A 54,922-nucleotide genomic window follows, 5' to 3' on the forward strand; every position below is an offset into this window, starting at 1 on the left:
TTCGTCGCCGCGGCCGGTCGCGTCGCCGACCACAAGACGCTGCGCCCGTGGCGCATCATCGAGATCCGCGGCAGCGACCGCGATCTGCTCGCGCGTGCGCTGAACAAGGCCGACGGCAAGAAGGGGTATTCCTCGAAGCCTCGTCGCGCGCCGCTCATCATCGCCCTCGTGGCCGACGTCTCGTCGAAGAAGATCCCCGCCTGGGAGCAGGAGGCCACGGCATCCGGTGTCGCCCACATGCTGAGCCTGGTGCTCGACGAGGCGGGCTTCGGCGTCTTCTGGCGCACCGACGACAACACCCGCAGCAAGGCGCTTGCCAAGGCCCACGGCCTGAGGAAGGGCGAGGTGCTGCTCGGCTGGCTGTACGTCGGCGGCAAGCCGCCGCGCACGCGTCCGGTCCGCCGTAAGACGGTGGATGCCGCGAAGCACATCTCGCGCCTGCCCGGGGGCAAGAAGCGACGGAAGGTCGACGACGCGCGCTCCTGATCACGCGCGCTGCGACGCCGCCCGGGGACGTCTCCGGGCGGCGTCGTCATCTGTGGCGGTGACGCCCCGGGTATCGCGGCGGCGTCCGACGCGCGCGTGGCACGGCGTCGGTGCGCGACTCGCCGCGGGCCGAAGTCAGCCGAGCCTGCGCCGCCGCCACGGCACCGCGGCCACGACGACGCCGGCGATGGCGACCGTGGCCGCCAGGACGGCCACCGGGGTGGAGGGAGCCGCCGGCGCGGGCCAGAACGCGTCGAGCACGACGGAGGTGCACAGCAGGCCCACCACCGACCCCAATCCCAGCAGCAGTACTCCCGTGCGGCGCACCACCACCGACGACAAGAAGATGTAGATCACGCCGACCGCGCCGCCGGCGTAGAGCCACGGCTCGCTCGGCACCACGCGCGGCGCTCCGACGGCGGCCACGTGCACGGTGGCGGCGATGAGGAGCACGATCGTGCCGCCGATGAAGTTGACCAGGGTCGCGGTGAGCGGGCTCTCCACGCGCACGCGCAGACGCCCGTTTGTCCCCTGCTGCCACGCGACTCCGGCCCCCGCGACGGCGGGGACGACGAGCATCCACGGGGGCACGCCGCCGAGGGCGTCACCCGAGAGGCACACCACCACTCCGGCGATGGCCAGCGCCGCACCGACCAGTCGGCGCACCGTGACGGGGACGACGCCGGCCGGCCCGTAGCCGACCCGGTCGAGCACGAGCCCGCCGGAGGTCTGTCCGGCGACGAAACCGACCGTGAACAGCGCGACGCCGATCGTGGCGACCGTCAGCCCCTGACTCGCCACGGTGAACGCGCCCACGAGACCGCCCAGCAGCATCCACGGGGGGACGGTTCGCGACCGGATGCCGTCGACGAGACGCCCGAACCCGCGCCGCCCCTCCGGGAGCAGCAGCGACAGCACGATGAGGATGACGAGCCCCGAGCCGAACGAGACCGCGGCGGCCACGAAGCCGTCGCCGAGTTCGGCCCCGAGCGAGCCGTTGATCCGCGCCTGCAGCGCGGTGAGGGCACCGATGAGCACCGCTCCGCCGACGGCCACGCCGATCGCACCGCGCTCCGACACCGCACTCCCCTCGCGCCCGGCGATCGGGCCACCGTCGATCGTACGACGCGACCGCGGCGCGCCGTGTCCGGACGATCCCCGTCAGACGGCGACGACAGGCGCCCTCTTCGCGCGCCGACCGCGGATCACCCCGCCCACGAAGATGGCGAGGAGTCCGAGCATTGCGAGCAGGCTGACCACGCCCAGAGCGGCGCCGCCGTAGGCGTGATCGCCGCCGCTGATGCCGTACGTGTCGGCGAGGCCCATGCCCGGGCCGAAGGACGCGACGAAGTACCCCGCGATCCCGAGGAGAAGCAGAGCGAGATAGGCGGAGACCACGGACCACACGTCGGTGTCCGTCAGGGAGAACATCAGCAGGAAGACGAGGCCGAGGGTGGGGCCGGCGGCGATCACGGCGACGACGAAGCCGTTCGGCGGGCCCTGGTCCGCGACGCCCACCTCGCGCCACACCTCGGCCGCGGTCAGGCCGGGCACCGCGGCTTCCGGGTTCCAGACGAGGATCTGCACGAGCGCGATGATCGCGTACACCGTCACGACCGTCAGCCCTGCTGCGGCGACGAGCACACGGGAGCGGCGAGGAGCGAAGGCGGGCTGCATGGCCCCATCATCGCCCACCCGAGGTCATCAACCCCGTCTCCGGGCACGTCGATGTCGCCGTCACCGGCCCGGATGCGTCAGGCTGTCACCCGTGACCCAGCTCAACCCCGGCCCCCACGATGTCTCGCGCATCCTCGGTGATCTGAACAGCGCCGGCGCCGACCGCGAGTTCATCGCGCACGCCGAACTGCACCTCCCCCGCCTGCACGAGCTGTTCGTGCGCCTCTACGGCGAGCGCGCCGACGGCCTGGAGCGCCTGGCATCCGTCGTCGACCTCGCCCGCCGTTCGTGGACCGAGCGTCCGCGCGCGCTGAAGGCCCTCGATCGCGAGCGCGACAGCTCACCCGACTGGTTCGAGAGCGAGCGGATGCTCGGGGGCGTCTGCTACGTCGACCGGTATGCGGGCGGGCTCAGCGGCATCCGGGATCAGATCCCGTACTTCCGCGAGCTGGGCCTGACGTATCTGCATCTCATGCCCCTGTTCGAGAGCCCCGAGGGCAACAGCGACGGTGGTTATGCGGTGTCGAGCTACCGGAGGGTGAACCCCGCGCTCGGCACGATGGAGGAGCTCGCCGCCCTCGCCGCCGACCTCCGTCGCGCGGGGATCTCGCTCGTGGTCGACTTCATCTTCAACCACACCAGCAACGAGCACGAGTGGGCGCAGAAGGCCGTGGCCGGCGAGCCCGGGTACGAGGACTTCTATCTCATCTACCCCGACCGCGAGATGCCCGACGCCTTCGAGCGCACGACGCGGGAGATCTTCCCCGACGACCACGCGGGCTCGTTCGTGCAGCTCGACGACGGCCGGTGGATCTGGGCGACCTTCTATCACTTCCAGTGGGACCTCAATTACGCCAACCCCGCGGTCTTCGAGGCGATGGCCGGCGAGATGCTGTTCCTGGCGAACCAGGGCGTCGAAATACTCCGTATGGATGCCGTCGCGTTCATCTGGAAGCGGCTCGGCACCACGTGCGAGTCGCTGCCCGAGGCGCACCTGCTGCTGCAGGCCTTCAACGCCGTACTGCGCATGGCCGCTCCGGGCCTGCTGTTCAAGTCGGAGGCCATCGTGCACCCCGACGAGGTGGTCTCGTACATCTCGCCCGACGAGTGCCAGATCTCCTACAACCCGCTCCAGATGGCCCTGACGTGGGAGGCGCTCGCCACGCGCGACGGCCGCCTGCTGCAGCAGGCGCTCGAGCGTCGGCACGCCCTTCCCGAGGGCACCGCCTGGGTCAACTACGTGCGCAGTCACGATGACATCGGCTGGACGTTCGCCGACGAGGATGCCGCCGAGCTCGGCATCGAGGGGTACCCGCACCGGCGCTTCCTCAACGACTTCTACGTCGGACGGGCCGAGGGGACCTTCGCGCGCGGCGTGCCCTTCCAGGAGAACCCGCGCACGGGCGATGCCCGCGTCACCGGCACCACGGCATCCCTCGCGGGAATCGAGGCGGGCGACGCCGGCGGCGAGGACCGCGTCATCCTCGCGCACGCGCTGGCGCTGTCGACCGGCGGCATCCCGCTGCTGTATCTCGGCGACGAGGTCGCCCAGCTCAACGACTACTCCTATGGCGAGCGTCCCGAAGAGGCCGGCGACAGCCGCTGGGTGCACCGACCGTTCCGCCCGGAACAGAGGTACGCGCAGCGGACGGATGCCGACACCCCGGCCGGTCGGGTCTTCTCACGTCTGACGCGCCTGCTCGAGGTGCGCCGCGCGACGCCCGAGCTCGGCGGCAACGAGCTCGTCGCGTTCGACGCCCGGGTGCGGCCGGTGGTGGCGTTCCTGCGCCCCGGCGAGAGCGGATTCGCGGTGCTCGTCGCGGCGAACGTCGCCGACTCGGCGGTGGAGATCGACGCCCTGACCCTGTCGGGCCTCGCACCGGAGGCCCTCGACCTGATCACCGGCGCACCCGTGTGGCTCGGCGCGGGCATCACGCTCGCCGCCCACGGCGTGCGGTGGCTCCGCGTGCGCACACGCTGACCGATCGCTCTCGGCGCGGGGGCACCGCGCCGAGAACGGTGTCAGTGCAATTCGGGTGCCGGCAGACCATCGGTGCTCACGATGCGACGCGACGCCGCCTCGAGCAGCACCTCGCGCGTCAGCTCGCCGGTCTCGACGGCGGTGCCGATGCGGGTCTCGTTCATGAGTCCCGCGATCTGCGCCTGGTGGTCGTCGACGTGCTCGTTGCGGCTGCTGCGGCGCACCACCGCGACCGGGTAGACACCGGCCTCCAGCAGTCCGAGGATCGTGCCGACACCGGCGTGCGTGACCACCACGTCGGCGTCGTGGATGGCCTGGTCGAACGACGCGGCATCCATGTCCTGCACAACTCGGCCGGGGAGGTCGTCGCGCGTGGTGAAGCCGAGCTGCCACGTGGTGTCATCGCCCATGAGCCCGGTCGCCAGCAGCGCGTCGACGAGGCCGTCGAAGCGGTAGCCCTGGATCGTGCCGAGCGTCACGAAGATCTTCAGCGGCCGCCCCTCGGGTGCCGTGCGTTCCGCGATCGAGAACGTCTCCAGCACGCTGGAGTGCAGCCCCCACCGCCCGCGGGCCCACGAACGGTGCTGCGTGCGCATCTCGGCGAGGCGGCTGTGGTAGAGCATCCGACCCGTCAGCGAGGGACCGAGCACGCGCGACACGCTCTCGATGTACAGCGCCGGGATGCCGTGGCGGCGGGCCGTCGGCAGGGCCGCGGTCGCGAGGGCGGCGCCGGTGCTGACGGCGGCGTCGAAGTGCTCCGCGGAAAGCGCCTGGTGGATCTCCCCCACCGCGGTGAGCGTGCCGCGCCAGTCCCGCGGCTTGATGTACGGCACGAGGAGCGTGCGCTTGTCGCGCAGCAGCGATCGGGTCTGCGGCGAGTCGAAGCTGACCCACAGCGAGTCGTCGGTCGCGCCCAGGCCCGGGGCGAGACGCACGAGCTGGGCGATGTGCCCGCCCGTCGATGCCGCGAGCAGGAGCTTGCGCGGCCTGTCGGGCGCGAGGTCGAGGCGCGAGGGAACAGCGATCATCGGTCGCCTGCCCTTCCCGACGCACCGGCCGAGGTGATGATCCCCGTCGCCATGACGGCCCGGGATCGGCCGGAATCGGCATTGTCGGACGCGCGGAAATGAATCACAGATCTCCCCCAGATCATGCGCCGAGCCCGACATTCTCCGAGGTCGGCGTCAAAACGAAGTGTACGGCACGCGCATTTCGGAGCCGTAACGTGCACACGCGGCGCTATGCTCCGCGCGACACGGGTCCCGCGCCTTCGCGGGCATCGCCGGCGGCGAAGGAAGCCGCCCGCGAACTATCCGCGTACGCGTCGCAGAATGCTGCGATAAGCATTCATGGTCTGCGTGGCGATGACGTCCCAATCCAACGCACGCAGATCGGCGCGCTCCGGTCGACCCGATGCGACGGACCATTCCAGGGCGTGCGTCAGATAGGCCGAGGTCAGATCCCCGTCGTACAGGCGCACCCAGTGGTCGCCGAGTTGCTCCTGCAGTTCCCGCATGGCGCCCAGCTGCGGGACGAGTACCGGACGATCCGCGGAGACGGCGAGGATCGCCGACCCGGAATTCTGGATGCGCGCATACGGGAGGATCACCAGGTCGGCGGCGGCGAGCGCCGCCGCGATGTCGTCGTCGGGGAGGAATCGCGCGTCGATCACGATCCGGTCGTCGCCGCGGGCGGCGTCTCTGATCTCCGTCTCGAGCTCGGGCGGGGAGATCTTTCCGGCGATGAGCAGCGTGGCATCCACCCCGCTCTCGCGGAAGACGCGGATCAGGTGCGGAACGTTCTTGTAGCGGCGGATCTGCCCGACGCTGGCGATCACGGGACGATCGACGTCGAGCCCGAGCCGTCGTCGCGCCTCGACCCGGTCCACACCGAAGTCGTACGAGTCGCGGTAGTGGCCGTGCGGGATGACAGCCGCCGGGACCTCGGCGAGCGCAGGATAGGCAGCCCGGGCGCTGACGACGCCCTGCTCGGTCAGCGAGATGATGCCGTCGACGTTCTTCAGCAGCAGCCTGTCGGCCAGGGCGCGCAACCGGGCCGTCGAGCGCTCCTCGTGGGCCGCCACGTTGTGCACCGTCCACACGAGCGCGGTTCCCCGGCGGCGCGTGAGCGCGAGGCTGCCGTAGAACAGCGCCAGCCGGCAGACGTGGCGGTAGAGCCGCGGCCCCGACAGGAACGACAGGTCCGGCCAGTGCAGGTGGATGACGTCGGTGCGCTCGAGCAGGAGCCGCCCGTAGTGCAGGTCGCGCACGACGGCGCCCTGACGCCGGAGTGCGCGGTACAGGTCGGCGGTGTAGGGATTCGCCTTCTCGGTGCGGAAGGCGGGCTCCGCCTGCACGACCAGCGGATGCCGCGCCGTCGTCGACGGCTCGCGGCCGAACAGCGTGCGCTCGGCCGCGGGGAACCCCCGCCGCCACGACCGGCGGTGCGCCCACGCCTGGCGGTACGCGTCACGCGAGCTGCGACGCAGCGCCTCCAGGACGGCGCGCAACGCCACGCCCGCCTGCAGCAGCAGGGTGGCGACGAGCGCCACCGGAGCCGACCAGACCGTCGTGAAGTACGTGACCTTGCCCGCGAGCACCATCGCGAGGCGGCGACCGCTCGAGCTGCTCGAACCGCCCACGTCGTGTCGGATGACGGCATCCGGGACGATGACCGGCCGGAAACCGCGACGCCACGCGCGCGTGGAGAACTCGGCATCCTCGCCGTAGAGGAAGAAGCGCTCGTCCATCCCGCCGATGCGGTGCCACACGTCGCGGCGCGACAGCAGGAGGCACCCCGTGACGATCGGCACCTCGCGAACGGAATCGCGCTTCCACCGCCCCAGGGATTCCGGATCGAACACCGCGGACTTCTTCGCCACGGCCGACGCCCCGGTGGCGTAGCACAGTAGCGACCACAGGCTCGGGGCGCCCCAGCACGACGACGGATCGAGCGCGCCGTTCTCATCGACCGTGCGGCCGCCGTAGACGCCATGCTCGGGATGCGCCTCGGCGAAGGCCACCAGCGCCTCGAGCGACCCCGGGAACGCCGAGGCGTCGGGGTTGAACAGCATCACGTAGTCGGCGGTCGACGCGTCGACGCCCCGGTTGACCGCCCGGGCGAAACCGAGGTTCTCCCCCGCGTCGATGAGCGTCACTCCGGGGTGCGCCGACCGGATCGCCTCGAGCGAGCCGTCGGTCGACCCGTTGTCGATGAGAACGACCCCGAGCCACTCCAGGCCGAGGCCGACGAGGGAGTCGATGGCTTCGAGCGTGCGCTCGCGGGTGTTGTAGTTGACGATGATCGCGTCGACGGTGGGCGCGCTCACGCGCCGACCTGCGCGGCCGCGGGGGAATCGACGTCCTGGCGGTACGCGATGACCTTGGCGGGGATGCCGCCGGCGATCGCGTTCTCGGGGATGTCCTTCGTCACGACGGCTCCGGCGGCGATGATGGCACCGTCACCGATGGTCACCCCGGCGAGGACGACGACGTCGGCCCCGAGCCAGGTACCCGACCCGATGACGATGTCGTCCTCGGCCTTGGGCTGATCCATCGGCGGGATGCCCTTCGCGATGCCGTAGTTCGACGCGGTCACCGTGACCCGGGGGGCGAGCAGCGCCTTCTCCCCGAAGGTGATCCGCCCCGTGGAGTTGCCCGCCCAGATCGTGGAGTACTCGCCGATGCGCGTGCCCGCGCCGATCGTGATGCGCTCGCCGTTGCGGAACGAGACATTGGGCGCGAAGCTCACGTCCTTGCCCCGGGTGAGCTTGCGCACCTGCGACACGTGGGCGTACCCGTAGAAGTGCAGCACACGCAGACCGTGGATGTACACCCGGGGGTCGAGCACCGACGCGCCCGCCACCAGCACCTTGCGGATCCGGCTCATTCGTCCACCCCTTCGAGCATCGAGCGCAGCCGGCGGGCCACGCCTTCGGTGTCCAGCTCCGCGCGGGTCGTGACCGTCACGGTGATCGTGTCGCCGTAGACCGCGGCGAAGACGGCGAGCTCGTCGCGGCGGTCCGACGCCGGCAGCACGATGAAGCGCTCGACGACGTCGCCGGAGAAGTACCGCGGCTCGCGCGACCATGGGACGAGGGTCACGTAGCCGATCGAACGCCCCCGCGGCTGGTCGTCCTCGGAGAGGCCCCGCGCGAAGGACGCGACCTGCGCGCGCACGGATGCCACCACCTCGGGCAGCCCCGACGACGGCGTTCCGTGGGCACGGAGCATCTCGACGTGATTGCGGATCGCGCGTTCGCCCTTCCGGCGCCGCGACACGGGGACCATCACGTCGATGCCGTCGAGGTCGTCGTCGACCGCGCACATCGCGGCCGCGACGATGAAGTCGTTGAGCGATCCGCGCAGCTTCGCAGCGCGACGGGTGGTCGCCGAGGCGTCGACCTCGAAGAACGTGTCGGTGAACGGCGGGATGAACTGCGCGCGCAGGTCCTTCCGCGTCGCGTAGACCTCCTTGAGCGGACGGATGTTGCGTCCCACCACGCGCTTCATCCGCTTGACGACGGGCTTGCGCCAGTACTCACGCCAGGCGGCCGGGGCGTCGGGCTGCGCGTCCCACCAGCTGCGCGCCGCGTACAGCGGCACGAGCAGGCGCGATGCGGGAGGCCGGGAAGGGCTCGGAGCGATCGTCTCCTCGACCTCGGCGCTCGCCTCGGTCAGCTCGGTGAGGCGTTCCATCGCCCACTTCGCGTCGCCGTTGGCGTGATGCATGCGCGCTCCGAAGGCCACCTGGCCGGTGTCGAGCGACGTGAAGGTGAAGTCCCACAGCGGACGGTCCCGCGGCAGCAGACCGCGGTCGCCGTCGATGAACCAGCGAAGCGGCGTCGAGCGCAGACCGTGCGTCCCCTCCGGGAAGTGCACGTGCGCGCGCAGGTCGAAGTCGTCGGCGGGCACCCAGGCGGGTGCCGTCATCCCGAGCGGGGAGTCCACGACACGCAACCGGAACTCCGGAACCCGCCGCACGAGACGTTCGACGCCCGCCAGGATCTTCTCGCGATCGAGCGATCCGTCATCCAGGCGCAGGTTGCGACCGTGCAGCACCAGGATGCAGCCGGTGTGCATCGTCTCGTACTTGATATCGGACGCCAGGTGCGTCTCGTCGAGGATGCGCAGCAGCTCGACCGAGACCGGGGTCGTCGAGGGGTCCGGCGTGGGGGGCGAGCCGTCACCCGTGGCCGCGGGCGCGGCCGACGACACGAACCGCTCCCCGATGACGGGTGAGCGCCACGCCTGACGTGCACCGGTGACGATGCCGCTGAACATGGCGTGCTCGTGGGCACCCGGCTTGTTGCGCGCGAACGCACGGACGATGCGCACCACCGACCGGCCTCCCAGCCGCCAGGCGAGACGCGCGCCGAGCACCGGATCGATGCGCACCCACTTCGCGATCATCGCGCCCAGCCCGAGACCGTAGCCGCGGTGGAGGTTGACGTAGTCCTGGCCCTCGCGGGTGTTGTTGTGCCAGACGATGCAGGTCTCGTCGTGCACGATGGTCGACCCGCCCCGGGCGATGCGCACGAAGATGTCGAGATCCTCGGCACCGGCCCAGGGCTTCCCCGCGCCGAGCTGGTCGTCGAAGCCGCCCATCCGCAGCAGCATCTCCCGCCGGAACGCCATGACCGCGCCATGGCCGGCATCCAGACCCTCGACGGGGGTGCGGTACAGACGCTCGCGGCGGTACGGGGCCTTGGCCGCGGACTCGGAGCGGTGCAGCATGCGCCCCGTGACGGCGCCGACCGTGGGGTCGTCGAAGTGCGGGAGCACGACGTCGATCCACCCCTCCTCGGGAAGGCAGTCGTCGTCGGTGAAGATGACGAACGGCCGCCCGGAGGCATGGATGCCGGCATTGCGCGCCACCGAGAGTCCGGCGCCAGCGCGCACGTAGACGACGCCGGCCTCCTCGGCGATCAGCCGGGTCTCGTCGGTGTCGGAGGCGCTGTCGACGACGACGACCTCGGTCTCGCGGGGCGTGGTCTTGCGGATCGCAGCGAGGGCTTCGCGCAGGAAGGCCGGCCGGTTGCGGGTGCAGACGATGACGGAGATGTCAGACGGCGTGAGCATGCGCACCCTTCGTCGTCGCGAGGTCGCGGGCGGCTTCGTAGCAGCCGACCAGCGTCTCGGCCGCGGCGTCCCAGGTCAGTGCGGGGACGTGGTCGATCGCGGCGGCGCTCATGCGCGCGAGCGTGGAGCGGTCGCGCGCGAGCAGGTCGAGGTGGGCGAGGAGCGCGTCGACGTCGCGGGGTTCGTGGAACAGGCCCTGCACGCCGTCGTCCATCAGAGCGCCGGAGGCGGTCGAGACCAGGGGCACGCACCCCATGGCCTGCGCCTCATAGGTCACCAGCGCCGATCCCTCTTCGATGGTGGGCAGGAGCAGGACATCGGATGCCGCGAGCGCCGCCTCCACCTGATGCGAGAAGCCGATGACCTTGACGCTCGGGTGGGCGAGCCTGTCGGCGAGCAGCGCTTCGTAGGCCGGCAGCATCCGCCCGATCACCGTGAACGTGCCCTCGCGACTCGCGTCCGACCGCAGCCATGCGTCGAGGGCGTAGTGCAGGCCCTTCCGCGGTTCTCCGAGCCCGACGTAGACGGCTCGCAGCGCCGCCGCCGCCTCCGACCGCGGCCTCGCCCGGCGCGATCCCGGCCGGAAGCCGTACTGGTGGCGCAGGACGCGGTCATCGTCGAACCCGGCGTCACGGAACGACCGGGCGACGAACTCCGACGGGGCGAGGATGGCGGTCGCGCGCGACCAATCGGCGCGCTCCATCTCGAGGCGACGGGCGTTGGCGGTGTGCGCGGTGTCCACCGTGCCCTGCAGGCCCAGGGCGGCGACCTCGTCGGCCACCACCTTCCACGCGTACTCGGTGTGGGTGTTCGGCGCTTCGCGGACCACGGCGATCCCCCGCTCCCGCGCCGCCTGGGCGGTGCGGCCGGGTCCGGTGGGCCAGAGATGCACGACGTCGAACCCGCCACGTGCGGCGATCTGCGCCGCGCGGTGGTCGTGCCACGCGAAGGCGCGGTCGCGTCCGATCAGGCGGTGGGGAATCCTCCGGCCTCGCACCGTGAGGGTCTGCGTCACCCGCACACCGGCCGGCAGCGGCCGCGCGATGCTCGCCGCGACCACGTGCACGTCATGGCCCAGCCGCGCCAGTCCGTCGACCTGGTTCCACGCCGTCCAGCCGATCCCCGGCGCTCCGAGTGCATGAGGAAACGAAAAAAGCACCCGCATCGAACATTGCCCCCGTTTCGGGCGGGCATCGAATTGAAAACGTCAATGCTCGCCGGTCTCCTACTGTGGACACGGGGAGTCGGCATTGCAAGTCGAGCACTTGTTGTACACCGGACTGACGCGACGTTGTAACACGTGCGAATCGCTAATACCAGACGTTGCCCGCATACTGTCAAGGTGAGGTCGATCGGTTCTGCCGGTCATGGGGTGTCTTCGGGGATCCTCTCATTCGCCATAGGTGGCTCAAGTTACATCGTCGCCCGGGGGGGCGACTGGAGGGGAAACAATGGAAATTCCGAAGTATCTGCTTGTCCTGTGGAAGAGCAAGTGGCTCCTCGTCGTCGGCGCTCTCGTCGCCGCGGTCGCCGCATTCTTCGCCGGTTTCACGATCGTCAACGGTCAGGTCGAGCCGCGTGCTGAGCAGTCCTACCGCGCCGGCACGACCCTGCTGCTGAACGGCCCCGACCAGCCGCTCTACCAGGCCGTCATCCCGGGGCAGGAGCTCCAGGAGGGCCAGACCCAGCCGCAGAACGTCGATCTGACCTCGCGCGCCATCCTGTACGCCTACCTCATCAGCGGCCGTGACATGCGCGCGACCGTCGAGTCGCAGATCGGCGCCTTCTCCGAGGAGGAGACGCTCACCGCTCTGCGCCGCACCACCCAGCCCGCCGGCGACGAGTCTTTCGCCGGTCGCTACGTGCTGCCCATCCTCGAGGTCGTCGGCACCGCCACGTCGCCCGAGCGCGCCGAGCAGATCTCGCGTGTCGCCGCGCAGACGTTCGAGGCACAGGTCGTCACCGACCAGAACGCCGCCGAGATCCCCGAAGACAACCGCGTCGTGATCACGACCATCGACGAGAAGGCCGCAGCGGCCGTCGAAGGCTCCAACCCGGCGATCCCGGTCGTGGTGACCTTCCTCGGCGTCTTCCTGCTGTTCGTCGCCGCGGCGTACATCATCGCCGGCTCGAAGGCCTCCCGTGAGCGCAAGCGCGCCATCAAGGCCGGTCGCACCCGGGGCGGATCGACCACGGCGCAGCCCGCCGAGGACGACGCCGAGTTCTCGTTCGACGACCTCCTGCCGGGACAGGACCCGGACTCCGCGACGGGCGCGAACCCGTCGCGCGTGCGCAGTCGGTCCTCCCGCGTCGAGTCGGCACCGCTTCGCAGCGACGCCTGAGCTGACCAGGCTCCTCCCGTGTCGCTGAACACATCGCCGACGCGGGGGCCGCTCGATGCTGCCCCCGCGTCGCCTCCCGCCGCACCGGCGGTGACCGACGACGAGGTGACCCTGCCCGCCGGCCGGATGATCCTCGCCGCCGTGATCCTCATCGCCGTGGCCGCCGTCTCGGTCATCTTCCTGCCCCCGATCGCGGCCGGCGGCGTGATGATCGCCGTCGCCCTCGCCGTGCTCGCGCGGCGGATCCTGACCTCCTGGGTCGGGTGGCTCGGCATCCTCGTCGCCGTGGTGATGTTCATCCCCATCCGGCGCTATGCCCTTCCCATCCCGCTCCCCTTCCAGCTCGAGGCCTACCGTCTCGTGCTCGTCGTCATGTTCGCCGGGATGATCGCCGCGCTGCTGCTCGACCGCGACCGCACGTGGAAGCCGGTCGGCTTCGGCTGGCCGATCGGGCTCTTCTTCATCAGCCTGCTCGTGTCGATCCCCATGAACGGCACCCAGCTCGTCGAGGAGAACCTCGGCTCCAGCGCCGTCGGAACGCTCGTCAACTGGGTCGTCCTGCTGTCGGTGTTCTACATCGTCCGGCAGATCATCGACACCGAGACCATCGCCATGGGCCTGGTCACCGCCCTCGTCTGGTGCGGCACGGTCGTGGCCGTCCTGTCCGTGTTCGAGCGCGTGACGCGTATCAACGTCTTCCACCGGCTCGAGTTCTTCCTGCCGCTGAACCTCATCGCGGCCGACGGCGAGTCCTTCCGCGCCGGCGGATACCGCTCCTTCGGATCGTCGCAGCATCCCATCGCCCTGTCGGTGATGTTCTGCATCCTCATCCCGCTCGCGATCTATCTCGCACGCTACGGCCGGTGGCCCAAGAACGAGTGGACGCGCCGTCTGGTGTACTCGATCGTCACCATCGTCCTGATGATGGGCGTGCTGGTCGCCGTGTCGCGCACCGCCGTCATCGTGCTCGGCATCATGTTCCTGCTGACGCTGCTGCTGCGTCCGTGGCTCGGCATCACCCTGTTCGCTCTGGGGATCCCCGCCCTGGCCATCGGCGCGGCCGCGGTGCCGAAAGTGTTCGGCACCCTGATCCTGTCGTTCCTCGACATCGACGGCCTGATCGCCTCGCAGCAGACCTCACCGGGGTTCCGCGGCGCCGGACGATTGGCCGATCTCGGCCCCTCGCTCATCCAGGCGTCCCAGTACCCGTTCTTCGGCACGGGCCTCGGCAGTCGCATCGTCGTCGGTGAGGAGCAGAACGCCTACATCCTCGACAACCAGGTGCTCGGCACCCTTCTCGAGGTCGGAGCCGTCGGCGTGCTCGGCCTGGCGATCTTCATCCTCGCGCCCCTGGTGATGCTGGGCGCGTGGGCCTTCACGACGGCGCGCGACGAACCGCGATGGGCGATGCTGGCATTCGCCCTGTTCCTCAGCGGCGCCGGATACGCCACGGCCCTGTTCTTCTACGACGCGTTCGGCTTCATGCAGACGTTCTTCGTCTATTCCATGTTGCTCGCCGTCGGCGCCTGGCTCCTCACGGCCAGCCCGCCCGCGGTGCGGGCGCGCGAAGCCGGTGAGGGGATGTTCGTCCGGTGGCCGCGCCCGCAGGCGGCGACCGGGGCCACCGCATGACGCCGCGGATGTCGATCGTCATCCCCGCCCACGACGAGGGGCCCCTGGTCCGGCAGAGCCTGGAGCGGATGCTCCGCGGTGCCGAGCCCGGGGAGTTCGAGGTGGTGGTCGTCGCGAACGGATGCTCCGACGACACCGCCGCACAGGCGGCGGCGGTACCCGGGGTCGAGGTCGTCGAGATCGCGCAGGGCTCGAAGATCGCGGCACTGAACGCCGGAGACGAGCGGGCCCGGGTCTTCCCGCGCGCCTACATCGACGCCGACGTCACGTTGACGGTGTCGGCACTGCGTGCCTTGGCCGAGGCGCTCTCGTCGACCGACTCCCCGCGCGCGGCAGCGCCCCGCCTGATCGTCGACCCGTCTCGCTCGAGCCTGCCCGTGCGCGCGCACAGCCGCATCTGGGCCACCTCGTCGTACCGGTCGCGCGGTCACGTCGGCTCCGGCGTGTATGCGGTGAACGCCGCGGGCCGGAAGCGGTGGGAGGCGTTCCCCGATGTGATCGCCGACGACCGGTTCGTGCAGCTGCGCTTCTCCCCGGAGGAGCGGATGACGCTCGCCGGCGAGACCTTCACGGTCCACGCCCCGCGCACCATGCGCGCGCTCGTGCGCCGCGGTGTGCGCATCGAGCTCGGCAATCGCCAACTGCCCGATGACAGCACGGAGCGCGACCGGGGCGGCCTGCTCGCCCGTGTTGCGCGCACCCCCCGCCTGTGGGCGTCTTTTCCCTTCTACCTCTGGGGGTACGTGATGCCCAAGGCCATCGCCCGGCGTCGTTCGGCCGGTCCCGTCGCGTGGGACCGCGACACTTCGCTGCGAGAGGCGGCACGCCGATGAGCAGCGACCTCAAGCACAAGGCGTCGCGCGGCGCCGCGGTCACCGCGGGCGGTCTGTGGATCAAGACAGCCCTGCAGCTCATCTCGACGATGCTGCTGGCGCGTCTTCTCGATCAGTCCGACTTCGGTCTGGTGGCGATGATCATGGCGATCGTCGGCGTCGCCGACCTCGTGCGGGACTTCGGAATGACCGGCGCCATCCTCCAGGCCAAGAAGCTCACCGAGGACCAGTGGCGTTCGCTGCTGTGGTTCTCGGCGATCCTGGGCACGGTCCTGATGATCGGCATCGCCGCCTGCGCCCCCCTCATCGCCCTGCTGTACGGTGAGCCCCGCCTCGTCGTGCTGACGCTGGCCATCGCGCCGACGCTCCTCATCAACGGCCTGTGCATGCCCCTTCAGGCGTCGGTCCAGCGTGACCTGCGTTTCGGCACCCTCGCTCTCATCGACATCATCGCCATGGCCGTCGGCGTCGCCCTGTCGGTGGTGGCGGCCCTCGTCGGCTTCGGCGTCTGGTCGCTGGTCGTCTTCGCCGGCGCCGGTCAGGTGTACCGCCTGATCGCCCTGTGGGTGGCGGCCAAGCCCCGCTGGGGGCGCCCGCGCGTCGGCCGCGACATCCGGCCACTGCTGTCGACCGGCGGCAGCCTCTTCGGGGTCCAGCTGCTCAACTACGCCTCGCGCAACCTCGACAACGTGGTGATCGGCCAGCAGATCGGTGCCGCCGCTCTCGGTCAGTACTCCCGCGCGTACGCGCTCTTCCTGCTGCCGCAGCAGCAGCTGACGGCTCCCCTCGGCCGGGTCGCGCTTCCCGTGCTCAGCCGTCTGCAGGACGACGGCGAGCGGTATCGCCGCTACATCAGCAACGCCATGGTCGTCATCGGCTACCTGGCGCTGCCCGTGTACGCCATCGCCGCGGCGGTCGCCCACCCGCTCATCCTGCTGCTGCTGGGGCCGGGGTGGGACACCGCGGCGGATGCCTTCGCGCTCCTCGCCCTGGCCGGTGTGGCGCAGGCCGTGGGCAACGTCAACGGCTGGATCTACATCACCCTCGGGCGCGCTCACCGTCAGCTGGTGTACTACGCCATCACCCGCCCGATCGTGATCGCCGCCTTCTTCGTCGGCGTGGCGTGGAACGGCGTGAACGGCCTGGCGCTGCTGTACGGCCTGGTGACGTTGACCCTGCTGATCCCCGGGTTCCTCGTCGCCACCCAGGGCACGTTCCTGCGCAGCGGCCGCGACATCGGCGTCCCGCTGATCCGTCCCGCGATCGCGGCCGGTCTGGCCTTCGCCGCATCGTGGGGCACCGCGCAGCTGCTCGTCGACGCGCTCGCGATCTTCCAGGTCGTGGCGGGCGGTCTCGCCGGCCTCGCCGTCCTCGGCATCCTGTATCTCGTTCCCGGATACCGCCGTGACTACCGCATGATGCTCGACTTCGTGAAGCAGGCCCGCAAGCCCGCGCCGCGAAAGGCCGCTGCGCCGACGACCGACGCCGCGGCCGACGCGGAGCCGACGGCCGCCGAGATCGGTGTCGAGGCCACGCCCGTCGACGTACCCGCCACCGTGCTGGGGGCCGACGAGCCCTCCGCCGGAGAACTCGAGGCCGCGCTCGAGGAGGAGAACTCCCGGCGCGCACGGAGGAAATCATGAGAACCCGTCCCCCCGCGATCCTGAGCGCCCTGGCTCTCGTCCTGGTGCTGGCCGGTTGCACCGCCCCGGAAGCCGCACCGCCCGCCCCGACCGAGACCTCGGCCGGCGAGCTGCGAACGGTCTCCTCGATCGCCGTCGTGGGCGACTCGATGTCGGTGGGCATGTCGGCCTGCGGCACGCGCGACGCGTGCCCCGCGGCCTCGTGGGCACTCGGCACCGACTCCGCCGTCTCCTCCATCCGCGAACGCCTCGTCAGCGCGGAAGGCGGCGCCGAGATCGAGCCGCTGTCGCTGGCACGTCCGGGGGCGGTCGTCGCCGACCGCGTCACCGCGGTCGAGAAGGCGAAGGGCAAGGCGGCCGACCTCGTGCTCGTCGCGGTCGGTACGAACAACGTGTGCACGAGCAGCATGGACAAGATCACGCCGGTCGACGAGTTCGGGCAGACCTACCGCGAACTGCTCGAGACGATCCGGGCCGGTGTCCCCGACGCACCGATCGTCGCCACCTCGCTTCCCGACATCCGCCAGCTCTGGGAGGCGGGACGCAGCGACTCCACCATCGTGCGGTTGTGGAACGAGAGCCCGTCCTGCCGGACGCTCCTCGGCGATGCCGACTCGGATGCCGCGGCCGACGAGGCTCGGCGCGACTCCGTCATGGAGACCTGGGCGGGCTACAACGCCGCCATCATCGAGGCGTGCGCCGGGGTGTCGGCCTGCACGACGGATGACGGAGCCATCAGTCGCATCTCGTTCTCGCTCGACGACATCTCGACGGCCGATCATTTCCACCCGTCGGCGTCCGGCCAGGCGAAGGTGGCCGAAGCCGCGTGGCCGGCGGTGCGGAAGGCCCTCGGCGGCTGAGTCGACACGGCGACACTCCCCCGTCGCCTCCCTCCCGGATGTCGGATGGACGCGACGGGGGCGTCAGACCGCGAACGTCTCCGCCGGGCGGTGACGGGCGGACGACCGCAGGATGAGATCGAGCACCGCACGGTGCCGCGAGCTCCAGCTGTTGCCGTCGACGAAGGTCTGGCGGTCGGCGTCGGACAGGGGTCCGCGCGTGAGTGCCTCGTCGATCTGCGGGCCCATGTCGGCCGTGCGGGCCGAGAACGTCACCCGGTCGTGGATGCCACGCACGGGCGGCAGATCGATGGACACCACCGGAAGACCGGCAGCCAGGTACTCATAGACCTTGAGAGGGCTCATCGCCTCGGTGAGCGCCGTGCGCCGGTGCGACAACAGCGACACGTCGCAGTTGCGCAGAGCCGCCACGAGCTCGCTGCGGCCGACGCCGGCGTGCTGGTGCACGTTCGGGACGTCGCGGAGAGGGCGCGTGTAGTCGGGGTCGGGCGTCGGGCCCAGCAGGATGACGTGCAGATCGGGGCGCTGCCGCGCCAGTGCCGCGATGCCCTCGACGTCGAGGCGGTTGTCGATCGTGCCGACGTAGATCGCACGCGGACCCGGGATCGCGCCCAGCCAGTCGGGGGCCGCGGGGCGAGGACCCGACCACTCGCCGGGATCGACGCCGTTCGGCACGACAGTCGCGGGTCCGCGGGGATCGATCCGGTCGATGATCTGCTGCGACACCGCGGCGACACCGACCTCGCTCTCGCTGATCTGGCGGTAGGCCGCCGCGTAGGCCGGCCAGTACGCCCGGCGGGCCTCCGAGCTGAGCCAGTCGTCGCGTCCGAAATAGGTGACGGTGTCGGCCCAGCTGAACGGGCAGAAGGCCGCGACCAGCGGATTGGTCGTCACGATCGCGGGGCGGGTCATGCCCGCCCGGACGGTCGCGGTGCGCAGTTGCACGTCGTACGAGCGGTAGGTGCGTACGATGGCCGACACCCCGGTGGGGTCACGACGCGCCAAGCGCGTCGGTGTGATCAGGCGTCGATCCTCACGAGCCGGGAAGGACTCGGCCGGCCGCAGCCCCCGCGCCACGATGCTCGCCAGCGACCGGAAGGGGTTCGCCACGAGCAGCCGACCCACCTCGTCGGACGACATGAGCGTCTGCAGAATGCGGTCGGGCGGGCGCATCATCCCGCGGGCGGCGGCGTCGGCGTACGTCTCGTACGAGAAGGTGAAGACGACGTCACGCGTCATGACACGATCTCCCGCAACACACGGGCCGGGGCGCCCACCGCGACGCACCGCGGCGGCAGGTCGGAGGTCACGACGGCATTGGCGCCCACCACGGTGCCGGCGCCGATCGTCACGCCCGGCATGACCACGACGTTCTGCCCGAGCCAGGCGCCACGACCGATGCGGACGGGAGCAACGCGAGCCAGCGGCTGATCACGGATGGGGATGTCGGGGTCGTCGAATCCGTGGGTGTGATCGGAGATGTACACGCCGCGGGCGAGCGCCACGGCATCCTCGATGATCACCTCTTCGACCGCGGTGATCGAGGTCTGGTTCATCCGGACGCGGTCCCCGATGTGGATGACGGGGCCGGCGGCGTCGAGCAGCGGCACCATGAACCATGACGACGGGCCGATGAGCACGTCGCGACCGACGACGACCTTCTGCGGGTTGCCCGCGCGGAAGGGGAGCATGATGCGCGAGCCCCGGCCGAAGTCGGCGAACCCGGTGGCCGCGATCTTCGTGTAGGCCGCATCGCGCGCGCGGGTCGCGTACTCCATCAACGTCATCGGGTTGATACCCCGGCCCGTCATGACAGACCCTCGACGTTGCGTCGGGCCGCGCGGGTGACGGCGTCGCGTGCGGCCAGGATGCGCGCGCGCAGTTCGTCGCGCGCGTCGATCGCCGTCGTCACCGCGGTGAAGAGGTCGGCGTCGAACGACGAGCCCGGAGCGACGCAGAGTTCGGGGGCTCCGAACAGGTCCATGAGCCCCTCGACCTTGCCCTGCGTGGCGACCGTCACCGGGGGCGTCCCGGCCATGAGCGACATCACCGCGAGGTGCATGCGACCCGTGACCGTGACGGCTGCCCGCGCGGCGAGACCGCGGATCTCGGCCGGTGCGAGCAGACGCGGCACGAGATGCACGTCGGCATCCTCGCCGGCAGCGCTCACCAGGGCCTCGCACAGCGGCAGATCGTCGGCACCGTGGCGCGACACGTGCGGCACAACCAGAACGACGAAGCCTGCGGCCCGCAGCGTCTGAACGACCCGCACGTAGGCGGGCAGCCGATCGCCGACGAGCCCCGAGGCGTTCACGAGCGCGAGCTCGCGGTCGCCGAGATCGGGCAGCAGACGCTCCACGAGCGAGTCGTCGCGCGAGGTAGCGGCGAACACGATGTCGGCACTGTCGTGCACCGTGAGACCGTCGGTGCGCGCGCGTGCGGCCGACCGGGGATCGCGCAGGTACAGCCGCACTCCCGTGTCGCCCGCGCGTCGCAGCGCCGCGACGGCCCGCTCGTGCGGTGCCGCGTTCCAGCTGAACCCGATGATGCGAGTGGGCCACCCGAGACGTGCCAGGCGCTCGGCGAGTCCCGCCCGGTTGACGGAGGCCCGCAGCACGTAGGCGCCGTCCATGATGTCGGCGCCGATGACGGAGAACGAACGCGCCGACCGGAGTTCCCGGGAGAGCGCGCGGACGTCGCGTGCGTGACCCACGGCCGACCCGTAGACGAGGGCGGGAAGCGGGACGACGCGCATCCGGTCTCGAAGGGCCGCGGGCACGTCGAAATCCTGCGTCGAGCGGGTCAGCACCACCACCGGCCCGTCGACGTTCTCGACGAAGGCCTCGACCAGAGCCTGATCGCCGATGTTGCCGCGTCCGGGTGGGGCCAGCAGCAGGTGGTTGCGCGCCCCCGTTCGGGGCCGGGCCCGGATCAGGAGGCGATCGACGAGCCGGATCAGCCCCTCCGACTGCAGGGGTTTCGCCAGGCGGCGCAGCACGCTCACTGAGCGCTCGACCGGAGGACGTGGACGGGGCTCCGGCGAAGCGACGGAGTGATCAGAGTTTCCAAATGGCCCTCAGGTATTCATCGGTAGGAGTGGGAGTGCGCTGCTCGAGCCACGCGGAATCTACGGTTGAAAGCGTCGGGTCATTCGTCCAACCTCCGGAATTGGAGTAGGCCGTCGTCGCCGATGTGAAAGAGTTCTCTACGGATGCCCAGACGCCCGGGACGCTTCCGATCATAATGGAATCGCGCGCCGACATAACGCCGTTGGTCCCCGACCCGTTGGCAGCCTGAGGCCACCCGCCCGAGGAGCTCTTCGCCCCCTCCGGCAGCGGATAACGCTGCAGCATGCGGCTGCCCGCGACCACGAGGGAATGCTCGAAACGCACACCGCTCGCCAGTTCGGTCGGAATGAATGCCGCATTGGTCGAGGCGAAGATGACGGTGTCCTTCATCACGACGTTGCGCAGCGCATGCGAACCGGACAACTGGTACGTGTCGAGGTGCGCCGTGGATCCCGTCGGCTTGTACATCGACGCGATGTAGCAGCCGATGATCGAGAGATCCGTCACGGTGCTGCCCGCCGTGCGGGTGGCCCACGCATCGGATTCGGTGAGCTGGGATTCCGGCGTGACGCACTCGACGAACTCGACGTTCGACACCGCGGCCGTCTCGTTGCTCGACACGTTGAAGGCCCGCCCCTTCGACCAGGCCCACGCGAAGTCGGAGACTCCCGTGAGCACCAGCGAGTTGGGGAAGGTCCAGAAGCCGACGAAGCTGACGCCCACGACGCGGTCCAGGCGGATCGATGCGTCGAAGCCGACACTGGCGGACCCGTCGCGCGGCATGATCAGGATGCGGCGTCCGCGCCCGGCCTGACCCGCACCCTGCAGCACGGGCTTCGCCGACGACCCGGCACCGTTTCCGGCGAGGCGCCCCGGGCGCACCAGAATGCGTACGTTCCCGTTCGGCGAGACCGTCCGCAGCGAGGCGATGGCGTTGGCGATGGCGGTCCAGTTGCAGTCGCACTCGATGGTCTTGTCGAACACGTCGGTGGGTCGGGGCGTCCGCGACGGCCAGTGCGAGCCGTCGGGGCCGAATCTGTTCGATGTCAGGGTGGCGGCGGACGCGACCTGCGGCGTGAGGAGTGTGGAGGCGGCGAGCACGGGGACGACGGAGAGGAATCCGATGAAGGACCGGCGGCTGATGGCATGCATGCGCGCAAATATATGAGCACGCGGAATGCGCAGACAACGTTTTTCACAAACGACCGCGGAACGTAATCGAATCTTCGTTTTTCGAACGGGGAAAGAACACCCGAGAACCTTTCCCGCCCTCGGCGATGCCTCGCCACGCGTGGAGCGTCAGCGAAGGCGCCAGATCCCCCGCAGCCGGTCATCCGTGGGCATGGGCGCCTTCTCCTGGAGCCAGCTCGAGTCGACGTCGCCGAGCGACGGGTCGGACTGGAAGGAGCCGTTGATCGCCGCGGGCGGTTCCGATGCCGAGACGGTCGTGTTCTCGGCGAGCGAGAACGTCCCGCGCACCCGACCGATGAAGATCGAATCCTTCGCGCTCATCTGATCGGTGGACTTGGCCGCGTTCACCGCCGCGGGCTGCCCGGAGGTGAAGGCGTTCGCGCCGTCGGGCAGCGGGTAGCGCTCCAACATGCGGTCGCCCCCGACGAGCAGGGTGCGGTCGAAGACGATCCCGCTGGCGTCCGCCGTCGGGATGAAGCCGGCGTTGGTCGACGAGAACAGCACCGTCCCCTCCACCAGCAACCCGTCCATGTCGGCGTTGCCCGAGAGCTGGAGCGTGTCGCAATGCGCGGAGGAGTCCTCCCCCTTGTAGGTCGGTGCGAGGTAGCAGCCTCGCACCGCGATGTCGCGGAAGGCGTTCGATCCCGTCCGGAACGCCCAGGTGTCGGCATCCCCCGCGGCCGCCTCCGGAGTGACGCACTCCACGAACTCCGTGCCCTCGGTCGGGCCGCTGTCGCCGGACGTGATGTTGAACGCCTGCCCCTTCGACCACGCCCAGGCGAAGTCGCGCGTCGAGGTGAGCACGATGCTCTTGGGGAACGTCCAGAAGCCGGCGAAGGCGACACCCACGACGGCGTCCATGCGCAGCGAGCTGTCGATCGTCACCGACTCCGTGCCGTCGCGCGGGATCACGAGCACCCGCGAGGCGCGTCCGTCACGCCCCACCTGCGACAGCACCGGCTCCGACGTCGATCCTGCTCCGTTCCCCGACAGTGTCCCCGGTCGCACCAGCACGCGCGCGGAACCGTCCGGAGCGGCGCGGTCGACGGCGACGATCGCGGCAGCGATGGCCTCCCACGTGCAGTCGCACTCCACGCTCGCGTCGAACGCGTCGTAGGCCCGCGGCGTCCGCGACGGCCAGCGCTGGCCGGTGGGACCGAAGACGTCGCCGGAGTCCGGGATCTCGGGAGGGGTGGATGCCGCGGCGGGGCCGACGGCGCCGAGCCCGCCTTCCGCCGCCACCGTCGGCGTCGCGGCCGGAGAGGTCGGCGCCACGCGCTCCCCGTCCGGCGCGCACGCGGCGACCACCGCCACCGGCGTCAGAAGGAGGAAGGACATCGCGGTCCGTCGGGAAATATCGGTCACTGTCGGCTCCGAACGCTCACCAGCGGACCCCACCGCTGTCGCTCCAACCCTACGCATCGGGTGTGTCGTCGATATGACGAGGGACGTTCTCTGCGTCACTTCACGGCGAGACGGCGGCGCCGCACCGCGGGAGGCGGGGGGCCGCAAACGGCGCAGGGCGACCGCATCGCGAGGGAGACGGCGGAACAGTGAGGGTGCCGGCTACAGGACTCGAACCTGCAACCCCCGTTTGGGCGACAAAGCCTATCGGGGCTTACCGATTTCTCCCGCTGATCGGGCAATACCGGCCCGACCATTTACCCTGGGTGACCGCCGGTGCCCGACGTTTCCCAGCGAAAGCGATGGGTAAGCGATGGATCAGGACGCGAACAGCTCCAGAATCGAACGCACGTCGGGCCCCTCGTGGAGCCGCCTGATGTAATGCCGCTTCGTGATCTTCGGCGACTCGTGCCCCAGCTGGCCGGCGGCCGTCTCGTCGTCGGCCTCGGTCGCGACGAGGGTCGCCACCGCCTTGCGGAACGTCCTCGGCGTCACCCAGTCTTCGTAGCCGTGCGCAGCGCGGAACTTCCGCCACTGGGTGCGGAAGTTGTTCGGGCTCCGCAGCGTGCCCGTGACGGAGGGGAAGACGAACTCGCTGTCCCGAGTGCGCTCGGTGAGCGCGTCGACGAGGAACGGCGGGAGGATCAGCCGGCGGTGCGACATCTCCGTCTTCGCGTACCCCTGCCGGTAGAGACCCTTCCCCGTGATCTCCTTCACCGTGCCGGTGACCTCGATGTACGGGATGTCGACGAGGTGCACGTCCTGGTCCCACCGGAGTGCGAACACCTCGCCGGTGCGGATGCCGGTGCCGAGGATCATGTCAACGGGGTCGGCGATGTCGGTGCGGCGGAGCGCTCCCCCGTTCGTGAGGCGCGCGTCCCACTCGGCGAGCTGCGCGCGCGCGCGGACGACCTCGGCGACGTCCAGGGTGCGAGGCTCGGCCGCCTTGCGCGGGATTGAGACGGCGTCGCGCACGGGGTTGAGGGGCATGGCACCCTTCCGCACGGCGAGCCCGCAGATGCCGCGGAGCACCACGCGGCAGAGTCGAGCGGTCTCGGGCCCGCTGTTCACCATGAGCGCTTCGAGGAACCGGTCGACGGCCGGCACGGTGACCTCGCGCACCTGCAGCCCACCCATGCCGCGGACGATGTGCTTCATGTTGCGGCGGTAGAGGTCCTTCGTTCCGTCGCTGACGTCGCGGCGCTCGAGCTCCTTCGTCCATTCCTCGACGACACGGCTGAGGCGGGTCTCGGGGGTGAGGTCCTCAGCGGGGAGGCGCGCGCGGTCGCGAAGAGCCTCCTTGAGCGCGTTCTCAGCCTTCTGCCCGGAGGGGCCGCCCCGCTCGACGATGCGGGTGACGCCGTCGTAGTCACGGAACCGTGCGCGCGCCACCCACTGGCCAGGGCCGAGCTGCACGCGGTTGATCGTGCCCCACGTGCCGACGGGCATCGGAGGTCGGGCCATCTCAGGCGACCTCGATGCGCTGTGCCCAGGAGCCGGCGCCCATCTTCGGTTGCACGTAGACGACGTCGCCGACGCGCATGAGCACGGCCTGGAATGCTTCGAGCGTGGTGCGCATGACGCCGAGCTCGAGCGCCATCGCGCCGACGTGGCCGTCACGTAGTTCTTCGACGTGGCGATAGTCGTCGAGGGTGATTAGTCGCAGCGCGCCCCATTCCTCGGCTGCGCGTTCCTGCTTCGCGTGGACCGGGCCGAAGCGGGTGGGCGTGTGCGCGAGGGCGTGGTGGCCGAGCTCGTGCGCGAGGACGCAGCGGTGGAGGCGCGCGTGCATTCCGGGGCGAAGGCGGGTGACCCTGCGGTCTGTCCAGGATTGACCGTCGCGACCGTCGGGCAGTCGCCCGTGCTCGATGCGGATGCCGCCCTGCCGGGCGAGGTCCTCGAGGTACTCGTCGATAGGGGTCATTGCTCGTCGGTGGGCTCCGGGTCGGTGGGGCGGGCTACGGCGTCCAGGTCATCTTCGGTGGGGGTTCCGACATCGGCGCCGAAGCGGCCGCGGATGACATTGTCCGGGGCGCTGATTTCTTGCGTGATCGCGCGCATAGCGCCATCGACTGCGCGGGGCCGGCGGTCCACCGGTACGGCCTCGATCAGGGTGCCGAGGATCCCGAGCCAGATGTCTGTCTGCTGGTCGAACGAGACGGGTTCGATGTCGATGCCAAGAACTTCATAGATCCGCTGCAGCACCTTCGCCTGCGGGGTGGTGTTGCCGTTCTCGATATCGCTGAGCGTCTGTCGAGAGACGTTCGCGTTCTCGGCGAGCTCTTCCTGCTTCATGCCCTGCTCAAGTCGTAGCGACTTGACGCGGCGCGCCAACGTCGCGCGCATCTCGGCAGTCAATTTCGCAGGTGAATTTCTTGACATGGCCTTGAACGTATCATGCCCAGAAATAAGGGCACAAGGTCTTCTTTTCTTGACATGGCGTCCAGTCTTGTCCCCCAAATGGGTTGCTTTTGTGTCCAGAAGTTGTCTACAGTCCTGGACATGAACCAGCAAAGAACGGCCGGAGAGGCCCTCCGGACACTCCGAGGGATAGCCGGTCTCACTCTCGACAGGGCTGCCGAGATCGCCGATACCGCTCCGGCCTACCTGTCCAAAGTCGAGAACGGTCGCCTGGTGCCCACCGTCGGCTACGTCGCGAATGTGACCGCAGCTATCGCGGGTCACATGAAGGAGACCGGCTCTCTCACGAACAAGGTCGCGTCGTGACTTCGTCGGGCGAGGTCCTCACGATCCAGCAGGTCGCGGAGGTCACCGGCCTCGCGGTGCAGACGCACTACAACATGCGCTCCAAGGGCGAGGGGCCGCGCATGTGGCTGCTGCGCGGGCGCGTGCGCTGCTACCGCAGCGACCTTGACGCCTGGATGCGCGAGCAGTCCGGCGCCGACAACGTGGCCCCGCTCAAGCGGACCGCCTGACCAACCACAGATGAAACGCCCCCGGCGGCAACCAGGGGCGAATCGAAAGAGAGGAGGGCACTACAGATGCCCACCACCGCCACCGTAGCACCGCGCCGCGCTTACACCGGAGCGGACATCGCGTCCGGCCTCCGCGCGCTCGCGGACCTCATCGAGACGAAGCCGTGGATCGCCGCGGGCGTACGCCTCCCGACCGTCCCCCAGCACTTCACCATCGGACTCACCGAGCGGCGTGACGTTGAGGCCCTCGCGGTCGTGTTCGACGACACCGTGCACGAGGCCGAGCAGGACAGCGCGACCTACGTAAGCACGTCGGGGCAGCTCGACGGCCTGCGCGTCTCCGCTTACGCCGTCATCGACCACGCCTCAGCCACGAGCGGCATCGCCGAGGAGCCCGACCGCGGGGAGTGCTTCGTCTGCGGCCCCGACCAGGAGGCCGACTCCGACGGCCAGTGCGCGGGATGCGGGCGCCGCCTGAACATGAGCCCCGACCTCCGCTCCGACCCGAACTGGTGGGCCGCGTGAACGTCATCGGCCGCATCGTCGCCGTCCTGCTCGGAAGCGGCGTCCTCTTCATCGTTCTCGCGATCCTCCGTGGTCGCTTCGACGGCGCAGCGACCATCGCTGTCGCCTGCCTCGTCCTCGCCGTGTCCACCACCGTGTGGGCGGCCATCAACCGAAAGCGCAGCGACCACTCATGAGCCAGACATTCACCGTCGAGAACTTCAAGGGCGTCCGAGAGATCACCCTCTCCCCCGAGGGATCGCTCGTGGTTATCGCAGGAGGGAACGGCGCCGGCAAGTCGAGCTTCATCGACGCGTTCGTCGAGCTGTTCGACCCGAAAGGCACCCGCCTCACCCCGAAGCCCATCCGCGACGGCGAGGACGAAGCCCGCGCCGAGTTCATCGACACCGACCTCGACATCCGCGTCGTCCGCACGTGGAAGAAGAACGACGCTGGCCGCCTCGAGGTGTTCGCCCTCGACGGCGCGAAGTACGGCAAGCCGGCCGAAGTCGTGGCCCGGCTTACCGGCGGGCTGATCTTCGACCCCGTCGCGTTCCTCAACCTCGACGAGAAGAAGCAGCGCGACGCGCTTCTCTCGAAGGTGGCCCTCCCGTTCGACCTCGACGAAGTGGCCCGGGAGAAAGCGGGCGCCGAGAGCCGTCGCCTGGAAGCGGGCCGCGACGTGAAGCGACTCGAGGGGGCGCTCGCGTCCATCCCGAAGCCCGCACCGGGCACGCCCGCGGAGGAGGTCTCGTCGCAGGCAATCCTCGATGAGATCGACGCGGCGCAGCATGCACAGCGACACCGCGAACGCGTAGAGCGTGTCTATCAGGATCTCGCTGGCGAACTGCACGACCTGGAGTCCGAGCTCGCCGGACTGCAGCGCCGCCTCGATGACACCCGTGCGCAGAAGGCCGCGGCGTACAAGGCGCGCGAAGCGCTCCCTACTCCCGTCGACGTGGCGCCGTTGCGGGGCCGACTCGCAGACGTCGAGCAGACGAACGCCGCCGTCCGAGCAGGGCGAGACCACGCACGCGTCGCCGCCGAGCTCGCGGCCGCGCGTTCCGCCCACGATGCCGCGCAGGCTGACATCGACGCCGTCGAGACGAAGAAGGCGGCCGGGCTCGCCGCCGCGAGCTTCCCCGTCGCTGGCCTCTCGGTCGACGAGTCGGGCGTGACGTTCGAGGGCATCCCGTTCGCGCAGGTGAACAGCGCCATGCGCCGCCGCATCGCGTTCGCGATCGCGACCGCCGGGGACCCGCAGCTGCGCCTCGTCATCGTTAAGGACGGCGACCTGCTCGATGCCGAGTCCCTGGAAAGCATCCGGGCCCTCGCCGCGGAACGCGGTTACACGGCGCTGATCGAGCGTGACCGTGACGAGTCTCGCCAGATCGGCTTCACGATCGTCGACGGCGCGCTCGGGGGTGCCCAGTGACCGTCGACATGGCGCGCATCAAGGAGGTGCACGGGCTCGCACAGGCCGCGAAGGAGTCGCAGCACGCCGACCCCTTGGCCGCGCGCGTCGGGACGAAGCTCTTCCGCGACGGGCACCGCAAGGGGTTCTGGGACGGTGTCGAGTACGCCCTCACCCACCGCGAGGTGCTCGCGGAAATGGTGACGCCGTGACCGCCCTCGCCGTGCTCGAGCGGACCCTCGGCGACACTGCCGACCGCGACTCGTGGGCTCACGTGCACGAGCAGACGATCGGGTCTTACGCTGCGTCGAGCTTCGCGAAGCCGACGTCCGTCGAGACATACGTGCGGCAGATCATCGCGCCGCGCGAGTTTCGCGGCAACGCGGCGACCGAGTCGGGCGTGCGGTGGGAGCCGATGCTCCTCGCCTGGGCCGGGGCTGAGCCGAACACCCTGTTCGTCCACCACCCCGAGCACCGCGGGTTCGGCGCAACAGTCGACGGCACGATACCCGGCGACCCGTTCGCGATCGTCGAGACGAAGGCGAAGCACAACCGCATCATCGACGGCCCGACGCCCCGCGAGGTCCGACAGATGGCCTGGCAACTGTTCTGCATCCCCGAGGCGTCCGAGTGCCGATTCGTGTGGGGCGAGCTCGTCACCGGCCCCAGCGAGGACGGTGGGTGGCGTCTCCGCCGCGACCCCCAGACCCTCATCTTCCCGCGTGAGCACCCCGCGATCGTCACCGCGACGGCGCTGATCGTCCCCATCGCCCACGAAGTCCTCGCCGGCGTCCGCGCCGCGCGCAAAGCAGAAAGCACCCCGTTCTGATGACGAACGAACTCGTCCTCCCCACCTCCATTCAGCCGCAGACCTGGAACGCCGACACCGCCGCGATGATGGAGTTCGCCGGCCTGACGTGGCTCGAGCAGCGCCCCGACCCGGAGAACCCCGGGCAACCGAAGAGCGTGCGCATGTACGCCCCCTCCGGGATCATGGCGGCGTTCATCGCCGCGTGCCGTCGCACCGGCCTCGACCCGACCGCGAAGCAGATCTACGCCGCGCAGATGGCCGGCAAGTGGACCGTCCTCATCGGCATCGACGGGATGCGTCTCGTCGCCCAGCGCACGGGCGAATACGACGGGCAGGACCCGATCGAGTGGCAGGCGACCGAAGACGGCCCGTGGACAACCGTCCCCCCGAAGCAGCCGTTCTCCGCGCGCATCCGCATCTACCGGAAGGGCATCAGCCGCCCGCTTGAGCAGACCGTCACGTGGGCCGAGTTCGGCGGCACGAAGGGCAACTGGGACAAGCGGCCGTCGCACATGCTCGGCATCCGCGTCGAGTCTCACGGCTTCCGCCGCCTGTACCCGATGGAACTGTCGGGCCTCTACACGCCCGAGGACTTCGAGGCCGACGGCGAGCTGATCGCTCAAGGTGACAATGCGCCAGCCGCACCCTCGGAGGACTGGACAGCGCTCTTCGCTGCGGCGTCGACACGCGAGGAACTCGAGGCTGTGCGTCTCAGAATCCCCGAGGCGGAGAAGAACGACAAGCTTCGCACCGCGTTCCTCGCTCGCGCCGGTTACCTCTCCCGCGAAGAGGCTCGCACCGAGGACGCCGACGTCGTCACCGACGATTCCCAGACCACCGACGAGGGCGCGCAGGCCCCCCGCCCGGACGTTGAGACCCCCCAAGCTCCGTCCGCCCCCGCGCCCTCGTCGGTGCCCGAAGCGCTCACACAGGAGGAGTGGGAGGCAGCCGAGGCAGCACGCTTCGACGCCGAGCAGGGGGTGAGCGATCGTGGCTGATGTCATCGACGGCGGCACGGGCGAGCTGCGCCTGTCCCCCGCTGAACAAGCTGTGCGCAACATGCTCGCGATCCCTTCCGGGATCTACGGCCCGACGATGGGGGCGCAGGAACTCGACCAGCGCATCCAGGATCTCGCGGACCTGATCGAGCACATCGCACAGGTGATCGTCGTGCTTTACGAGGACCGTCACGCGGCCGAGGAGGCCTATCTCAAGGCGTTCGCAGAACTGATGGTCATGCACGCAAAGCACGGGGCGCAGCTCGCCCGTCAGTTCGCGATCGCGAAGACGACGACGGAGCTGCACGAGCTGAACCTCGCGAAGGAAAAGCTCCGCTACGCGGAGGAGATGCAGAAGGCCGTGCAGAACCGGTCTTTCGGGCTGATGAACATCGGCAAGCGGTTCACCGCGGCGATGGGGATGGGGAACCGATGAGCGCCGACGCTCAGACCGGTCGGCGGTCCGTCGTGATCGACGTGCTCGGCGTTCCGGCCCCGCAGGGCTCGAAGCGGGCGTTCGTCGTCGGCAACCGCGCCGTGATCAGCGAGGACTCGAAGAAAACCGCCCCCTGGCGGGACAGCGTCTCGGCGGCGGGCGTGGCCGCCATGGCGGGCGCTCCGGCGTTCGACGGCGCGCTACGCGTGGAGATCGAGTTCCGGATGCCGCGGCCCCGCTCGGTGAAGCGGGCGCGCCCGTCGGTGAAGCCCGACGTCGACAAGCTCGCCCGCGCGGTGCTCGACAGCCTCTCCGCCGCCGCGGTCATCGTCGACGACGCGCGCATCGTCTCGCTCAGGGCCGAGAAGGTCTACGCCGACATCTCTGGCGCGACGATCCGGGTGAGCGAGGTGCTCGCGTGACCGCCGCACTCGCGCCTGTCGGATACGCGCGCCCCACGGTGCCCTGGAACGGCCTCACCGTCACCGACCTCTTCTGCGGTGCGGGCGGGTCGTCGTCGGGCCTCGTGGAAGCGGGATACCGAGTCGTCATCGCGGCGAACCACTGGGCACTCGCGATCGAGTCGCACCAGATCAACCACCCCGACACCGACCACTCGCAGGCGGACATCTCGCAGGTGAACCCGGCGTACTTCCCGAAGACGCACGTGCTGTGGGGGTCGCCGGAGTGCACGAACCACTCGATCGCGAAGGGTGTGAAGCGTCAGCGGGCACAGGATCAGGCGCTGTTCGAGCTGGACGGCACTCGCCCGCTGGCCGACGAGGCCGCGAACCGCTCGCGCGCCACGATGTGGGACATTCCCCGATTCGCCGAGCACCACCGCTACATGGCGATCATCCTCGAGAACGTCGTCGACGCGTACCGGTGGGACCAGTTCGAGGCGTGGCAGATGGCGATGCGCGCCCTCGGCTACCGGATGCAGTTCGTGTGGCTGAACAGCATGCACGCGCAGATCGGCGGGCTCCCGGCGCCGCAGTCTCGCGACCGCATGTACATCGTCATGTGGCGCGAGGATCTCGTGTCGAAGGACCGCCCCGGCCCCGACGTCGGAAAGTGGACGCGCCCGATGGCGGTGTGCCCCGAGCACGGCGAGGTGCAGGCCGCCCAGGCGTTCAAGAAAGCCGAGCAGTGGGGCCGTTACCGCGCGCAGTACGTCTACCGGTGCCCGAAGTGCTGGCTCCCGATCGAGCCGGGGTGGCTGGCCGCCGAGTCGATCATCGACTGGTCGCTGCCTGCGCCCCGCATCGGCGACCGCTCGAAGCCCCTCGCGCCCAAGACGCGCGAGCGCATCCGCCGAGGCATTGAGCGCCACTGGGCCCCGATCATCGCGAAGGCCGCCGGCAACACGTACGACGGCGTCACGACCGGGTCGGGTTACCTCCGGGTCAGCGATCTGGACTCGCCCATCCCAGCGCAGACGGGCACCGCCGAGCACGGCCTCGCGATGCCGCCGGCGTTCCTCGCGCAGTTCCGCGAGCGGGACCGGACGCAGACGCTCGACAAGGCGCTGCCGACGGTCGTCGCCGACGGCGCGGGCCAGGCACTCCTGGTGCCGGTCGAGGGCCGCGACGGTAAGAGCGCGGCATCCGTCGCGGATCCGCTGCGCACCCAGTCGACGCGGAACGAGACGGGCCTGCTGGTCCCGTACTACTCGAAGGGAGCCTCGCGGCCGACGAGCGACCCGATGGGCACGATCACGACTGTCGACAGCGCGGGTCTCGTCGTGCCGCTGCGCAACCACGGCGTCGCGAAGCCGACCTCGCATCCGATCGACACGGTGAGCGCGGAGGGGAACCACCATGCGCTCGTGCTGACGAACACGCACCAGAACCGTGCGCGCCCCGTGACCGAGCCCCTGCCGACGGCGACCACCGCCACGACGCAGGCGCTCATTATGCGGAACAACCTGGGCGGCGCCGAGATGACGACGCCCGCGATCGAGCCCCTGCGGACGTTGACGACCGGCGGTCACCAGTCGCTGCTGGAACCGGGCGCGCCCATCAGCCTCGACGTCGACGACGCGGGCTTCCGCATGCTCGAGCCTCACGAGATCCAGCTCGGCATGGGCTTCGCCGCCGACTACCACCTCGTCGGATCGAAGCGGGACAAGGTCAAGCAGGCCGGGAACGCCGTCACTCCGCCCGCCGCGCGCGACCTGGGCCATGCCGTCGCCGAGTTCCTCCTCGCGGTGCATTCGTGAACTGGGCGCCCGACACCCTCCCCCGGGTCCGCCGCGCGTGCGGCGCGTGCCCGGGATGCCACCCCGGCCGCCAGTTCGGTGGCGACGAGTGCTGCCGCCGTTCCACCTGCCCCTGCCACGAAGGAGACACCGTGTCCGATCGACGCGTCCCCCGCCGCCAGCTCGAAGCGCTGTCCCGGCGCGACGGGTTCGTGTGCGTGTGGACGGCAACCGAGGGCGACCGTCTCGTCCCGCAGCACCGTCAGGGCGGGATGGGCGGCCGCCCTGACAAGCACCGCACCGAGAACCTCCTCTGGCTCGACTCGCTCCTCAACGGGGGCATCGAGGCGGACGCCGACCTCGCCGAGATCGCGAAGGCGTACGGCATCAAGGTCCCCATCTGGGTGCCCGATGTGGCCGCGGTGCCGGTGTTCTTCGCGCACGAGCACGCCTGGTTCCTCCTCGAGGGCGACGAGCGCCGGGAAATCAGCGCCGTCGAGGCCCTCGACCGGATGCACCAGATCTACGGGGACGAGTACTTCGCGTGGAAGGCTCGCGCGGACCAGTCGCCCCGGGCCGCGCTGCTCGCGCTGAGGGGGTCTCGCTGATGCGTATCCGCAGCACGAAGCCGGAGTTCTGGAAGAGCGAGCGTGTTGCGCTCCTGTCGTGGGAGGACCGTCTCCTTCTCAAGGGGCTGGAGTCGTACGTCGACGACAACGGCGTGGGCCGCGACGACGTCGCCCTGATCGTCGGTGACCTCTTCGCTCGCGACATGTTCGCGAATCCTCGCGAGACCGTCGCGAGGGTGTCCGAAGGTCTTTCCCGCATCGAAACGGCCGGACTTATCCACAGGTACGAGGCCGAGGGGACGCGGCTGCTGTTCGTGTCGTTCTGGGAAAGCATCCAACGGATCGACAAGCCCGGGCGGGGAAGAATGCCCAGGCCAGACGGCACAACCGAGTTCGGAGACTCCGACATTCGCGAGAGTGTCGCGAAACGTCGCGAGACCGTCGCTCCTGGAACAGAGGAACAGGGGAACAGAGGAACAGAGGAACAGGGTGTTCTCGCGCGCGTGACCCCGACCGCTGAACTCGAAGCAGCCTTCGCTCACGCCTACGCCGCCTGGCCGAAGAAGACCGAACGGAAGCAGGCGTTCGACCGGTTCAAGATCGCCGCCCGCCGCCGCCCCTTCACCGAGCTCGTCGCCGACATCGTCCGCTTCGGGAACGCGTACGCCGAGACGACGGAGACGAAGTTCGTCCCCGCGCTGGGCGTGTGGATCGGTCACGAGCGGTGGACCGACGATCTCCCCGCGGCCCGCACCCCCCGCCCCGCCCCTGCCGCGCGCCCGACGCGCGGTCAGGAGCACCTCGCCTACATCGCCTCTCTCGGCGAACCCACTCACCAGCAGGAGATCGAACGATGAACACTCAGGAAGCGGCGAAGCTCCTCGCGGTCGCCGCGGGCTTCGACAACCGCCGCCCCGACGACCTCGCGACCGCCGCGTGGCGCGAACTTCTCGGCGACTTCACGTACGAGCAGTGCCGCGCCGCGATCGTCGCCCACTACCGCGACCCCGCGACCCGGCACCAGTACCTCACCGCCGCGCACGTGCTCGACCGCGTCGAGGCGAACGCCCGCACGAAGACCGCCGACGTCGAGACCGACGTGCGCTCGGCGAAGGCGCGCGGCATCGTCCCCGCCGACTGGCCGCGCCGGCAACCGCTCGACCCGGAGGCCGCGTACCGGCTGCAGGCCGCGCGAGAGCGGGACCGGCAGGAGTCCATCCGCCACACGACCGGCGCGATCGAGGCCGGAGCATGACCGTCTCGGTGAACTTCGCGGACCAGGCGTGGGCGCGCCTCGCAGTCCTGGCGGACGGGATCGGCATCACCGTCCCCGAGCTGCTCGAGGACGCCGCGCAGCGTCTCCTCGTCGGCACGTCCCGGTTCGCGAAGGACCAGCCCCGCCGGGCGGAGCAGCTCGCCCGCACCCGCGCCGTGCACAAGCAGATGCTCACGTCGCAGATCATCCGGCTCCGCGCGCAGGGCCGCACGGTCATGCAGATCGCGGACGCGGTCGGCTACTCGTCGTCGTACGTGTCGAAGATCCTCTGCGAGAACGGCGCTCGCACCCACAAGACCCATACCGAAAGGACAGCAGCATGAGCAAGCGAGACACCCGCCCGATCGAGGTCGGCGACAGGTTCGAGACCCGCGATGCCCGCGATGGCGGGAAGGTCGTCGAGGTCGTGGAGGTGAAGCGCAACGCGCTCGGAGCCATTCGCTACCTGATCCGCACCGAGGTCCATCCCCGCAACCCCTCGGCTGTGGGCCGCGCCGTCCGCGTGCAGGAGAGCACCCTCCGCGGCGCCTACAAGCGGGTGAGCCGCTGATGGCCGGCGAGACGATCATCACCGTCGTCGGCAACCTCACCGCTGACCCGGAGCTGCGGTACACGCAGAACGGCCTCCCCGTCGCGAACTTCACCATCGCGAGCACCGCGCGCACCTTCGACCGGCAGGCGAACGAGTGGAAGGACGGCGAGGCGCTGTTCCTGCGGGCGTCGGTGTGGCGCGAGTTCGCGGAGCACGTCGCTGGGTCGCTGACGAAGGGGTCGCGTGTCATCGCGACCGGGCGGCTCAAGCAGCGCTCGTTCAAGGACAAGGAGGGCAACGACCGGACGGCGATCGAGCTGGAGGTCGACGAGATCGGGCCGAGCCTGAGGTACGCGACGGCGCAGGTGACGCGCGCCGCAGGCGGTACGGGCTCGACTGGCGGTCGATCGGGTGCCACGGCGGGTGACGAGCCCTGGGCGACGCCGGGAGCGGCTCAGGCGGGCGCTGCGGACGCGTGGGGAGGTGGCGGACATGGCGACGACACCCCGTTCTGAGCCCCTCTGCCCGGAGTGCCGGGACGGAAAGTGCCGCAACTGCATCGAGCAGGCGATGACCGACGACGAACTGGCGCCCTGCGGGTGCCCCAACCACGAGGAGACCCCGTGCGCATCCTGACCGTTCGCCAGCCATGGGCTCACGCGATCATTCACGGCGGTAAGGACGTCGAGAACCGCGTCCGCAACGTCGCGGGGGACTACCGCGGACCGGTTGCGATTCACGCGGCACTGCAACGCGACGATGACGGCTGGGTCAGCTCCGGTCGTTATGCCCTCACGAGAACGATGGACCGCGGCCAACCGGCCACCCTCGGCGCGATCATCGGCGTCGTTGACCTCGAGGACGCGCACCTGGTGAAGCAGTCCAACGGCATAAGCAACGTCTGCTTCGACAATCACACGCCTGTCGGACGGATCTGCTCACCGTGGGCGCAGAACTACATCGAGTTCCCCGCCTACTCGGGGTACCACCTCGTGCTCGCCAATCCGCGACCGCTGAAAGATCCGGTTCCGTACCGGGGGGCGCTCGGACTCCGCCGCCTCGACGACGACACCACCGCGCGCATCCTCGCGCAGATCGGAGAACAGGCATGACGCTCGTCTGCGCAACGAACGACGGCCTCTCCGGCATCCGCGCGTGCACGACGCTCGGCGAGCACCGCGTTACCTGCCTCGACCACCCCGGCTGGGACGAGAAAACCCGACCCGGCACCTGCCGCGGGTGCCTCCCCCTCGCTGCCGAGGTCGGGTTCCTCTGCCGCCACTGCTGGGAGCTCGTCGAGACCGCCTACGCCGGGTGGCAGCGGTGGTCGACGCTCATCGTCGCCGCCGGCGGGCGCGCCGTCACCGCGACGGGAGGGGGTGGGTCGTCGGCGCTCGGGTACTCGAACCTGTCGCTCGCCATGCTCGAACTCGACGCCTGCAACCGCCACCTCGCGACCCGGGAGGACCGCACCCTGCTCATGTGGGTGAACACGCCCGCCGGCGCCGGACACGCGATCCAGTTCGCGCACGCCGCGCTGAACGCGTACCGCACGCTCGAGGTCGAGGAACGCGCGAAGGTAACCCCGCCGCCCGCGCGGTGCCCCGAGTGCGGCCTCCTCACGGCAACACGGAACCGGGAGCGGGTCGTCGGCGCGTTCACCGTCGTCGAATGCCAGCACTGCGGCCACCGCCTCGACAAGATCCGCACCGGCCCCGACTCCTGGACCGGATCGCGCGCCTGCGAGCACGACAACGGCGCCGAGCACCTCGCGTGCACCGACGTCGACTGCGGCTGCTGGTGCCACCACTACGGCACCAAGTCCCGCCGCGCCGGCATCGAACTCCTCTGGGACGCCGACCTCGCCACCGCCGCCCCCGGCTCCGCACCCCGCGACGCCTGGACCATCGACGACGCCCACACGATCACCCGGCGCACCGCCGACACCGGAAGGAAGACCGCATGACCACCACAGACGTTGTTCTCCCCGGCGCAGAGAAGTGCCCCGGACACCTCGAATGGTCCGCTTTCGGCGCGATGTACCCCGACACCGTGTGCGCCAGCGCGCTCAGGTGGGCTGATGGCTACCAGGGGACCGGCCTGTGCGATGCTGACGACGCATTCCGAGAGAAGGGCATTCCCTGCCCGTTCTGCGACCCGGACGGATTCATCGACTACCAGTGGTCGGTCAGCGACGGCGAACACGTCATCCTCTGGGAAGCCGACGAGACCGCCGTTCACCCCGACACCGATATCCACTTCCACGATGGCAAAGCGCTGTGGTGGACAGCGACTCACCCAGACCGCGGCGAAGAGCGGGTGCTGTTTCGTTCGATCATGGACCGCTGGGACGAGGTAGAAGCGGAGGTTCACCCGTGACCGCCTCCACAGTGCCGACCTTCGCCGCCTGGCACACCGCCGCCGAGGAGAGCTTCGACCGGATGCGCGCCCACGCCGTCGAGGAGCTGTCCGCTCTGCTCGGCGAGGACGTGCACCTCGACGAAACCGGCGCGATCGTCCTGGACGAGGACCAGCGAGACCGGCTTCTCGCCGCCGTACCGACCACCACCGCGCCCGGGTTCCCGTACGAGACCGCCTGGGGCGTCCCGATCCGGCGCGCCGAGGCGGACGCGCTCAACCACCCGAATGGGAGCGCATCGTGACTGTCTACGTCGATGACATGTTCATGAAGGCCACCGTCCCAAACGGTGCTCGCAAGGTCAGCGGCGAGTGGTGCCACATGCAGGCCGACACCCGCGAAGAACTCGACGACATGGCCGACAAGATCGGCTTGCGTCGCTCGTGGATTCAGTACCCGGGCACGTGGAAAGAGCACTACGACGTGACGCGCCCGCGTCGGGACGCCGCTATCGCGGCCGGCGCGGTGCCAGTGGGCATGCTCGAACTCGCCCGCATCCGCAAGCGGTGGCGCGAGGAACACAGATCGAGCGTGCAGGAGTGCGAGTGCTCCGAGTTCGCGCAGCAGCATGCGATCACGGACCCAGGATGCCCGGCTCACGAATCGAGTGATCCGTCATGATCGACGCAATCGAGCGCGTGCGCGAGGTGTGCGCCAAGGCTCTGGCGGTCAAGGTCGCCGGGTCGGGCGAGGGTGAGGCGGCCATGGCTGCCATGGCGTCCGTCATCCTCCGCATCCTGGACGGCGCAGAACCGAACGTGCGGGAGTCCGATGGCTGACGTGCAGCTTCCCGCCTGGATCACCGTCAAGGTCGCGGCCGCCGTCGTCGGGAAGGCTGAGCGCACCGTGTACCGGTGGATCGACCGCGGCCTGCTCGCCACCGACACGGACGGCGAAGGCCGCACCCTGGTCCCGTCGAAGGCGGTCGGGCGCGTGGCCCTCACGCAGAAGCGCGGACGCCCCCGGGGCATTCCGACACGCCGCTGATCGGGCCGCCCGGAAAAGGTGCAAATGTGTCAAAACAGGCAGGATAAGAACTAGATGGTGGATCACTCCGCCCACGACGAAGCCCCGGCCCACACCACGTGGAAACCGGGGCTTCGACGCGCGGGATCAGCCCTTCTCGACCGTCACGCTACCCGGCTGCGGACCGCCCGACGCATACCGATACGCCAACGCCAGGTCCGCAAGCGCTGCCGCCTTCGGTGCTGAGTTCAGCGACGAGCTCAGAACCGTCTTCGTGTGCTCCTCGATCGCCGCGAAGAGCGCCGCCTGCGTCTCTCTCTGCCCCATGACATTCCCCAATCCGCCGAGCCCTGCGCTCAGCACTGGTCTCCAACGTACGGGCAACCCCCGACACCCCACAGGGCAAGAGGCCCGCGAAGAGGTGACACCCCATGGCGTCCATCAGTCCCGAACAGCGTCAGCGGGTCCTCGACCTCCACGCCACCGGCACCCCCCGCAACGAGATCTCCCGCCTCACCGGCATCAGCGCTGGGTCCGTCACCAACATCTGCCGCGACGCCGGCCGGTCCTTTGACCGGTCAGCGACGAAACAGGCGTCTGAGGCTCGCGCGGTGGATCTCGCGGCGGGTCGGCTTCGTCTGGCGGAGAAGATGCTGGCGGCCTCGGAGGCAATGCTCGACACCATCGACGACCCTTACATCGTCTTCAATTTCGGTGGCAGCGAGAACACGTACAACGAGCACGAGCTCGACTCGGCGCCGGTTGAGGTGAAGCGGAACATCATCACGACGGCGGGGATCACGTTCGACAAGCTGACCCGCATCGTGGAGAAGTCCGACAGCGGGCTCGAGCAGGCTGCTGGTGTGCTCGACACGATTGCGGCCGGGTTCACGGCTGCGGCTGAGCGGTACCGGGCCGCCGAGGCGACACCCGATGAGGGTTGACGAGCTCGAACGTCTCGTCTCTCGTGCGCAGCTGCTTTCCCTCGTCGACGCGGCGAAGTTCAAGCTGGCCCTGTGGTTCGGTGCTGTCTCCTCCGGGAAGACGGTGATCAGCCTGTGGGCGTTCCTGCTCGCGGTGCGTGTGGCCCCGAAGACGGGGATTATCGTGATCGTCGGTCGGACGATGACGACGGTGTACCAGAACGTGTTCGTCCTGTTCCAGAACACGTCGATCTTCGGGACGCTGATCGCGTCGCAGGTCAGTTACACGCCCGGCGCCTCGTCCGCCCGCATCCTGGGCCGTGAGGTCATGGTCATCGGCGCGTCGAACAAGGAAGCCGTCGGCCGTATCCAGGGTTCGACGGTGGCGCTCGCGTACGTCGACGAGGCCGCGCTCCTCCCCGAGGAGTTCTGGAACATGCTCGTCTCCCGCCTCCGCGTCGACGGTGCTCGCCTCCTCGCGACGATGAACCCCGCTTCCCGGAACCACTGGATCAGGAAGAACTGGATCGTCCCCGGGCCGGCGAAGAACCTCATCAGCTTCCACTTCACGATGCGCGACAACCCGAACCTCCCGGCCGACTACATCGCCGACATGGAGGCGTCGTTCTCCGGCGTGTTCTACGACCGGATGATCAAGGGCGAGTGGACGAACGCTGAGGGCGCCGTCTACCCGATGTGGGATCCCGCCCGGCACGTCATCCCCTTCGCGGACATGCCGCGCCTGCGGGACGTCATGGGCATCGGGATGGACTACGGCACGACGAACACGACCGCGGCGCTCATGCTCGGCGTGTCCGACGAGGCGAAGCCCCGCCTGGTGCTGATGGACGAGTGGCGGTACAACCCGAAGGACCACAACGACCTCCGCCTCACCGACGCGGCCCTCTCGCAACGGTTCCGGGCGTGGCTCCCGCAGGATCACACGCCGTACCCGCTGACCGTGCAGCCGAGGTTCCTGATGCTCGACCCGGCCGCCGCGTCGATGCACATGCAGATGCAGCAGGACCTCCGCGGCACCGGCCTCACCCCGTGGCCGGCGGTGAACGACGTGCTCCCCGGTATCCAGACGATCGCGACCGCCCTCGACGCGGGGCAGCTCGTCGTCACCGACCGATGCACGGGCTTCACCGAAGAGGTCACCGAGTACCGGTGGGATGCGAAGGCCACGGACGCCGGTGAGGACCAGGTCGTGAAAGAGAACGACCACAGCCTCGACGCGGGCCGGTACATCGCCCACTCGACGACGAACTACTGGAAGCCGCAGCTCGCGGCATAAGCCCCGCAGAAGGGCGTGAGTCGTGTCGAGGTCATGAGCCTGCACGGCGGCGTCGCGCACCGCCCTTCACCTCGCGCCCTCTGCGGCTTCACATCAACCCAAGGGGGTCTCCTGTGCCGATCCCCGAGCAGAACACGGCCTGGCCTCCCGCCCCGTGGGATGAGGCGTACAAGGCGTACGCGCTGAACGAGGCGTGGCAGCTGGGCGACACCGCGACGCTGGAGCGGCTGTACTCGTCCGACCGGCAGGCCGCCGCGACGCACACGCACCGCGGTCAGGCGTACCGTGGTGGGCTCGTCGGCGCCGCGTCGAAGATGTTCTGGGGCCGCCCCGTCCCGGCGAACGAGAACCGCACCCGCATCCACGTCCCCGCCCCGGCCGACCTGGCGACGCTGTCGTCGGATCTGGTGTTCGCGGAGCCGCCGGAGGTGTCCCTCGGCACCGACAGCACCGAGAAGGGCAAGGCGCGCCTCGACCTCATCGCCAACAGTGAAGCCGCGCACGCCACCTGGAACACCATGGGCGAACTGAAGGCCGCGCTCGGCGCGACGGTCATCACCTCCGCGTGGGACACCGACGTCGCCGATCACGTGTGGCTCGAGGTCGCCGCCGCCGACGTCGTCATCCCCGTATTCCGCCGCGGGGTCATGGTCGAGTGCACCATGTGGACCGAGTACCGCGAGGACCGGACGCAGGTCGTCTACCGTCACCTGGAGCACCACGAGGTCGGCGCGATCGAGCACGCCCTGTTCCGCGGGACGGAGACGAACCTCGGGAGGCGGGTCCCGCTGCAGGACCGCCCCGAAACGGCAGGCCTCGCGGGTCTCGTGAACGAGGACTCCCGCATCCTCACGGGCATCGACCGGCTCACCTGCTCGTACAACCCGAACATGCCGACCCGTGCGTGGCGGAAGAAGGGCGTTCTCGCGAACACGGGCCGCTCCGACTACGCCGGCCTGCACGGCCTGTTCGACGCGCTGGACGAGACGTTCTCGTCGTGGATGCGTGACCTCCGCCAGGGCGCGGGCCGCATCCTCGTCCCCGACGCGATGCTCGACTACCTCGGCCCCGGCATGGGTGCGGCGTTCGACATGGGGCGCGAGGTGTTCGCCGGTCTCAACTCCCCCGGGAAGCCGGGCGAGCTGATGATCGACAAGGTCCAGTTCGAGATTCGTGTCGAGCAGCACGAGCGCACCGCGTTCGCCCTCTACCGCGAGATCCTCCGCGCCGCCGGCTACTCGCAGTCGGCGTGGGGTGACTACTCCGGTGGTGGGCAGGGCGGCACGCAGACCGCGACGGAGGTCGACGACCGGAACAAGGCGTCGGAGCGCACCCGCGACAAGAAGATCCTGTACGACCGGGCTGCGATCAGCCGTCAGGCGTCGGTCGCGCTCGAGCTCGACGGGAAGCTGTTCCCCGGGAAGGGTGGCGGCCGGTTCGAGCAGCCGACGGTGATCTTCCCCGACGTGTCGCAGGAGGACCCGGAGAAGCTCGCGCGGACCCTGTCGCTCCTGGATGCGGCCGGGGCGATCAGCCTGTGGGAGAAGGTCGCTCGCGCGAACCCCGACTGGGGTGAGGACGAGATCAAGGCCGAGGTTGGCCGCATCCGTGAGGACCGCGGCACCGCGCCCGACCCGGCGACGTTCGACGGCGACGACGAGGACCCCGAAGACCCGGAGGACGCGTGATGGACGAGTTCCCCCGCTGCGCGCACTGCGGCCAGAGGATCGAGCGCATCAACTTCGCGCTCGGCCCCGAGTGGCGGCACTGGCCCTCGCCGTACGGCAACTACCGCACGAGCGAGAAGTACCGCATCTGCCACTCGACGACGGTAGCGACGCCCACCAGCGAGTGACCCGGGGGGTGACCGGTGGCGCTGTTCAAGCCGGACCCCGACCGCAGCATCGAGGACATCGTCGAGGACCTCGGCCGGGAGATCGCCGACCGGTTCCGCGACGCCGAGGACGAAGCGATCGCCGAGGTCGCCGCTCGCGCACGCCGCGACATGGACCTCTCCTCCCGACTGCCGGAAGCGGCCGCCGGCGCGGGGCTCACCGTCGCGGAACGGCGGGAGCAAAACCGCATCCTCGCCGAGCTCGCCGCGCACCGTGCACGGGCCCTGAACGAGCTCGCCCGCATCGGTGAGCGTCTCGCGGACGGTCTCGCCCCCGGTGGCCTGGCCGCGCGGATCGTCGCCGCCGCCGCGCTCGAGGGGGAAGCCGCTGCCGCGGTCACTCTCGGCATCGGCGTCGGCAACGTTCGGCCCGTCCCGTTCACGTCGACCGCGGCTCAGGCCGCGTCTATGGTGGCCGTGTCGCTGGAGAACCGGCTGACGAACCTGCGGGAGCGGATCACCCGGTACCCGCGGGACGCGTACCAGCGGATCGTCGCCATGTACACGCCGTCCACGCTCCTCGGCATCACGACGTCGCAGGTGCAGCAGGCGCGGATCGTGCAACGGTTCCTCGCCGAGGGCATCACCGGCTTCGTGGATCGGTCCGGGCGCCGGTGGACGATCGGCGCGTACGCGGAGATGGCAGGGCGCACCAGCGTCGCCCGCGCGTACAACGACGCCGGCGTCCGGCGGATGCAGCAGAACGGCATCCAGCTCGGCACGATCAGCGGCGGCGCCGATGCGTGCCGGAAGTGCGCACCGTGGATCGGGAAGATCGTGTCGTTCGACGGCACGACCGGCGACGTCGTCCTCCCCCACGCGACCCGCGACGAACCGGTCACCGTGCACATCGACGGGACCCTCGCGCAGGCGCGCGCCGCCGGGTGGGGACACCCGAACGACCGGTGCAAGATCAACGCCTACTCCCCTGGCCTCGCGATCCCGCAGCGGGACTTCGAGTACGACAAGCAGGCCGAGCACGAACGCGCCGAGCAGCGCCGCCTCGAGCGGGAGATCCGGTCAGCGAAACGCGACCAGGCCGCCGCCATGACGGACACGGAACAGCGCCGCGCCGCGCGCGACGTCGCGAAGGCGCAGGCGGAGATGCGCGCGTTCCTCAAGCAGACCGGCCGGAAACGCTCCTCGTACCGCGAGCAGCTGCACTTCGCCGACGGATAGATCAAGGAGAGCGACCATGAATCGAACGGGAACGCCCACACGCTTCCGACGCCCTCTCGTCCATTTGCGTCAGCGCACACGGGACGGCAGCCTCGCCCACCGCATCCTCACGATCGCTCAGGAGCGACGTCCCTGGTACGACTGGGGCGCCCGCCTGATGGTACTCGTGGGCCAGTTCCGCACCGGGTCCTACGACACACCCCGCGGCCGAGACCTCTGGTATCGCTTCGAAGCCGAGAACGAGCACCGCGGGCGCATCATCAAGACCCGCACCTACGCCAACGTGCGCGCCACCCGCGAGCAGGACTTCTCATGGCGCATCTTCGACGTGCAGGACGACGGACACACGGTGAAGGTCGGCCACTACGGCGGCCAGATCACCCACTTCGGGCTGAGCCGGCGTGAGATGAAGCTCTTCCGTCGATGGGACTTCTGGGAGTGCCGCGTGCGCGGAGAATGGTTCGGCCTCCGCCGGTGGCTGTACCACCTCGGCCTGCACCACCACGTCGACCTCCGCAAGCCGTTCGCGTGCAACGCCACGCCCAAGCGCGGATCCGGCGGATACTCCCACTGGCACTGCGAGCTCCGCGGCCGCCACGAGGTGCACCGGTTCCGCAACTACACCTGGCCCGGGGGCACCGCGCGCGTCGAATACGACCCCATCCCGGCCTGACAGACCCGGGAGGGGCGTCAACGCGGTCCCCGCTGTGAAGCCGCGAAGGACGCTCACGACGCTCTCCTTACAAGCGAGGCGTACCTGCGCCCCTCCCCACACACTCCGCGGCCGTCGTCGGCCCTGCACTTCGACGGCTGCGGTCCCCTCACACGTCGCTCACCGCAGGGGTGCAGCGAACCCACGAGCAGGAGGCTCACCCATGACCACCGTCCGCGTCTACACCAAGCCGGACTGCCGGCAGTGCGACCTCACCAAGACCCTGCTCACCAAGCGCGGCGTCGACTTCACCATCGAGGACCTCACCGACCCCGGCAACCTCGCCGCCGCGAAGGCCCTCGGCCACCAGTCCGCGCCCGTCGTCATCGCCGGCGAGGAGTCGTGGGCGGGGTTCCGCCCCGACCTGATCGGCGAACTCGCCGACCGTCTCACCGAGGAGGTGCCCGCGTGAGCACGCAGACCCGCACCCTCGGCCCGCAGTTCGCCCCGGTGTTCGACCGCCCGTTCCTGCGGTACTTCGACGGCGAGAACGGCGCACCCGGCGGCACCCCCACGCCCGCGGCTCCCGCCGAGCCCGCCGCACCCGCGGCCCCGGCGACTCCGCCCGCACCGACTCCCCCGCCGGCACAGCCCGCTCCCCCGGCCACGCCCCCGGCCCAGCCCGAGCCGGTGAACTTCCGCGGCAACCCCGACGAGTACGTCCGCGAGCTCCGCCAGGAGGCGCGCGGCCACCGCGAGTCGTTCGAGAAGGAGCAGAGCGAGCACACCGCGACGAAGGCCGAGCGCGACGCCGCCGCCGCCGAGCGTGACACCCTCAAGCGCGAGCGGGCCGTGCTCCTCGCCGCGCCCCGCCTCGGCGCCCACGCCGACCTGCTGCTCGACTCCTCGAGCTTCACCAAGACCCTCGCCGGAATCGACCTCGCCGACCAGGCAGCCGTCGACAAGGCGATCACAGACGCGCTCGAGAGGAACTCGGCGTTCAAGGCAGGACCCACTCTCCCCGGAGCAAGCGGCCCCGGGCACCAGGGCGGCCAGCCGACCCCCACCACCACCCCCTCCCTCGACGGCGCAGTCAAAGCGCGCCTCGGGGGCTGACTCCTCTGAGGGAGATGAAACATGCCCGTATCCATCGCAGAAGCGAAGAAGAACGCGACCGACGATGTCGACGTGGCGGTGATCGACGAGTTCCGTAAGGAATCGACCGTCATCGACTCGCTGATCTTCGACGACGTCGTGAACCCCGCCGGCGGCGGCGCGACGCTCACCTACGGCTACCGCCGCCTCGCCACGCAGCGCAGCGCCGGATTCCGTGCGCTGAACACCGAGTACACGCCCGAGCACGTCACCACGACCCCCGTCACGGTGAATCTCGCGCCCCTCGGTGGCTCGTTCGAGGTCGACCGCGTCATCGCGAAGATCGGCCCCGCCGCGTCCGGCGCCGTCACGCTGAACCTGCAGCAGACCGTCAAGGCCACCCGCACGAAGTTCCAGGACGCCGTCATCAACGGCGACGTGGCGACCGACGCGAACGGCTTCGACGGTCTCGACAAGGCCCTCACCGGCTCGTCGACCGAGCTCGGCGTCGGCGCCGTGACCGACTGGTCCGACTTCGACACCAACGCCCGCGCCGAGCACCGCGCGCTCGACAAGATCGACGAGTTCCTCGCCGCTCTCGACGGCGCGCCGACCATCATCCTCGGCAACGCATCCGCGCTCGCCCGCGTGCGCGCCGCGGCCCGCCGCGCCGGCCAGTACACCAAGGACCCCGTCGAGGGCCTCCTCGGGGTCAACGGCCGCCCGATCGAGCGTGAGACGTACGGTGGCGTGCTGTTCGCCGACCCGGGCAACAAGCCCGGCACGAACAACCCGATCATCCCGATCGCCACGCGCACCGTCGGCGGCTCGTCCGTGACCGGCCTGACCGACCTGTACGCGTACCGTGTCGGCCTCGACGGCTTCCACGGCGTGTCCATCGTCGGCGGCCAGCTCGTGCAGACCTGGCTCCCCGACTTCACGTCGGCCGGCGCCGTCAAGAAGGGCGAGGTCGAGCTCGGCCCGATCGCCGTCGCCCTCAAGGCCACCAAGGCAGCCGCCGTGCTGCGCAACGTGAAGGTGCGGTGATCGACATGGCGAAGAAGACCATCAAAACGCCCGTCGAGGGCTTCGACGGCATCGTCGCGGGCGTCCGGTTCGTCGACGGCGTGGGCTCCACGGACGACGAGGGCGCTATCGCGTACTTCGAGCGTCAGGGGTACACCGTCGGCGGCCACGTCGACGAGGACGCTGAGCGGGACTTCCCCCTGGGCGACCCGTCCGACAAGTGGACGAAGACGCAGCTCCTCGCGTACGCGAAGGCGCACGGCATCCAGATCGAAGCCGACGTGAAGACGAAGGACGACATCTGGGCGGCGATCAAGCCCGGCGGCACCCCGTACAAGGGCGTCACCACCCCGGAGGGTCAGGCGCTCGTCAACGACGCCACCGACCCGAAGGACGGCGAGGTCAAGGACCAGGCGGAACTGCCGGTCAAGTAACCGTCACCGCTCCCCGCACGGCGCGCACACGCCGTCGTGCGGGGAGCACCACGACACGTAGCTCAGATGGAAGAGCCACGGGACGCAGGTTCGAGTCCTGCCGTGTCGACCACCCAGAGGAGGCATCATGCGCATCATCCACCCCCAGGCTGTCGCCGGCCGCCAGAGGCAGTTCGACGTCGAGTTCATCGACGGTGTCGCGACGGTCGAGTCGTTGCACCCCGAGCGGGAGCTCGCGTTCCGTCAGCACGGGTTCCGCTTCGAGGAAGACCCCGAGGTCGTCGCCCCGTACCACGGGGGCCTCGGCGAGCCGATCATCGACCTCACCACCATGACGATCGCGCAGCTGCGCGAGATCGCCGAGATGGACGGTATCGACCTCCCGTCGAAGGCGAAGCACGCGGAGATCGTCGAAATCCTGTCCCGCCGCCCGATGGACCCCATCCCGGGCAGCGTCGAGAACGGTGACGGGTCGTTCGTCTCCCCCGGCGTTCCCGATTTCGGAAAGGCCGAGCTGCGCGACGGCATCTGGGCGGCGGTCAAGCCCGGCGAAACGCTGCCGGGTACGGAGGGCTGAGATGCAGCGCGTGTTCGCCACCCCCACGGACTACGCGAAGTACGCCGAGGAGGACTTCGACGACACCGATCTGCTGACGAAGCGACTGCGCTCTGCGTCCGTCGAGGTCGAGAAGCTGATCCGCGGCGCCGTGTACGACGTCGACGACGACGGCTACCCCACCGACGCCGACACCGCGGAGGACCTCGCGGAGGCGACGTGCGCGATCGTCGAGCACTGGGCCGACACCGACGACCCCCGCGGCATCGACGCGGTCCAGGGCGCGGTGAAGATCGGGTCCGTGTCGCTCGGCACGACGTCGTCCGGGTCGGACAACCTGTCCGCCAGCGAGAAGCTCGCGCGCCGCATCGGCGACAAGGCCGTCGACATTCTCACCACCGCGGGCCTGATCGGCGCCGCCGTCGCACACTCCTGAATTGCTTGACTGCATTCTGAACAGGCTGTCGTCGTGACCGGAATGACGGCCCATATTCTTTGACCAGCGAAGCGGACGAGGGGCACTGAACGGTGAAATACATGCATCGACCTGGCCCTACCCGGCTCGAAGACCTCCGGCGTCTTGAAGGACTCGAGAGGCGATATCGCTGGAGCCCCTGGAAAGCTCCCGCGATTCAGGGCTTGTGGATGGTGTCTGCTGGTCTGCCGAATCCCTACCCTGCTTCGGTTCTCCGGATGGCGCATAGAGATCCGAATGCAGCTGCAATCCTCTGGCGCCGAACGACCTAGATCCGGCTCGTTAGGAGGTCACGATGGCCCGCCTGCGAGCGAAGCACCTCCCCCACCGCGTCATCGTCCAGCCGTTCGACGGCGACGGCGCCGAAGGCGACATCTGGGGCGACGAGCGCGCGGACCGCCCCGCGTACGTCGAACAGAAGACCCGCCTCCGCGTCGACCGCCGCTCCACCTCCCCCACGTCTGGGCAGGAGATCACGTCAACGACGTTCGTCGTGATGCTGCCCGACGACGACACCGCACCCCGGTCACGTGTGACCGTGTGGGCGGGCACCCCGCGCGAGCGCACCGCCGAGGTCATCGACTCCGCGTTCTTCGACTACCGCGGCACCCCGTCCCACGTGGAGCTGTACCTCGAGTAGGGAGCGCCCATGGCCATTCGCGTGCAGGTGACGATGACGAACCGCCTCGGCGAGTTGACCGACGAGATTCGGGCGCGCCTCATCTCCGGCGAGAACAAGGCCGCCGAGCGCGGTCTCACCCTCTCCCGGCAGATGGTGCCCCTCGACACGGGAAACCTCTCCGGGTCCGGGACCGTGGAGCCGGCCGTCGACCCCGAGGAGGGCGCGGGCATCGTCTACGACACCCCGTACGCGGCCCGGCTGCATGAGCACCCCGAGTACGACTTCTCGAAGGACTCGAACCCGAACGCGCAGGGCAAGTGGGTGGAGAACGCCGTCGTGCAGAACAAAAAGGAGCTCGGCGACATCATCCGGAACGAGGTGCAGGGTGGCTGACGCGCCGGAGATCATCCTGAACCGCGCGCTCGCGCAGCTGCTGCACACCGCGGGCCTCGCGGTCTACCACCAGCTGCCGGGTGTCATACCGGAGCGAGCGATCCGCCTCGACGGCGTCATGCCGACCAGCGTCAACGAGTACACGCTGCTCACCCCGCTCCGCCCTGTCCCCGAGGGCCGCGCGGACATGGTCTGGCGCACGCAGATCTACACCCGACGCAAGGGCGGCGCCGCCGCCGCGCGCTCCTGGGGCGCCGACCTCCGCGCCGTGCTCGACCAGAAGGAGTACGTCCCCAACGTGCTCGGCATCGGCTGGGCGTGGGAGTTCTCCGCCACCGACTTCGACCCCGACTCGCAGGGACGCGCAGCCGTCGCCTCGACCTACTACTTCCGCGGCCGCCGGCCGTAGGAACCCCGCCGGAAGCGCCGGCACACCACCCACGAAGGAGGCGGCCATGGCCGACACCACCCTCTACGACACGATGGCGCCCTCCGCGGGGTCCGTCGCGCTCGCGCACCAGCGCCTGATCCGCATGCGGCAGAACGGCGTGTTCCAGAACATCACGGGCGACATCAACAACCTCGCCCTCAACCCGACGAAGATCAGTGTCCCCCGCGAGGTGTACGGCCAGAAGGGCCGCACCCGCGAGGACATCATCGGCTACAACTACGCCCCCACCTTCGACGTCGAGGTCGTCCGCGACCCCGTCACGAAGCAGATCGTCGCCGCCCAGGCGTGGTTCAAGGACCTCGTGTCCGCCGCGTTCTCCGAGGGCGAGGCGAACAAGCGCGAGTTCCAGCTGTTCACCGACGCGCTCGACGAGGACATGCCCGTCGTGCAGGGCAAGTTCTCTGTCGCGTACGCCGAGGGCAACACGGGCTTCGCCGACAAGGGCATCGTCCGCATCACCCTCCAGTCCGACGGCATCGTCCCGCGCATCACTTCCCCGCTCGCCGGGAACGGCGCGCCGATCCTCGAGTCCGCCACCCCGGCCGGTCTCACCACCGGTGACCTGCTCAAGGTCCGCGGGTACAAGCTCGGCACCGTCGTCAGCGCCACGATCGACGGTCAGGCGGTCACGAAGATCCTCAAGGTCGACGAGTACACCGTCGCCCTGCTGATCCCGGCGACCGTGTCCGGCTCGGCACCGATCACCGTCACCAACGACGCCGGCGCGTCGAACACGCTGCCGTACACCGCCGCGTAAGTCAGGGAGGGCAGGGACTCCATGACTGTGCACGCCGAGAAGGTCGGCCGCGACCTTCACCTCACGTTCGACGGCATCGACCAGCCGTTCGTCATCCACCCGCTCCCCGGCCGCGCCGGAGTGCAGATCACCGACACCTACCTCGCCGTCTCCGCCGGGCAGTCGAACCGCGCGCAGGACATGACCGAGGCGCTGCAGATCGCCGCGGACGGTGGCCGACAGAACGCGATCACCGGCCGGTGGGAACCGCGCCCCGACGCCGAGCAGACCAACTTCAACCGCATCGGCCTCGAGCTGTCGCAGGACGAAGCCGAGTCCATCCTGATGCCCGCGTTCTTCTGGCAGACGGTGCTCGGCCTCGACGGCGTGAAGGCGTACATCGAGGGCGGTGAGGGTCTCGCGGGCACCCTAAAAGCCACGGGGGCGCTGTCCCTGCGTTTGGGTCTCTTGGCCCGGCGGACATCGCCCGCGGCATCCGCGACGGCCTGATCATCGGCGTCGGCCGGCCCGACGCGAACGGGGTCTACCCCGAGCTGATCTACACCCCCGAGTGGCAGGCGCAGCGCGCGGCATCCGCCGAGCGGCACACCCGCCACGACGACGGCCCCGGCCTGACGACCTCCGAGTTCTGGGGGCTCGTCTGGCCGGAGCTGTTCGGCGAGGTGGAGCTCGACCTCGCCACCGCGGGCCTCATCCCCGACCTCGACCGCGCGCTCGACACCCGCCCGTGGCACACCGTCCGCGGCGCGATCTACCGCCTCCCCGACATCGACACGACATGGGTCGGGAAGGCGGTACGGCATGTTCGACGCGGGCGCACTGATCTTCAAGATCCAGACGGCGGGCGCGCAGACCTTCCGGTCGGACATGGCGTCCGCGGACCAGGCGATCGAGAAGGTCGGCCGGACTTCATCTGAGGCGACCCCGAAGGTCGAGCGCACCGGCGACGCCGTCGACAGGACCGGCAAGAAGGCGAAGGACGCGAAGGCTCCCCTCGACGAGCAGGCGAAGTCGACGAAGGGCGTCGGCGACGAGTCCGAGACCGCGGCGAAGAAGCAGCAGAAGCAGGCCCAGTCGACCGAGGAGCAGATCTCGGCGGCCCGGGAGCTGTCGAAGGTCCTCCTCGTCGCCGGTGCCGCCACTGCCGCTGTCGTGGCGCTGTCGGTGGCGAAGTACACCGAGTTCGACGAGGCGATGGCGCAGACCCGCGCCGCGACGATGGCGACCGCCGCGGAGCAGAAGCAGCTCGGCGAGGCCGCGCTCGAGGCCGGCGCCGACACCGCGTACTCGGCGTCCGAGGCCGCCGCCGCGGAGGAGGAGCTCGCGAAGGCGGGCCAGTCCGTCTCCGACATCGTCGGCGGCTCCCTGAACGGGGCGCTCGCCCTCGCCGCCGCCGGGCAACTGCAGGTCGCCCGCTCCGCCGAGATCATGGCGACCACGCTCACCCAGTTCCGCCTCCCCGCGTCCGAGGCTGCGCACGTCTCCGACGTGCTCGCCGCCGGCGCTGGCAAGGCTCAGGGATCCGTCGACGACCTCGCGCTCGCGCTGAGCTACGTCGGACCCCTCGCCGGGTCTGTCGGCCTCTCGCTCGACGAGACCGCCGGCACGATCGCGTACTTCGCGACGCAGGGCATCATCGGCGAGAAAGCCGGAACGTCGCTCCGCGGCGTTCTCGCGAGCCTCCAGGCGCCGTCCATGGCCGCGGAGAAGGAGATGGCGAAGTACAACATCACCGCCTTCGACGCGCAAGGCAACATGCTCTCCCTCGCCGGCATCGCCGACCAGCTGCGTAACAACCTCGGCGGCCTCACCGAGCAGGAGCGTCTCGCCGCGCTCGGCCGAATCTTCGGCAACGAGTCCCTCAACGCCGCGACGCTGCTCTACGAAGGCGGCTCCGCCAAGATCAACGAGTGGACCGACGCGGTCGACGACTCCGGGTACGCCGCGGAGCAGGCCGCCATGCGGCAGGACAACCTCGCCGGCGACATTGAGAAGCTCGGTGGAGCGTTCGACACCGCGCTCATCCGCACCGGATCCGGCGCGAACGAGATCCTCCGCCAGATGGTGCAGATCGCGACGCAGCTGGTCGACAGCTACGGGGAGATGCCCGCCCCGGTGCAGGCGACCGCGCTTGTGGTCGGCGTTGCTGCGGCCGCGATGCTGCTGTTCGCGGGCGGTGCCGTGCAGGTCCGAGCCCGACTGATCGAGCTGCAGGCCGAGTTCGCCAAGACCAACGCCAGTATGCGCACCACTGCCCTGGTCGGCGCTGGCGCGGCGCTCGCGCTCACCGGCATCGTCACCGTCATCGCGCTCGTCGTCGCCCGTCAGGCGGAGATGAACGCGGGCGCCGCCGAGTTCGCCGACAGCCTCGACGAGGTCACGGGCGCCGCGACGGAGAACACCCGCGCGATGATCGCGAAGAAGCTGGCCGACGCCGGCGTGTTCGAGCAGGCGAAGAAGGTCGGCCTCAGTCAGAAGGAGCTCACCGACGCTCTCTACGAGGGTGGAGCGGCCGCCGACGACGTCATCAAGCGGTTCAAGGACGCGAGCTTCGCCACGGGCGGCTTCGACATCGGCTTGCAGGACGCGAGCCGAGCCGTCGACGACATGAACACGCAGCTCATCGACTCGAAGACCCGCCACGATGACCTCAAGGCCGCCACCGAGGGGTCGACGGACGCGACGGGCGCCGGCACGGAGGTCACGAAGTCCGCGGCCGCGGCGTACGTCGAAGCCGCCGACGGCGCGGACACCCTCGAGGGTGAGCTGCAGCAGCTCATCGACACCATCAACGAGGCGAACGGGGTCGGGCAGGACGCGGTCAGCGCGAACATCGACTATCAGGACGCGCTCGCGAAGGTCGACGAGACCATCCAGAAGGCACGCGAGGGCCAGGAGGGCTACTCCCTGTCCCTGGACCAGGGCACGCAGGCAGGCCGCGACAACCTCGGCATGCTCAACGACCTCGCAGCCTCGTCGCAGGACGCAGCGGATAAGCAGTTCGCGCTCGACGGGAACACCCAGAATTACCGGTCGTCGCTCGAGGCTGGCCGTCAGGCCCTCATCCAGCGCGCACAGGACCTGGGGTACAACGCCGACGAGGCGCAGGCCCTCGCCGATCAGATCTACCGCATCCCGTCCGAGACGGAGTGGAAGATCATCGCGGACACTGCGTTCGCGCAGCAGCAGGTGGACTCGTACATCAGCCGCAACACCGGCCGCGAGATCATCGTGAAGATCGCGGGCGTACCCGTGGCGCAAGGCCTCGGCGGGTCGGGCGGCATCACGCAGGCCGACGGCGGCAAGGTCGAGTTCTACGCGAACGGTGGCCGCCGCGGCGAGAACCACGTCGCACAGTTCGCTCGCGCCGGCACCTACCGGGTGTGGGCGGAGGACGAGACCGGCGGCGAGTGGTACCTGCCCAACTCCCCCGCGAAGCGCGACCGGTCCCTGGTCATCGCGAAGCAGATGCTCTCCGAGTGGGGCTTCGACATGGTCCCGAAGGGCGCCGCGCCGGCCATCACCGGCGGCGGCGGCCCCTCGTCCGACCTGACCGGCCTCGACATCACTGGAACCCTCCATATCGGCGGAGACGGGCTGGTCCGGATCGTTGACGGCCGCATCGCGGAAGCCCGATACCAATCAGCCACGACCCTGAGCGGAGGGAGCTCCTCACGATGATGATCGCCACCCTCACCGCCCGCCCTGACATGGCCCCCGTCCCTCGCGTCGAGATCCAGCTGCAGGAGATGGACGCGTACGACGGCGGTGGCGCCGGGGCTGCACCGACGGGGAGTCTCGACGGCGGCAGCCCCGGCGCTACCGGCCCGGAGGCGACCGGTGGAACGGCGCAGATGGTCACCGTGAAGGTCCCGGACGACACCGCGCATATAACGCTCTGGCGGCGGGACGGCTCACGCCGACGGGAAGTGCGCGGTGTCATCGGCGCCGCGTTTTCGTTCGACGGTTTCGGGGCATTGGATCGCGAAGCGGGCAGAGGTGTCGCGAGCGCGTACGAACTCGAGTGCCACACCGTGTTTCACGGGTCGGTCACCCTCCCCATCGGATCGGTCATCATGCCGGCCCCGGCCGAGCGGTACGAAACCGTCATCCAGCAGCCCCTCAATCCGCGTCTGCGAGCGGTCGTCACCGAGACCGCCGCCAACGTGGAAAGCATCACGCGGCAGGCGCCTCTGGATCTGGTGCCTGTCGAGGGGAAATCGTTCCCTCGTCTGGTGGGTTTCGGTCCGCGGCAGGGCCTGTCGGGTGTGCAGTTCAGCTTCGAGGTGCCGGACAGGGCGACGGCGGCTGCGGTCTGGGCCACGCTCGGCGACGAGGAACACCCCCAACTGGCTGCGTGGCTGGTCCGGTCCATGCACCCCCTGCTGCCTCCCGTCTTCTTCTGCGAGGTGCGTGACCTCCAGGAGGTGGACTTCGACCTCGCGTACGGCGGCACGCGAAGCCGCTTCGTGGCTGTCGTCTCCGAGATCGCAGCGCCCGCTCCGGCGCTCACGACCCCCGCTGTCCGATACTCCGACCTCGTGGCGGCCTTCGGCCCGTCCTACGACGAGATCGGTACCGCTCTACCGCGCTACAGCCAGTGGGGCACGGCGTGGGAGTTCGCCTCCGCAAGCTGAGAGGAACACGATGCGCGCCGCCTCCGACCAAGCACGCAGCATCATCGGCAGCGGTGGCCTGAACGCTCAATGGGTGTTCGACCTCATGTACGCCGGCGAACGCCGCCTCCAGGACGTGCCCATCGCAACCGGACACTCGTTGCAGTGGGACGGCACGAGGTTCGTCACCGGATCAGGCACGGCTCGCGTCGTCTGGGCGGACAGCTATGCCCGGTCGATGGCGCCCCGGGAGGTGGGCGACTGGTTCTCCCCGTTCGGGGGTGAGTTGCAGGT

Annotated in this window: 67 protein-coding genes and 1 tRNA gene (2 of these 68 only partly in view); 52 read left to right on the top strand and 16 right to left on the bottom strand. The window is 69.7% G+C overall.

All coding sequences use genetic code 11. The features are described 5' to 3' along the window. A protein-coding gene (locus tag AS029_RS12580) for a nitroreductase family protein (protein ID WP_058233098.1) crosses the window boundary here: on the top strand, positions 1–486 show its 3' portion. 66 nt of this gene lie to the left of the window's left edge; 486 of the gene's 552 nt are visible here — the last part of the coding sequence; its start codon lies beyond the left edge, outside the window; it ends in the stop codon at positions 484–486. Between the two features lie 135 nt (positions 487–621). Here AS029_RS12580 and AS029_RS12585 read toward each other — a convergent pair whose 3' ends face one another. Together AS029_RS12585 and AS029_RS12590 are read right to left on the bottom strand one after the other, a co-directional pair. Further along, on the bottom strand, positions 622–1,566 hold the full coding sequence (locus AS029_RS12585) for a DMT family transporter (RefSeq protein WP_175456662.1): 945 nt from the start codon (positions 1,564–1,566) through the stop codon (positions 622–624). An 81-nt stretch (positions 1,567–1,647) separates the two neighbouring features. Continuing rightward, positions 1,648–2,163 (bottom strand): hypothetical protein, encoded by a 516-nt coding sequence (locus AS029_RS12590; protein WP_058232931.1) that lies wholly within the window; start codon positions 2,161–2,163, stop codon positions 1,648–1,650. Between the two features lie 91 nt (positions 2,164–2,254). On the opposite strand from AS029_RS12590, the gene AS029_RS12595 reads away from it, so the two are divergent. Continuing rightward, positions 2,255–4,144, top strand: a complete 1,890-nt coding sequence (locus tag AS029_RS12595; RefSeq protein WP_139168114.1) for an amylosucrase — start codon at positions 2,255–2,257, stop codon at positions 4,142–4,144. A gap of 41 nt (positions 4,145–4,185) precedes the next feature. Here the strand turns inward: AS029_RS12595 and AS029_RS12600 are convergent, their stop codons facing one another. The 5 genes from AS029_RS12600 to AS029_RS12620 form a co-directional block, all read right to left on the bottom strand. Further along, positions 4,186–5,172 carry a glycosyltransferase gene (locus AS029_RS12600; RefSeq protein ID WP_058232932.1) on the bottom strand — a complete coding sequence of 329 codons (987 nt, stop codon included), beginning with the start codon at positions 5,170–5,172 and terminating at the stop codon, positions 4,186–4,188. 281 nt (positions 5,173–5,453) lie between these two features. After that, positions 5,454–7,472, bottom strand: a complete 2,019-nt coding sequence (locus tag AS029_RS12605) for a glycosyltransferase (protein ID WP_058232933.1) — start codon at positions 7,470–7,472, stop codon at positions 5,454–5,456. Next, positions 7,469–8,032, bottom strand: a complete 564-nt coding sequence (locus AS029_RS12610) for an acyltransferase (RefSeq protein ID WP_058232934.1) — start codon at positions 8,030–8,032, stop codon at positions 7,469–7,471. Before AS029_RS12610 ends, AS029_RS12605 begins: the two co-directional genes overlap by 4 nt. Next, positions 8,029–10,224 (bottom strand): glycosyltransferase, encoded by a 2,196-nt coding sequence (locus AS029_RS12615; RefSeq protein WP_058232935.1) that lies wholly within the window; start codon positions 10,222–10,224, stop codon positions 8,029–8,031. The genes AS029_RS12610 and AS029_RS12615 overlap by 4 nt, the downstream gene beginning before the upstream one ends. Further along, positions 10,208–11,383, bottom strand: a complete 1,176-nt coding sequence (locus AS029_RS12620; protein WP_167345270.1) for a glycosyltransferase family 4 protein — start codon at positions 11,381–11,383, stop codon at positions 10,208–10,210. The genes AS029_RS12615 and AS029_RS12620 overlap by 17 nt, the downstream gene beginning before the upstream one ends. 292 nt (positions 11,384–11,675) lie before the next feature. Here AS029_RS12620 and AS029_RS12625 point away from each other — a divergent pair, with 292 nt between their 5' ends. From AS029_RS12625 to AS029_RS12645, 5 genes are read left to right on the top strand one after another with little or no spacing between them, the layout of a single operon-like run. Beyond that, a complete protein-coding gene (locus tag AS029_RS12625; protein WP_058232937.1) occupies positions 11,676–12,566 on the top strand; it encodes a hypothetical protein in 891 nt (296 codons plus the stop codon). Between the two features lie 18 nt (positions 12,567–12,584). Beyond that, positions 12,585–14,198, top strand: a complete 1,614-nt coding sequence (locus AS029_RS12630; protein WP_058232938.1) for an O-antigen ligase family protein — start codon at positions 12,585–12,587, stop codon at positions 14,196–14,198. Positions 14,199–14,206: 8 nt separating this feature from the next. After that, positions 14,207–15,031: a glycosyltransferase family 2 protein gene (locus AS029_RS12635; protein WP_167345271.1), complete on the top strand. Its 825-nt coding sequence runs from the start codon at positions 14,207–14,209 to the stop codon at positions 15,029–15,031. Beyond that, on the top strand, positions 15,028–16,674 hold the full coding sequence (locus tag AS029_RS12640; RefSeq protein ID WP_058232940.1) for a lipopolysaccharide biosynthesis protein: 1,647 nt from the start codon (positions 15,028–15,030) through the stop codon (positions 16,672–16,674). Before AS029_RS12635 ends, AS029_RS12640 begins: the two co-directional genes overlap by 4 nt. Beyond that, the gene (locus tag AS029_RS12645) at positions 16,671–17,534 is read left to right on the top strand and encodes an SGNH/GDSL hydrolase family protein (RefSeq protein ID WP_058232941.1); all 864 of its coding nucleotides are present in this window, start codon (positions 16,671–16,673) and stop codon (positions 17,532–17,534) included. Before AS029_RS12640 ends, AS029_RS12645 begins: the two co-directional genes overlap by 4 nt. Positions 17,535–17,597: 63 nt before the next feature. Here AS029_RS12645 and AS029_RS12650 read toward each other — a convergent pair whose 3' ends face one another. The 8 genes from AS029_RS12650 to AS029_RS12685 form a co-directional block, all read right to left on the bottom strand. Beyond that, entirely contained in the window at positions 17,598–18,773 is a 1,176-nt protein-coding gene (locus AS029_RS12650; RefSeq protein WP_058232942.1) for a glycosyltransferase, read from the bottom strand. Beyond that, positions 18,770–19,345, bottom strand: coding sequence for an acyltransferase (locus AS029_RS12655; protein ID WP_082642298.1), 576 nt, complete (start codon positions 19,343–19,345; stop codon positions 18,770–18,772). The genes AS029_RS12650 and AS029_RS12655 overlap by 4 nt, the downstream gene beginning before the upstream one ends. Beyond that, positions 19,342–20,538, bottom strand: a complete 1,197-nt coding sequence (locus AS029_RS12660) for a polysaccharide pyruvyl transferase family protein (protein ID WP_058232944.1) — start codon at positions 20,536–20,538, stop codon at positions 19,342–19,344. Before AS029_RS12660 ends, AS029_RS12655 begins: the two co-directional genes overlap by 4 nt. Before the next feature lie 52 nt (positions 20,539–20,590). Then, positions 20,591–21,754, bottom strand: a complete 1,164-nt coding sequence (locus AS029_RS12665) for a twin-arginine translocation signal domain-containing protein (RefSeq protein ID WP_058232945.1) — start codon at positions 21,752–21,754, stop codon at positions 20,591–20,593. 147 nt (positions 21,755–21,901) lie between these two features. Next, positions 21,902–23,131 (bottom strand): hypothetical protein, encoded by a 1,230-nt coding sequence (locus AS029_RS12670; protein WP_058232946.1) that lies wholly within the window; start codon positions 23,129–23,131, stop codon positions 21,902–21,904. A 384-nt stretch (positions 23,132–23,515) separates the two neighbouring features. After that, positions 23,516–24,661 (bottom strand): site-specific integrase, encoded by a 1,146-nt coding sequence (locus AS029_RS12675; RefSeq protein ID WP_058232947.1) that lies wholly within the window; start codon positions 24,659–24,661, stop codon positions 23,516–23,518. Position 24,662: 1 nt separating this feature from the next. Continuing rightward, positions 24,663–25,121: an ImmA/IrrE family metallo-endopeptidase gene (locus AS029_RS12680; RefSeq protein WP_058232948.1), complete on the bottom strand. Its 459-nt coding sequence runs from the start codon at positions 25,119–25,121 to the stop codon at positions 24,663–24,665. Further along, the gene (locus AS029_RS12685; protein ID WP_058232949.1) at positions 25,118–25,543 is read right to left on the bottom strand and encodes a helix-turn-helix transcriptional regulator; all 426 of its coding nucleotides are present in this window, start codon (positions 25,541–25,543) and stop codon (positions 25,118–25,120) included. Before AS029_RS12685 ends, AS029_RS12680 begins: the two co-directional genes overlap by 4 nt. A 156-nt stretch (positions 25,544–25,699) precedes the next feature. Here AS029_RS12685 and AS029_RS12690 point away from each other — a divergent pair, with 156 nt between their 5' ends. The 24 genes from AS029_RS12690 (at position 25,700) to AS029_RS12800 (ending at position 38,279) form a co-directional block, all read left to right on the top strand. Next, positions 25,700–25,924, top strand: coding sequence for a helix-turn-helix domain-containing protein (locus AS029_RS12690; protein ID WP_167345272.1), 225 nt, complete (start codon positions 25,700–25,702; stop codon positions 25,922–25,924). Continuing rightward, a complete protein-coding gene (locus AS029_RS12695; protein ID WP_058232951.1) occupies positions 25,921–26,133 on the top strand; it encodes a helix-turn-helix transcriptional regulator in 213 nt (70 codons plus the stop codon). Before AS029_RS12690 ends, AS029_RS12695 begins: the two co-directional genes overlap by 4 nt. A gap of 66 nt (positions 26,134–26,199) precedes the next feature. Beyond that, a complete protein-coding gene (locus AS029_RS12700) occupies positions 26,200–26,658 on the top strand; it encodes a hypothetical protein (RefSeq protein ID WP_058232952.1) in 459 nt (152 codons plus the stop codon). After that, on the top strand, positions 26,655–26,834 hold the full coding sequence (locus tag AS029_RS12705; protein WP_139168115.1) for a hypothetical protein: 180 nt from the start codon (positions 26,655–26,657) through the stop codon (positions 26,832–26,834). Before AS029_RS12700 ends, AS029_RS12705 begins: the two co-directional genes overlap by 4 nt. Next, the gene (locus AS029_RS12710) at positions 26,831–28,072 is read left to right on the top strand and encodes an ATP-binding protein (RefSeq protein ID WP_058232954.1); all 1,242 of its coding nucleotides are present in this window, start codon (positions 26,831–26,833) and stop codon (positions 28,070–28,072) included. The genes AS029_RS12705 and AS029_RS12710 overlap by 4 nt, the downstream gene beginning before the upstream one ends. Further along, positions 28,069–28,263 (top strand): hypothetical protein, encoded by a 195-nt coding sequence (locus AS029_RS12715; protein WP_058232955.1) that lies wholly within the window; start codon positions 28,069–28,071, stop codon positions 28,261–28,263. Before AS029_RS12710 ends, AS029_RS12715 begins: the two co-directional genes overlap by 4 nt. Further along, the gene (locus tag AS029_RS12720; RefSeq protein WP_058232956.1) at positions 28,260–28,880 is read left to right on the top strand and encodes a PDDEXK family nuclease; all 621 of its coding nucleotides are present in this window, start codon (positions 28,260–28,262) and stop codon (positions 28,878–28,880) included. Before AS029_RS12715 ends, AS029_RS12720 begins: the two co-directional genes overlap by 4 nt. Then, a complete protein-coding gene (locus AS029_RS12725) occupies positions 28,880–29,860 on the top strand; it encodes a recombinase RecT (protein ID WP_058232957.1) in 981 nt (326 codons plus the stop codon). Before AS029_RS12720 ends, AS029_RS12725 begins: the two co-directional genes overlap by 1 nt. Further along, the gene (locus AS029_RS12730; RefSeq protein WP_058232958.1) at positions 29,853–30,296 is read left to right on the top strand and encodes a hypothetical protein; all 444 of its coding nucleotides are present in this window, start codon (positions 29,853–29,855) and stop codon (positions 30,294–30,296) included. Before AS029_RS12725 ends, AS029_RS12730 begins: the two co-directional genes overlap by 8 nt. Next, entirely contained in the window at positions 30,293–30,718 is a 426-nt protein-coding gene (locus tag AS029_RS12735; RefSeq protein WP_058232959.1) for a RusA family crossover junction endodeoxyribonuclease, read from the top strand. Before AS029_RS12730 ends, AS029_RS12735 begins: the two co-directional genes overlap by 4 nt. Next, complete coding sequence (locus tag AS029_RS12740; protein WP_058232960.1) at positions 30,715–32,517, top strand: DNA cytosine methyltransferase; 1,803 nt, start codon at positions 30,715–30,717, stop codon at positions 32,515–32,517. The genes AS029_RS12735 and AS029_RS12740 overlap by 4 nt, the downstream gene beginning before the upstream one ends. Positions 32,518–32,648: 131 nt before the next feature. Beyond that, positions 32,649–33,104 (top strand): hypothetical protein, encoded by a 456-nt coding sequence (locus tag AS029_RS12745; protein ID WP_058232961.1) that lies wholly within the window; start codon positions 32,649–32,651, stop codon positions 33,102–33,104. Further along, the gene (locus tag AS029_RS17925; RefSeq protein WP_058232962.1) at positions 33,104–33,922 is read left to right on the top strand and encodes a hypothetical protein; all 819 of its coding nucleotides are present in this window, start codon (positions 33,104–33,106) and stop codon (positions 33,920–33,922) included. Before AS029_RS12745 ends, AS029_RS17925 begins: the two co-directional genes overlap by 1 nt. After that, positions 33,919–34,320 carry a hypothetical protein gene (locus AS029_RS12755; RefSeq protein WP_058232963.1) on the top strand — a complete coding sequence of 134 codons (402 nt, stop codon included), beginning with the start codon at positions 33,919–33,921 and terminating at the stop codon, positions 34,318–34,320. Before AS029_RS17925 ends, AS029_RS12755 begins: the two co-directional genes overlap by 4 nt. Then, the gene (locus AS029_RS12760; protein WP_058232964.1) at positions 34,317–34,664 is read left to right on the top strand and encodes a helix-turn-helix domain-containing protein; all 348 of its coding nucleotides are present in this window, start codon (positions 34,317–34,319) and stop codon (positions 34,662–34,664) included. Before AS029_RS12755 ends, AS029_RS12760 begins: the two co-directional genes overlap by 4 nt. After that, positions 34,661–34,891: a hypothetical protein gene (locus AS029_RS12765; protein ID WP_058232965.1), complete on the top strand. Its 231-nt coding sequence runs from the start codon at positions 34,661–34,663 to the stop codon at positions 34,889–34,891. The genes AS029_RS12760 and AS029_RS12765 overlap by 4 nt, the downstream gene beginning before the upstream one ends. Beyond that, the gene (locus tag AS029_RS12770) at positions 34,891–35,388 is read left to right on the top strand and encodes a single-stranded DNA-binding protein (protein ID WP_058232966.1); all 498 of its coding nucleotides are present in this window, start codon (positions 34,891–34,893) and stop codon (positions 35,386–35,388) included. The genes AS029_RS12765 and AS029_RS12770 overlap by 1 nt, the downstream gene beginning before the upstream one ends. A gap of 108 nt (positions 35,389–35,496) precedes the next feature. Then, positions 35,497–35,985, top strand: a complete 489-nt coding sequence (locus AS029_RS12775) for an ASCH domain-containing protein (RefSeq protein WP_058232967.1) — start codon at positions 35,497–35,499, stop codon at positions 35,983–35,985. Beyond that, complete coding sequence (locus AS029_RS12780; protein ID WP_058232968.1) at positions 35,982–36,839, top strand: hypothetical protein; 858 nt, start codon at positions 35,982–35,984, stop codon at positions 36,837–36,839. The genes AS029_RS12775 and AS029_RS12780 overlap by 4 nt, the downstream gene beginning before the upstream one ends. Next, positions 36,836–37,252, top strand: coding sequence for a hypothetical protein (locus AS029_RS12785; protein WP_058232969.1), 417 nt, complete (start codon positions 36,836–36,838; stop codon positions 37,250–37,252). The genes AS029_RS12780 and AS029_RS12785 overlap by 4 nt, the downstream gene beginning before the upstream one ends. Beyond that, a complete protein-coding gene (locus AS029_RS12790) occupies positions 37,249–37,536 on the top strand; it encodes a hypothetical protein (protein ID WP_058232970.1) in 288 nt (95 codons plus the stop codon). Before AS029_RS12785 ends, AS029_RS12790 begins: the two co-directional genes overlap by 4 nt. After that, positions 37,533–37,913 carry a DUF4031 domain-containing protein gene (locus AS029_RS12795; protein WP_074615943.1) on the top strand — a complete coding sequence of 127 codons (381 nt, stop codon included), beginning with the start codon at positions 37,533–37,535 and terminating at the stop codon, positions 37,911–37,913. Before AS029_RS12790 ends, AS029_RS12795 begins: the two co-directional genes overlap by 4 nt. Next, positions 37,910–38,071: a hypothetical protein gene (locus tag AS029_RS17670; RefSeq protein ID WP_167345273.1), complete on the top strand. Its 162-nt coding sequence runs from the start codon at positions 37,910–37,912 to the stop codon at positions 38,069–38,071. The genes AS029_RS12795 and AS029_RS17670 overlap by 4 nt, the downstream gene beginning before the upstream one ends. Beyond that, on the top strand, positions 38,064–38,279 hold the full coding sequence (locus AS029_RS12800) for a helix-turn-helix domain-containing protein (RefSeq protein ID WP_058232971.1): 216 nt from the start codon (positions 38,064–38,066) through the stop codon (positions 38,277–38,279). Before AS029_RS17670 ends, AS029_RS12800 begins: the two co-directional genes overlap by 8 nt. Before the next feature lie 126 nt (positions 38,280–38,405). On the opposite strand, the gene AS029_RS12805 is transcribed toward AS029_RS12800, so the two are convergent. Continuing rightward, positions 38,406–38,585 carry a hypothetical protein gene (locus AS029_RS12805; protein ID WP_058232972.1) on the bottom strand — a complete coding sequence of 60 codons (180 nt, stop codon included), beginning with the start codon at positions 38,583–38,585 and terminating at the stop codon, positions 38,406–38,408. A gap of 104 nt (positions 38,586–38,689) precedes the next feature. Here AS029_RS12805 and AS029_RS17805 point away from each other — a divergent pair, with 104 nt between their 5' ends. From AS029_RS17805 to AS029_RS12905, 21 genes are all read left to right on the top strand, one after another. Next, positions 38,690–39,202 carry a hypothetical protein gene (locus AS029_RS17805; RefSeq protein WP_058232973.1) on the top strand — a complete coding sequence of 171 codons (513 nt, stop codon included), beginning with the start codon at positions 38,690–38,692 and terminating at the stop codon, positions 39,200–39,202. Then, on the top strand, positions 39,192–40,478 hold the full coding sequence (locus tag AS029_RS12815; protein WP_058232974.1) for a PBSX family phage terminase large subunit: 1,287 nt from the start codon (positions 39,192–39,194) through the stop codon (positions 40,476–40,478). Before AS029_RS17805 ends, AS029_RS12815 begins: the two co-directional genes overlap by 11 nt. A gap of 113 nt (positions 40,479–40,591) precedes the next feature. Continuing rightward, positions 40,592–42,166, top strand: a complete 1,575-nt coding sequence (locus AS029_RS12820) for a phage portal protein (RefSeq protein ID WP_058232975.1) — start codon at positions 40,592–40,594, stop codon at positions 42,164–42,166. Further along, on the top strand, positions 42,166–42,333 hold the full coding sequence (locus AS029_RS17680; protein WP_167345275.1) for a hypothetical protein: 168 nt from the start codon (positions 42,166–42,168) through the stop codon (positions 42,331–42,333). The genes AS029_RS12820 and AS029_RS17680 overlap by 1 nt, the downstream gene beginning before the upstream one ends. 15 nt (positions 42,334–42,348) lie before the next feature. After that, positions 42,349–43,551: a phage minor capsid protein gene (locus tag AS029_RS12825; RefSeq protein ID WP_058232976.1), complete on the top strand. Its 1,203-nt coding sequence runs from the start codon at positions 42,349–42,351 to the stop codon at positions 43,549–43,551. Positions 43,552–43,567: 16 nt separating this feature from the next. After that, a complete protein-coding gene (locus tag AS029_RS12830) occupies positions 43,568–44,224 on the top strand; it encodes a hypothetical protein (RefSeq protein ID WP_058232977.1) in 657 nt (218 codons plus the stop codon). Between the two features lie 202 nt (positions 44,225–44,426). After that, positions 44,427–44,675 carry a glutaredoxin domain-containing protein gene (locus AS029_RS12835; protein ID WP_058232978.1) on the top strand — a complete coding sequence of 83 codons (249 nt, stop codon included), beginning with the start codon at positions 44,427–44,429 and terminating at the stop codon, positions 44,673–44,675. After that, positions 44,672–45,319: a hypothetical protein gene (locus AS029_RS12840; RefSeq protein ID WP_058232979.1), complete on the top strand. Its 648-nt coding sequence runs from the start codon at positions 44,672–44,674 to the stop codon at positions 45,317–45,319. The genes AS029_RS12835 and AS029_RS12840 overlap by 4 nt, the downstream gene beginning before the upstream one ends. A 21-nt stretch (positions 45,320–45,340) precedes the next feature. Continuing rightward, positions 45,341–46,345: a major capsid protein gene (locus tag AS029_RS12845; protein WP_058232980.1), complete on the top strand. Its 1,005-nt coding sequence runs from the start codon at positions 45,341–45,343 to the stop codon at positions 46,343–46,345. 5 nt (positions 46,346–46,350) lie between these two features. Further along, positions 46,351–46,758: an Ish1 domain-containing protein gene (locus AS029_RS12850; RefSeq protein WP_139168117.1), complete on the top strand. Its 408-nt coding sequence runs from the start codon at positions 46,351–46,353 to the stop codon at positions 46,756–46,758. 51 nt (positions 46,759–46,809) lie between these two features. Beyond that, positions 46,810–46,870: transfer RNA gene (locus tag AS029_RS12855), tRNA-OTHER, on the top strand. Positions 46,871–46,885: 15 nt separating this feature from the next. Continuing rightward, positions 46,886–47,335, top strand: coding sequence for a hypothetical protein (locus tag AS029_RS12860; protein WP_058232982.1), 450 nt, complete (start codon positions 46,886–46,888; stop codon positions 47,333–47,335). A gap of 1 nt (position 47,336) precedes the next feature. Beyond that, positions 47,337–47,750: a hypothetical protein gene (locus AS029_RS12865; RefSeq protein ID WP_058232983.1), complete on the top strand. Its 414-nt coding sequence runs from the start codon at positions 47,337–47,339 to the stop codon at positions 47,748–47,750. Positions 47,751–48,084: 334 nt separating this feature from the next. Beyond that, the gene (locus AS029_RS12870) at positions 48,085–48,429 is read left to right on the top strand and encodes a hypothetical protein (protein ID WP_058232984.1); all 345 of its coding nucleotides are present in this window, start codon (positions 48,085–48,087) and stop codon (positions 48,427–48,429) included. A gap of 9 nt (positions 48,430–48,438) precedes the next feature. Beyond that, positions 48,439–48,804, top strand: a complete 366-nt coding sequence (locus AS029_RS12875) for a hypothetical protein (protein ID WP_058232985.1) — start codon at positions 48,439–48,441, stop codon at positions 48,802–48,804. Next, on the top strand, positions 48,797–49,213 hold the full coding sequence (locus tag AS029_RS12880; RefSeq protein WP_058232986.1) for a hypothetical protein: 417 nt from the start codon (positions 48,797–48,799) through the stop codon (positions 49,211–49,213). Before AS029_RS12875 ends, AS029_RS12880 begins: the two co-directional genes overlap by 8 nt. Positions 49,214–49,259: 46 nt before the next feature. After that, positions 49,260–50,012: an IPT/TIG domain-containing protein gene (locus AS029_RS12885; protein ID WP_058232987.1), complete on the top strand. Its 753-nt coding sequence runs from the start codon at positions 49,260–49,262 to the stop codon at positions 50,010–50,012. Positions 50,013–50,033: 21 nt separating this feature from the next. Next, positions 50,034–50,501: a hypothetical protein gene (locus AS029_RS12890; protein ID WP_058232988.1), complete on the top strand. Its 468-nt coding sequence runs from the start codon at positions 50,034–50,036 to the stop codon at positions 50,499–50,501. A 312-nt stretch (positions 50,502–50,813) separates the two neighbouring features. After that, positions 50,814–53,693 carry a phage tail tape measure protein gene (locus AS029_RS12895; RefSeq protein WP_058232989.1) on the top strand — a complete coding sequence of 960 codons (2,880 nt, stop codon included), beginning with the start codon at positions 50,814–50,816 and terminating at the stop codon, positions 53,691–53,693. A 68-nt stretch (positions 53,694–53,761) separates the two neighbouring features. Continuing rightward, positions 53,762–54,649 carry a hypothetical protein gene (locus AS029_RS12900; protein ID WP_139168119.1) on the top strand — a complete coding sequence of 296 codons (888 nt, stop codon included), beginning with the start codon at positions 53,762–53,764 and terminating at the stop codon, positions 54,647–54,649. Positions 54,650–54,659: 10 nt separating this feature from the next. After that, positions 54,660–54,922, top strand: partial view of a hypothetical protein gene (locus tag AS029_RS12905; RefSeq protein ID WP_058232991.1) — the 5' end (the start) only. 823 nt of this gene lie beyond the right edge of the window; only the first 263 of its 1,086 coding nucleotides appear in the window; its start codon is at positions 54,660–54,662; its stop codon lies beyond the right edge, outside the window.

The organism is Microbacterium enclense, assembly GCF_001456955.1.
Taxonomy (GTDB): Bacteria; Actinomycetota; Actinomycetes; order Actinomycetales; family Microbacteriaceae; genus Microbacterium; species Microbacterium enclense.

Coding starts and splice junctions, on each gene's coding strand:
- AS029_RS12590 (WP_058232931.1), bottom strand. CDS start 2,163: ATGCAGCCCGCCTTCGCTCCTCGCCGCTCCCGTGTGCTCGTCGCCGCA.
- AS029_RS12600 (WP_058232932.1), bottom strand. CDS start 5,172: ATGATCGCTGTTCCCTCGCGCCTCGACCTCGCGCCCGACAGGCCGCGC.
- AS029_RS12610 (WP_058232934.1), bottom strand. CDS start 8,032: ATGAGCCGGATCCGCAAGGTGCTGGTGGCGGGCGCGTCGGTGCTCGAC.
- AS029_RS12615 (WP_058232935.1), bottom strand. CDS start 10,224: ATGCTCACGCCGTCTGACATCTCCGTCATCGTCTGCACCCGCAACCGG.
- AS029_RS12625 (WP_058232937.1), top strand. CDS start 11,676: ATGGAAATTCCGAAGTATCTGCTTGTCCTGTGGAAGAGCAAGTGGCTC.
- AS029_RS12635 (WP_167345271.1), top strand. CDS start 14,207: ATGTCGATCGTCATCCCCGCCCACGACGAGGGGCCCCTGGTCCGGCAG.
- AS029_RS12640 (WP_058232940.1), top strand. CDS start 15,028: ATGAGCAGCGACCTCAAGCACAAGGCGTCGCGCGGCGCCGCGGTCACC.
- AS029_RS12645 (WP_058232941.1), top strand. CDS start 16,671: ATGAGAACCCGTCCCCCCGCGATCCTGAGCGCCCTGGCTCTCGTCCTG.
- AS029_RS12650 (WP_058232942.1), bottom strand. CDS start 18,773: ATGACGCGTGACGTCGTCTTCACCTTCTCGTACGAGACGTACGCCGAC.
- AS029_RS12655 (WP_082642298.1), bottom strand. CDS start 19,345: ATGACGGGCCGGGGTATCAACCCGATGACGTTGATGGAGTACGCGACC.
- AS029_RS12665 (WP_058232945.1), bottom strand. CDS start 21,754: ATGCATGCCATCAGCCGCCGGTCCTTCATCGGATTCCTCTCCGTCGTC.
- AS029_RS12670 (WP_058232946.1), bottom strand. CDS start 23,131: ATGTCCTTCCTCCTTCTGACGCCGGTGGCGGTGGTCGCCGCGTGCGCG.
- AS029_RS12675 (WP_058232947.1), bottom strand. CDS start 24,661: ATGGCCCGACCTCCGATGCCCGTCGGCACGTGGGGCACGATCAACCGC.
- AS029_RS12680 (WP_058232948.1), bottom strand. CDS start 25,121: ATGACCCCTATCGACGAGTACCTCGAGGACCTCGCCCGGCAGGGCGGC.
- AS029_RS12685 (WP_058232949.1), bottom strand. CDS start 25,543: ATGCGCGCGACGTTGGCGCGCCGCGTCAAGTCGCTACGACTTGAGCAG.
- AS029_RS12690 (WP_167345272.1), top strand. CDS start 25,700: ATGAACCAGCAAAGAACGGCCGGAGAGGCCCTCCGGACACTCCGAGGG.
- AS029_RS12700 (WP_058232952.1), top strand. CDS start 26,200: ATGCCCACCACCGCCACCGTAGCACCGCGCCGCGCTTACACCGGAGCG.
- AS029_RS12710 (WP_058232954.1), top strand. CDS start 26,831: ATGAGCCAGACATTCACCGTCGAGAACTTCAAGGGCGTCCGAGAGATC.
- AS029_RS12725 (WP_058232957.1), top strand. CDS start 28,880: ATGACGAACGAACTCGTCCTCCCCACCTCCATTCAGCCGCAGACCTGG.
- AS029_RS12735 (WP_058232959.1), top strand. CDS start 30,293: ATGAGCGCCGACGCTCAGACCGGTCGGCGGTCCGTCGTGATCGACGTG.
- AS029_RS17925 (WP_058232962.1), top strand. CDS start 33,104: ATGCGTATCCGCAGCACGAAGCCGGAGTTCTGGAAGAGCGAGCGTGTT.
- AS029_RS12755 (WP_058232963.1), top strand. CDS start 33,919: ATGAACACTCAGGAAGCGGCGAAGCTCCTCGCGGTCGCCGCGGGCTTC.
- AS029_RS12760 (WP_058232964.1), top strand. CDS start 34,317: ATGACCGTCTCGGTGAACTTCGCGGACCAGGCGTGGGCGCGCCTCGCA.
- AS029_RS12765 (WP_058232965.1), top strand. CDS start 34,661: ATGAGCAAGCGAGACACCCGCCCGATCGAGGTCGGCGACAGGTTCGAG.
- AS029_RS12770 (WP_058232966.1), top strand. CDS start 34,891: ATGGCCGGCGAGACGATCATCACCGTCGTCGGCAACCTCACCGCTGAC.
- AS029_RS12780 (WP_058232968.1), top strand. CDS start 35,982: ATGACGCTCGTCTGCGCAACGAACGACGGCCTCTCCGGCATCCGCGCG.
- AS029_RS12785 (WP_058232969.1), top strand. CDS start 36,836: ATGACCACCACAGACGTTGTTCTCCCCGGCGCAGAGAAGTGCCCCGGA.
- AS029_RS17670 (WP_167345273.1), top strand. CDS start 37,910: ATGATCGACGCAATCGAGCGCGTGCGCGAGGTGTGCGCCAAGGCTCTG.
- AS029_RS12800 (WP_058232971.1), top strand. CDS start 38,064: ATGGCTGACGTGCAGCTTCCCGCCTGGATCACCGTCAAGGTCGCGGCC.
- AS029_RS12805 (WP_058232972.1), bottom strand. CDS start 38,585: ATGGGGCAGAGAGAGACGCAGGCGGCGCTCTTCGCGGCGATCGAGGAG.
- AS029_RS17805 (WP_058232973.1), top strand. CDS start 38,690: ATGGCGTCCATCAGTCCCGAACAGCGTCAGCGGGTCCTCGACCTCCAC.
- AS029_RS12815 (WP_058232974.1), top strand. CDS start 39,192: ATGAGGGTTGACGAGCTCGAACGTCTCGTCTCTCGTGCGCAGCTGCTT.
- AS029_RS17680 (WP_167345275.1), top strand. CDS start 42,166: ATGGACGAGTTCCCCCGCTGCGCGCACTGCGGCCAGAGGATCGAGCGC.
- AS029_RS12830 (WP_058232977.1), top strand. CDS start 43,568: ATGAATCGAACGGGAACGCCCACACGCTTCCGACGCCCTCTCGTCCAT.
- AS029_RS12835 (WP_058232978.1), top strand. CDS start 44,427: ATGACCACCGTCCGCGTCTACACCAAGCCGGACTGCCGGCAGTGCGAC.
- AS029_RS12845 (WP_058232980.1), top strand. CDS start 45,341: ATGCCCGTATCCATCGCAGAAGCGAAGAAGAACGCGACCGACGATGTC.
- AS029_RS12850 (WP_139168117.1), top strand. CDS start 46,351: ATGGCGAAGAAGACCATCAAAACGCCCGTCGAGGGCTTCGACGGCATC.
- AS029_RS12860 (WP_058232982.1), top strand. CDS start 46,886: ATGCGCATCATCCACCCCCAGGCTGTCGCCGGCCGCCAGAGGCAGTTC.
- AS029_RS12865 (WP_058232983.1), top strand. CDS start 47,337: ATGCAGCGCGTGTTCGCCACCCCCACGGACTACGCGAAGTACGCCGAG.
- AS029_RS12870 (WP_058232984.1), top strand. CDS start 48,085: ATGGCCCGCCTGCGAGCGAAGCACCTCCCCCACCGCGTCATCGTCCAG.
- AS029_RS12875 (WP_058232985.1), top strand. CDS start 48,439: ATGGCCATTCGCGTGCAGGTGACGATGACGAACCGCCTCGGCGAGTTG.
- AS029_RS12885 (WP_058232987.1), top strand. CDS start 49,260: ATGGCCGACACCACCCTCTACGACACGATGGCGCCCTCCGCGGGGTCC.
- AS029_RS12890 (WP_058232988.1), top strand. CDS start 50,034: ATGACTGTGCACGCCGAGAAGGTCGGCCGCGACCTTCACCTCACGTTC.
- AS029_RS12895 (WP_058232989.1), top strand. CDS start 50,814: ATGTTCGACGCGGGCGCACTGATCTTCAAGATCCAGACGGCGGGCGCG.
- AS029_RS12900 (WP_139168119.1), top strand. CDS start 53,762: ATGGACGCGTACGACGGCGGTGGCGCCGGGGCTGCACCGACGGGGAGT.